Annotated in this window: 49 protein-coding genes and 1 pseudogene (1 of these 50 only partly in view); 38 read left to right on the plus strand and 12 right to left on the minus strand. The window is 61.5% G+C overall.

Annotation, left to right across the window (positions count from 1 at the left end; all coding sequences use genetic code 11):
• Window positions 1–237: 237 nt before the first annotated feature.
• Both JHD64_RS12150 and JHD64_RS12155 read right to left on the minus strand, forming a co-directional pair.
• The gene (locus JHD64_RS12150; protein ID WP_199053380.1) at window positions 238–1329 is read right to left on the minus strand and encodes an LD-carboxypeptidase; all 1092 of its coding nucleotides are present in this window, start codon (window positions 1327–1329) and stop codon (window positions 238–240) included.
• A 53-nt stretch (window positions 1330–1382) separates the two neighbouring features.
• Window positions 1383–3617, minus strand: coding sequence for an HDOD domain-containing protein (locus tag JHD64_RS12155; RefSeq protein ID WP_199053381.1), 2235 nt, complete (start codon window positions 3615–3617; stop codon window positions 1383–1385).
• A gap of 81 nt (window positions 3618–3698) precedes the next feature.
• Here JHD64_RS12155 and cysD point away from each other — a divergent pair, with 81 nt between their 5' ends.
• Both cysD and cysN read left to right on the plus strand, forming a co-directional pair.
• A complete protein-coding gene (cysD, locus tag JHD64_RS12160; protein ID WP_255524355.1) occupies window positions 3699–4670 on the plus strand; it encodes a sulfate adenylyltransferase subunit CysD in 972 nt (323 codons plus the stop codon).
• Window positions 4671–4759: 89 nt separating this feature from the next.
• Entirely contained in the window at window positions 4760–6190 is a 1431-nt protein-coding gene (gene cysN / locus JHD64_RS12165; RefSeq protein ID WP_233170470.1) for a sulfate adenylyltransferase subunit CysN, read from the plus strand.
• A 144-nt stretch (window positions 6191–6334) separates the two neighbouring features.
• Here cysN and JHD64_RS12170 read toward each other — a convergent pair whose 3' ends face one another.
• Window positions 6335–8338, minus strand: coding sequence for a sigma-54-dependent Fis family transcriptional regulator (locus tag JHD64_RS12170; protein ID WP_199053383.1), 2004 nt, complete (start codon window positions 8336–8338; stop codon window positions 6335–6337).
• Between the two features lie 382 nt (window positions 8339–8720).
• Here JHD64_RS12170 and JHD64_RS12175 point away from each other — a divergent pair, with 382 nt between their 5' ends.
• The 3 genes from JHD64_RS12175 to JHD64_RS12185 are packed head-to-tail and all read left to right on the plus strand — an operon-like array spanning window position 8721 to window position 13747.
• Window positions 8721–10868, plus strand: a complete 2148-nt coding sequence (locus JHD64_RS12175) for a hydantoinase/oxoprolinase family protein (RefSeq protein ID WP_199053384.1) — start codon at window positions 8721–8723, stop codon at window positions 10866–10868.
• A gap of 11 nt (window positions 10869–10879) precedes the next feature.
• Window positions 10880–13204 (plus strand): hydantoinase B/oxoprolinase family protein, encoded by a 2325-nt coding sequence (locus JHD64_RS12180; protein WP_199053385.1) that lies wholly within the window; start codon window positions 10880–10882, stop codon window positions 13202–13204.
• A 39-nt stretch (window positions 13205–13243) separates the two neighbouring features.
• A complete protein-coding gene (locus JHD64_RS12185) occupies window positions 13244–13747 on the plus strand; it encodes an acetone carboxylase subunit gamma (RefSeq protein ID WP_059285157.1) in 504 nt (167 codons plus the stop codon).
• Window positions 13748–13811: 64 nt separating this feature from the next.
• Here JHD64_RS12185 and JHD64_RS12190 read toward each other — a convergent pair whose 3' ends face one another.
• Window positions 13812–14588 (minus strand): AraC family transcriptional regulator, encoded by a 777-nt coding sequence (locus JHD64_RS12190; protein ID WP_199053386.1) that lies wholly within the window; start codon window positions 14586–14588, stop codon window positions 13812–13814.
• A complete protein-coding gene (locus JHD64_RS12195) occupies window positions 14585–14809 on the minus strand; it encodes a hypothetical protein (RefSeq protein WP_199053387.1) in 225 nt (74 codons plus the stop codon). The genes JHD64_RS12190 and JHD64_RS12195 overlap by 4 nt, the downstream gene beginning before the upstream one ends.
• 75 nt (window positions 14810–14884) lie before the next feature.
• Here JHD64_RS12195 and JHD64_RS12200 point away from each other — a divergent pair, with 75 nt between their 5' ends.
• From JHD64_RS12200 to JHD64_RS12220, 5 genes are all read left to right on the plus strand, one after another.
• A complete protein-coding gene (locus JHD64_RS12200; protein ID WP_199053388.1) occupies window positions 14885–15811 on the plus strand; it encodes a 4-hydroxyproline epimerase in 927 nt (308 codons plus the stop codon).
• 58 nt (window positions 15812–15869) lie between these two features.
• Window positions 15870–16817 (plus strand): dihydrodipicolinate synthase family protein, encoded by a 948-nt coding sequence (locus JHD64_RS12205; protein ID WP_199053389.1) that lies wholly within the window; start codon window positions 15870–15872, stop codon window positions 16815–16817.
• Between the two features lie 66 nt (window positions 16818–16883).
• On the plus strand, window positions 16884–18455 hold the full coding sequence (locus tag JHD64_RS12210; RefSeq protein WP_199053390.1) for an aldehyde dehydrogenase (NADP(+)): 1572 nt from the start codon (window positions 16884–16886) through the stop codon (window positions 18453–18455).
• 3 nt (window positions 18456–18458) lie between these two features.
• The gene (locus JHD64_RS12215; protein WP_199053391.1) at window positions 18459–19721 is read left to right on the plus strand and encodes an FAD-binding oxidoreductase; all 1263 of its coding nucleotides are present in this window, start codon (window positions 18459–18461) and stop codon (window positions 19719–19721) included.
• Window positions 19722–19822: 101 nt separating this feature from the next.
• Entirely contained in the window at window positions 19823–20971 is a 1149-nt protein-coding gene (locus JHD64_RS12220) for a branched-chain amino acid ABC transporter substrate-binding protein (RefSeq protein ID WP_059285553.1), read from the plus strand.
• A 147-nt stretch (window positions 20972–21118) separates the two neighbouring features.
• On the opposite strand, the gene JHD64_RS12225 is transcribed toward JHD64_RS12220, so the two are convergent.
• On the minus strand, window positions 21119–21967 hold the full coding sequence (locus JHD64_RS12225; RefSeq protein ID WP_059285554.1) for a 23S rRNA (adenine(2030)-N(6))-methyltransferase RlmJ: 849 nt from the start codon (window positions 21965–21967) through the stop codon (window positions 21119–21121).
• A gap of 50 nt (window positions 21968–22017) precedes the next feature.
• Window positions 22018–22764, minus strand: a complete 747-nt coding sequence (locus JHD64_RS12230; protein ID WP_199053392.1) for a tRNA pseudouridine(65) synthase TruC — start codon at window positions 22762–22764, stop codon at window positions 22018–22020.
• Window positions 22765–23254: 490 nt separating this feature from the next.
• On the opposite strand from JHD64_RS12230, the gene JHD64_RS12235 reads away from it, so the two are divergent.
• From JHD64_RS12235 to JHD64_RS12255, 5 genes are all read left to right on the plus strand, one after another.
• Complete coding sequence (locus JHD64_RS12235; protein ID WP_059285556.1) at window positions 23255–24259, plus strand: BMP family protein; 1005 nt, start codon at window positions 23255–23257, stop codon at window positions 24257–24259.
• 126 nt (window positions 24260–24385) lie between these two features.
• A complete protein-coding gene (locus JHD64_RS12240; protein WP_199053393.1) occupies window positions 24386–25912 on the plus strand; it encodes an ABC transporter ATP-binding protein in 1527 nt (508 codons plus the stop codon).
• Complete coding sequence (locus JHD64_RS12245; RefSeq protein WP_082693366.1) at window positions 25909–27015, plus strand: ABC transporter permease; 1107 nt, start codon at window positions 25909–25911, stop codon at window positions 27013–27015. Before JHD64_RS12240 ends, JHD64_RS12245 begins: the two co-directional genes overlap by 4 nt.
• On the plus strand, window positions 27015–27977 hold the full coding sequence (locus tag JHD64_RS12250) for an ABC transporter permease (protein ID WP_110313681.1): 963 nt from the start codon (window positions 27015–27017) through the stop codon (window positions 27975–27977). The genes JHD64_RS12245 and JHD64_RS12250 overlap by 1 nt, the downstream gene beginning before the upstream one ends.
• A 207-nt stretch (window positions 27978–28184) precedes the next feature.
• Window positions 28185–28886, plus strand: coding sequence for a hypothetical protein (locus JHD64_RS12255; protein ID WP_059285557.1), 702 nt, complete (start codon window positions 28185–28187; stop codon window positions 28884–28886).
• 40 nt (window positions 28887–28926) lie between these two features.
• On the opposite strand, the gene JHD64_RS12260 is transcribed toward JHD64_RS12255, so the two are convergent.
• Window positions 28927–31401: an EAL domain-containing protein gene (locus JHD64_RS12260; RefSeq protein ID WP_199053394.1), complete on the minus strand. Its 2475-nt coding sequence runs from the start codon at window positions 31399–31401 to the stop codon at window positions 28927–28929.
• Between the two features lie 2 nt (window positions 31402–31403).
• Window positions 31404–33185, minus strand: a complete 1782-nt coding sequence (locus JHD64_RS12265) for a PAS domain S-box protein (RefSeq protein WP_199053395.1) — start codon at window positions 33183–33185, stop codon at window positions 31404–31406.
• 539 nt (window positions 33186–33724) lie between these two features.
• Between JHD64_RS12265 and JHD64_RS12270 the strand changes: the two genes are divergently transcribed.
• A complete protein-coding gene (locus JHD64_RS12270; RefSeq protein WP_199053396.1) occupies window positions 33725–35122 on the plus strand; it encodes an amino acid permease in 1398 nt (465 codons plus the stop codon).
• A gap of 80 nt (window positions 35123–35202) precedes the next feature.
• Here JHD64_RS12270 and JHD64_RS12275 read toward each other — a convergent pair whose 3' ends face one another.
• Window positions 35203–35979, minus strand: coding sequence for an isochorismatase family protein (locus tag JHD64_RS12275; protein WP_199053397.1), 777 nt, complete (start codon window positions 35977–35979; stop codon window positions 35203–35205).
• Between the two features lie 195 nt (window positions 35980–36174).
• Here JHD64_RS12275 and JHD64_RS12280 point away from each other — a divergent pair, with 195 nt between their 5' ends.
• From JHD64_RS12280 to JHD64_RS12345, 15 genes and pseudogenes are all read left to right on the plus strand, one after another.
• Entirely contained in the window at window positions 36175–36381 is a 207-nt protein-coding gene (locus tag JHD64_RS12280; protein WP_103525752.1) for a hypothetical protein, read from the plus strand.
• Between the two features lie 295 nt (window positions 36382–36676).
• The gene (gene ssuE / locus JHD64_RS12285) at window positions 36677–37267 is read left to right on the plus strand and encodes an NADPH-dependent FMN reductase (RefSeq protein WP_199053398.1); all 591 of its coding nucleotides are present in this window, start codon (window positions 36677–36679) and stop codon (window positions 37265–37267) included.
• 14 nt (window positions 37268–37281) lie between these two features.
• Complete coding sequence (locus JHD64_RS12290; RefSeq protein ID WP_199053399.1) at window positions 37282–38217, plus strand: sulfonate ABC transporter substrate-binding protein; 936 nt, start codon at window positions 37282–37284, stop codon at window positions 38215–38217.
• A 44-nt stretch (window positions 38218–38261) separates the two neighbouring features.
• Window positions 38262–39401 (plus strand): FMNH2-dependent alkanesulfonate monooxygenase, encoded by a 1140-nt coding sequence (ssuD, locus tag JHD64_RS12295; protein WP_199053400.1) that lies wholly within the window; start codon window positions 38262–38264, stop codon window positions 39399–39401.
• 9 nt (window positions 39402–39410) lie between these two features.
• Window positions 39411–40202, plus strand: coding sequence for an aliphatic sulfonate ABC transporter permease SsuC (ssuC, locus tag JHD64_RS12300; protein ID WP_199053401.1), 792 nt, complete (start codon window positions 39411–39413; stop codon window positions 40200–40202).
• 10 nt (window positions 40203–40212) lie between these two features.
• Window positions 40213–41004, plus strand: a complete 792-nt coding sequence (locus JHD64_RS12305; RefSeq protein ID WP_199053402.1) for an ATP-binding cassette domain-containing protein — start codon at window positions 40213–40215, stop codon at window positions 41002–41004.
• Window positions 41005–41027: 23 nt separating this feature from the next.
• Window positions 41028–41246, plus strand: a complete 219-nt coding sequence (locus JHD64_RS12310; RefSeq protein ID WP_103525746.1) for a molybdopterin-binding protein — start codon at window positions 41028–41030, stop codon at window positions 41244–41246.
• Between the two features lie 222 nt (window positions 41247–41468).
• Window positions 41469–42200, plus strand: a pseudogene (locus JHD64_RS12315) (methionine ABC transporter ATP-binding protein); the annotation flags it as partial.
• Between the two features lie 51 nt (window positions 42201–42251).
• Window positions 42252–42482, plus strand: coding sequence for an NIL domain-containing protein (locus tag JHD64_RS22490; RefSeq protein ID WP_370540954.1), 231 nt, complete (start codon window positions 42252–42254; stop codon window positions 42480–42482).
• Window positions 42479–43156: a methionine ABC transporter permease gene (locus JHD64_RS12320; protein WP_059285569.1), complete on the plus strand. Its 678-nt coding sequence runs from the start codon at window positions 42479–42481 to the stop codon at window positions 43154–43156. Before JHD64_RS22490 ends, JHD64_RS12320 begins: the two co-directional genes overlap by 4 nt.
• A 107-nt stretch (window positions 43157–43263) precedes the next feature.
• Window positions 43264–44052, plus strand: a complete 789-nt coding sequence (locus JHD64_RS12325) for a MetQ/NlpA family ABC transporter substrate-binding protein (protein WP_199053404.1) — start codon at window positions 43264–43266, stop codon at window positions 44050–44052.
• Between the two features lie 275 nt (window positions 44053–44327).
• The gene (locus tag JHD64_RS12330) at window positions 44328–44855 is read left to right on the plus strand and encodes a rhodanese-like domain-containing protein (RefSeq protein ID WP_199053405.1); all 528 of its coding nucleotides are present in this window, start codon (window positions 44328–44330) and stop codon (window positions 44853–44855) included.
• A 40-nt stretch (window positions 44856–44895) separates the two neighbouring features.
• Window positions 44896–45843 carry a serine O-acetyltransferase EpsC gene (gene epsC / locus JHD64_RS12335; RefSeq protein WP_199053406.1) on the plus strand — a complete coding sequence of 316 codons (948 nt, stop codon included), beginning with the start codon at window positions 44896–44898 and terminating at the stop codon, window positions 45841–45843.
• A 159-nt stretch (window positions 45844–46002) separates the two neighbouring features.
• The gene (locus JHD64_RS12340; protein WP_059285573.1) at window positions 46003–46935 is read left to right on the plus strand and encodes a family 2A encapsulin nanocompartment shell protein; all 933 of its coding nucleotides are present in this window, start codon (window positions 46003–46005) and stop codon (window positions 46933–46935) included.
• Window positions 46910–48730 (plus strand): family 2A encapsulin nanocompartment cargo protein cysteine desulfurase, encoded by a 1821-nt coding sequence (locus JHD64_RS12345; RefSeq protein ID WP_199053407.1) that lies wholly within the window; start codon window positions 46910–46912, stop codon window positions 48728–48730. The genes JHD64_RS12340 and JHD64_RS12345 overlap by 26 nt, the downstream gene beginning before the upstream one ends.
• A gap of 62 nt (window positions 48731–48792) precedes the next feature.
• On the opposite strand, the gene JHD64_RS12350 is transcribed toward JHD64_RS12345, so the two are convergent.
• On the minus strand, window positions 48793–49770 hold the full coding sequence (locus JHD64_RS12350) for a TrkA family potassium uptake protein (protein WP_059287545.1): 978 nt from the start codon (window positions 49768–49770) through the stop codon (window positions 48793–48795).
• A gap of 214 nt (window positions 49771–49984) precedes the next feature.
• On the opposite strand from JHD64_RS12350, the gene JHD64_RS12355 reads away from it, so the two are divergent.
• From JHD64_RS12355 to JHD64_RS12385, 7 genes are all read left to right on the plus strand, one after another.
• Window positions 49985–50386 (plus strand): glycine zipper domain-containing protein, encoded by a 402-nt coding sequence (locus JHD64_RS12355; protein WP_199053408.1) that lies wholly within the window; start codon window positions 49985–49987, stop codon window positions 50384–50386.
• A gap of 219 nt (window positions 50387–50605) precedes the next feature.
• Window positions 50606–51103, plus strand: coding sequence for a MarR family winged helix-turn-helix transcriptional regulator (locus tag JHD64_RS12360; RefSeq protein ID WP_233170471.1), 498 nt, complete (start codon window positions 50606–50608; stop codon window positions 51101–51103).
• On the plus strand, window positions 51100–53169 hold the full coding sequence (locus JHD64_RS12365) for an FUSC family protein (RefSeq protein WP_199053409.1): 2070 nt from the start codon (window positions 51100–51102) through the stop codon (window positions 53167–53169). Before JHD64_RS12360 ends, JHD64_RS12365 begins: the two co-directional genes overlap by 4 nt.
• On the plus strand, window positions 53166–53369 hold the full coding sequence (locus JHD64_RS12370) for a DUF1656 domain-containing protein (protein WP_059285457.1): 204 nt from the start codon (window positions 53166–53168) through the stop codon (window positions 53367–53369). Before JHD64_RS12365 ends, JHD64_RS12370 begins: the two co-directional genes overlap by 4 nt.
• A 2-nt stretch (window positions 53370–53371) precedes the next feature.
• Window positions 53372–54253, plus strand: coding sequence for an HlyD family secretion protein (locus JHD64_RS12375; RefSeq protein WP_199053410.1), 882 nt, complete (start codon window positions 53372–53374; stop codon window positions 54251–54253).
• A complete protein-coding gene (locus tag JHD64_RS12380) occupies window positions 54250–55692 on the plus strand; it encodes an efflux transporter outer membrane subunit (RefSeq protein WP_199053411.1) in 1443 nt (480 codons plus the stop codon). The genes JHD64_RS12375 and JHD64_RS12380 overlap by 4 nt, the downstream gene beginning before the upstream one ends.
• 294 nt (window positions 55693–55986) lie before the next feature.
• Complete coding sequence (locus JHD64_RS12385) at window positions 55987–57204, plus strand: GGDEF domain-containing protein (RefSeq protein ID WP_199053412.1); 1218 nt, start codon at window positions 55987–55989, stop codon at window positions 57202–57204.
• Here JHD64_RS12385 and JHD64_RS12390 read toward each other — a convergent pair.
• Window positions 57159–57381 carry the 3' end of a biotin-dependent carboxyltransferase family protein gene (locus JHD64_RS12390; RefSeq protein ID WP_199053413.1) on the minus strand. It continues 761 nt past the right edge of the window, so only the last 223 of its 984 coding nucleotides appear in the window; the start codon falls outside the window, past its right edge — the gene reads right to left on this strand; the stop codon is at window positions 57159–57161. The two genes, JHD64_RS12385 and JHD64_RS12390, sit on opposite strands and share 46 nt — an antisense overlap.

A 57381-nucleotide genomic window follows, 5' to 3' on the forward strand; every position in this document is an offset into this window, starting at 1 on the left:
ACAGGACCGTGAAACGCCTTAGCGCCGATGATAGTGTGGCATTCGCCATGTGAAAGTAGGACACCGCCAGACTCCCCTTACAAAAGCCCAGCTCAAACGAGCTGGGCTTTTTGCATTGGGGCGACGGATAACTTGTATATCCCATGCCGCTCCATTCCTGCAGCCAGACGTCCGTGCTGGGTGGGGGCCAAACTGCAAAGCCAAATAACAAAGCCACCCTGGGGTGGCTTTTTGTTTTCAGGTTGGGCTTTCCATCAGCAGCCGTTCCAGTGTGAGTCCGGCGGCAGGTTGTATCGGGTACTGACTGAAGGTGAGTGTCAGGCCGGTTTCGTTGGCGGTGAAACGCGCAGGATAGCCAAGAGGCAGGGTGGTTTTGTCGTGGATATGGCCGAAAGGGATGCCGGTAAATACAGGGATTTTCAACTGTGAACGGATCTGTGCGATGACCGTGTCCAGTGTATAGCCTGCATCGTAGGCGTCGATGATGCGCCCCATGGCAAAGTCGCCAAAGAAGATGGCTTTTTGCTGCTGCAAAATGCCTGCCAGGTAGAGCTGCTGCAGCATGCGCTCCAGGCGGTAGGGCTGCTCGCCCACATCTTCCAGAAACAGTAAGCCGCCACGTATTTCTGGCAAATAGGGGCTGCCGACCAGACTGGACAAGACACTGAGATTGCCGCCCCAGAATATGCCTTCACCTGTTGCTGTGCTGGTTTGTGGCGTGGGGGTGGCGACGGTCCAGTTTTCAGTGGTTGTTGCCTGAATGAAATGCTGCATGGTCATCGGGCTGAGTTTGCGGCCGCCAAAGTCGCTGTACAGCATGGGGCCGGCAAAGCTGCCAAGGCCACCTTTGGCGAGCAATGCCAGCTGAATGGCGGTGAAGTCGCTATAGCCCATGATCTGCGTGCCGGCTTCCTTGAGCATGGGGCATAGTCGCTGGTAATCAATTTCTTGCAGCAGGCGGCATGCGCCATAGCCACCACGGCCGGCCAGCAGCATGCGCGGCATGTCTTGCCGCTGTATCAGCTGATTGAGGTCTTGCAGCCGTTCCTGATCCGTGCCGGCAAAGCGCTGGTACTGGCGGTCGATTGCCTGGCGATTGGTTACATCGAAGCCGGCCTGTTGCAGGCGTTCGACCCCGTGTTGGCGCTGGGTGGCGCTGGGCAGGCTGCCGGAGCAGGCGAGCAGGCTGATTTCGCGGTTTTGCAATGGCATGATCGGATGGGCTGCGGTTGGTGGAGTAGGGCGACGCAAGGGGCTGCTGCAGGCTTGCAGCATGCCGGCTACGGCAAGGCTCAGGCCGGAGTGCAGCAGCGTTCTGCGTGACGGCATGTCCAGTGGGTGTTTGCTGGTCGGTGACAAACTATTCCTGATGATGTGGCTGCTCAGCTCTGTTTCTGGCGGATGGCCAGCAAGGCCTGGTTGCGCAGGGTCTTGAGCAGATTGAGTTCGTCGGGTCGCAATGGCAGGCTGTGTGCCTGCTTTTTGTCACCATATAAAAAGCCTATTTTCCTCTTTTCCAGCACCAGCGGGAAGATGATGAAGGTTTGCGCCAGATTCAGTTGCTGGTACCAGCGTGGTATGTGGTTGGTAATGGCCGGTGCCTGGGCATCATCGATAAAAACATCAACATTGCGTTCGAGGGCGATGCTGAAGGTATTGTCCAGTTGTTCTGGATTGATGCGGAAATGCTTGATCAGAATATTGATTTTATCGCCTATGCCAAAACGGCCAAGGATGATGTTTTGTTTTGGATCCCTGGTGCAAAGCATGACGTGATCAAAGCCGACGCTGTCATGCATGATTTCAAGAATCATGCGCAGCACATCTTGTAATTGCTGGGTGCCGACCAGTGCGCTGGTGACATCTTGTATCCCATTGCTCAGCTTGTCGACTACCTCGGTGCTGAGTGTATGTTGTGGCATGGTGTTGGTTTCGACAGGATCAGCATGAGGTCGGTGTGTCAGGCTGATTGATCTGAGCGTCTGGGTTTGCTTGCTGCTGGCATGCTCACCTTTCCAGCTTTGCAGGTAGTCAGTGAAATCATGCTGGGTGCGGCTGATGATGCTTTGCAGTATGTCGAAATCACAGGTCAGGGCGCGTTCATATCGAATCAGTATGCCTTGAACATTGCCCAGTAGTGCGTGATCCGGGCCACTCAAAGCCTGTGTCAGCTCATTGGCCAGATTCCCAAACATGCGCAAACGCTCATTACTGCCATGCGGCTGTCGCACCGGACCGCTTGGCAGGGGAAGCAGGCTTTGTGTGAAGTGTTCAGGAAAATTCCATCGACGCGTCGTTTCGGCCGCGAGTGTGCTGCGACTTGTTCCCAGGATTTCCCGCGCGACCTGTTCCGGATCGCCACCCTGCTGGCACCGCTGCTGAATGCGCAGGTGTTCTTCATGAAAATAAAAGGCACACAGCAACTCCCCCAGTTGCTGAAACATGCCGCAAATCAGCATTTCTTCGGCATCGCGGCTGCCAAAATGAAAGGCGAGTTGTCGGGCAAGCAGACCACAGAACAAGGCCTTGATGGTGATGTCGTACACATCGCGGGCATGGTCGTGATTGTTCATGTGCTCGAACAGCAGCAGCGTTAATGCAAGATTGCGGATGGTGTTGAAGCCAAGAATCACGATGGCGCGAGAAATGGTGCTGACCGTGCCGCCAAAGTGATTGAAATTGGCCGAGTTGACGACTTTCAGCAATTTGCTGGTGAGCGAGGGGTCTTTCAGGATAATGTCGGCCAGGACCTGCAGCCGTTCGCGATCCGCATTGCCAATGTGATTGATGGCACTGATGGCCTGTGACAGCGCCGGGAAGTCCCGGCTGTGCCGCATGCGCTCCAGCAATTGCTTGAGTGTGTTGTCCTGCTGGCCGCCGGTAAGACTTGAGTGCTGCTGCCGCAAAAGCCAGTCTTGCAGCTGTGCCAGAACGCTACGCACCCTATCCTTGTTGTGTTGTTCTTCATCAAGCAGGACCTGGCAGGCTTTGGCCAGCTCAGTATCCAGATCCGGCCTGAGTGTTTGTAATGGCTGTCCGGCAGCGGTTTGACCACTGTATAGCCAGTGCAGGATTTGTCCGGTCTGACAGGTGTTCCGTTTTTGCTGGGTTTCGTCCTGATGCAGCGAGGCGTGCTGGCCCAGCAACTGTATCTGGAACTGCTCATTGATCAGAATATGTTCCAGGCTGAAATGTGGCAGCGCCTGCTGACTCAGCTGCAAGTGCAGCAGGGCTTCGATGATATCGCAGGCAATGCCTGTTTTTTCCCGGTCATTAAGCTGATCAGGCTCCAGTTCGGCCAGTAACTTGCTATTGCCGCGCACATAGCAGGCGAAGTTTCCTTCCTTGAGACTGACTTCTTGTTCCGGCCAGGCCAGCAGACTGTGTCTGAGCCGGTTCTGCATTCTGGCTGGAGAGGATGGCAGCATGACATAGCGTTGTTGCCCGTTACTGGCAAGTAGTAATGGGCTTCCATCACCGCATGTTATGGTCTGGATATCCTGCAATGAGAGCGCGCTTTTCATGCTGCTATTCTGAATGCATGAATATTGCAGAGCAAGATATCCTTTACAAGTTTTGACATGGCGTTGATATGTCTCTTTTGACTTAATTTTCACTTGGATAGTGCATATTGATATATCCAACTGATTTTGGAGAATGGCAGGGCTTCCGGTACATTGAGCGGCAAGCAAACCATCATGCTGTGCTCACCAGACGCGCAGGCAGCCCAGGAACAGGCGGGAACCATGAATATCAGTCAACAGAAACTGACTCACCTCAAGCAGTTGGAAGCCGAGTCGATCCACATCATCCGTGAAGTCGCTGCGGAATTTGAAAATCCGGTCATGTTGTACAGTATCGGCAAGGACTCTGCCGTGATGCTGCATCTGGCGCGCAAGGCATTTGCGCCGGGCAAGCCGCCGTTCCCGCTGATGCATGTGGACACCACCTGGAAATTCCAGGACATGTACGCCCTGCGCGACAAGCAGGCAGCCGAAGGCTGGGACCTGATCGTGCATGTGAATGAAGAGGGCGTGAAGGCTAACGTCAACCCCTTCACGGTCGGCAGTGCCAAGCACACCGACGTGATGAAGACCGAGGGCCTGAAACAGGCGCTGAACAAATACGGTTTTGATGCGGCCTTTGGTGGCGCGCGCCGTGACGAAGAAAAGTCGCGCGCCAAGGAACGTGTGTATTCCTTCCGCGACAAGAATCACCGCTGGGACCCGAAAAACCAGCGTCCGGAACTCTGGAATATCTACAACAGCAAGATCGACAAGGGCGAGAGCATCCGCGTGTTCCCGCTGTCCAACTGGACCGAGCTGGATATCTGGCAGTACATCTACCTGGAAAACATCGACATCGTACCGCTGTACTTTGCCGCCGAGCGTGAAGTGGTCAACCTCAATGGCACGCTGGTGATGATTGATGACGACCGCATCCTGCAATACCTGACGCCCGAGCAAAAAGCCAGCATCACCAAGAAGCAGGTGCGCTTCCGCACGCTGGGCTGTTACCCGCTGACCGGCGCGGTGGAGTCCACTGCGGCCACGCTGCCGGAGGTGATTCAGGAAATGCTGCTGACCACCACCAGTGAGCGTCAGGGCCGTCTGATCGACCATGATCAGGCCGGTTCGATGGAAAAGAAAAAGATGGAAGGCTATTTCTAAGCCCGTTCTAAGCCCGGCTCCATCCAGTCACCATTCTGAAGAATTGATGTCCATCGCCCTGGCGGTGGGCTACAGCGGAAAGAACGATCATGTCTCACCAGTCCGAGCTGATTGCCAGCGATATCCTGGAATACCTGAAACAGCATGAAAACAAGGACATGCTGCGCTTTATCACCTGTGGCAATGTCGATGATGGCAAATCCACGCTGATTGGCCGCCTGCTGCACGACTCCAAGCTGATTTTCGAAGACCAGCTGGCCGCCATCGAGCGCGACTCGAAAAAGTACAACACCACCGACCAGGAAATCGACCTGGCCTTGCTGGTGGATGGCCTGCAAGCCGAGCGCGAGCAAGGCATTACCATCGACGTGGCCTATCGCTACTTCAGCACCGAAAAGCGCAAGTTCATCATTGCCGACTGCCCGGGGCACGAGCAATACACCCGTAACATGGCTACCGGCGCGTCCACCTGCAATCTGGCGGTGATCCTGATCGACGCCCGCCGTGGCGTGCAAACCCAGACCCGTCGTCACAGCTTTATTGTCAGCCTGCTGGGCATCAAGCACGTGATTGTGGCCATCAACAAGATGGACCTGGTAGAGCACAGCCAGCAAGTGTATGAGCGCATCCGTGAAGAATACCTGGCCTTTTCCGAGCACCTGACCATTCCGGACATCCGCTTTGTGCCGATCTCTGCCCTGCGTGGTGACAATGTGGTGACCCGCAGCGAAAACATGGGCTGGTATCAGGGTGCCACCCTGATGGAGCTGCTGGAAAGCGTACAGGTAAGCCATGACGTAGCGCTGGAGGCCTTCCGCCTGCCGGTGCAGTACGTCAACCGCCCGAATCTGGATTTCCGCGGTTTCTGCGGCACCGTGGTGGCGGGTGAAGTGAAGCCGGGTGATGCGATTGTGGCCTTGCCATCCGGCAAGCGCAGCAAGGTGAAGGAAGTGGTCACCTTTGAAGGCAATCAGCCCTCTGCTTTTGTCGGTCAGGCCATTACCCTGACCCTGGAAGATGAAATCGACATTTCCCGCGGCGACATGATTGTGCGTGCCGGCGAGCAGCAACCGAATGTGGCGCAGGCATTTGACGCCCATGTGGTGTGGATGGCCGAGGCATCGCTGGTGGTGGGCAAGGAATACGGTTTCAAGCTGGCGGGCAAGGTGGTGAGCGGGCGTGTGGCTGCCATCGAGCACCGCGTTGATGTCAACTCGCTGCAGCAGTTCGACGCACAAGAGCTGGCGCTGAACGAAATCGCCCTGTGCCGCGTGGAGCTTAACGCGCCGGTGGTGTTTGATGCCTATGCCCAGTGCCGTGGCACCGGCAGCTTCATCATCATCGACCGCCTGTCCAATGCCACTGCCGCTGCCGGCATGGTGACGGCAGCTGCCGAATCCGCTGCCGAGCCGGTGAGCGACGAACTGGCCCGCCTGCGTGTCTTCGAGCTGGAATTCAACCAGCTGGTGCGCAAGCACTTCCCGCACTGGGAAGCCAAGGATATTTCCAAGTTGCTGTAAATTTTCCGGCAGACCTTGCTGCATCTGCGCTGTGGCGGATTCGGCAAGGTCCGGCGATGCATCCGGCCAGCGCACCTGTCATGGGCGCTGGTTTTTCATTTCTTGCAAGCACCATGGCCGCTTGCGGTACCGCCTGCGCGGCATTCAGCGGGGTTCATGCTGGCTGTCGGCCCTGTCACGCATGGCAGAAAGCTTTACATACAGCGTGCTGCGCGAGATGCCCAGCGAGCGGGCCGCCTGCGACAGATTGCCCTTGGCATGGGCGATGGCAGCCTGTATGGCGTGTTTTTCCATCTCGGCCAGCCGCCTGACCTCATTGGGCAGGACCGTCGGCACGGCTGGCTCCGGCCTGCGCTCCCCGGCCGCGGCCAGCTCGGCGGGTAGCAGGTCCGGGTCGATTTGCTGGCCCTCGCTGAGGGCAAACAGCGTTTCGTAGACGTTTTTCAGTTGGCGGATATTGCCGGGCCAATCGTGGTTTTCCAGTGCTTGCCGGGTGGGCTGATCGAGCGTTTTGGCCGGTACGCCATACTTGCGGGCAAAGCAGCGGTTGAGGTGTTCGATGATCTGGCTGATGTCCTCCCGCCGTTCCCGCAGTGCGGGCAGGGCCAGGGTGGTGACGCAGAGCCGGTGATAGAGGTCGGCGCGAAAACGCCCGGCCTTGACCTCGCCCTGCAGGTCGCGGTTGGTGGCGGCGATGATGCGCACCGACACCCGTCTTTCGCGGCTATCGCCCAGTCGCACGATCATGCCATCCTGCAGTACCCGCAGCAGATGGGGCTGCATCGCCAGCGGCATTTCGCCGATTTCGTCCAGAAACAGGCTACCGCCGTGCGCCTGTTCAAACTTGCCAGCGGCCCCGCCGCGGCGCGCGCCGGTAAAAGCGCCTTCGGCATAGCCAAACAATTCGCTGGCCAGCAATTCCTGGGTGAAGGCGCCGCAATTCACCGCCACAAACGGCGCATGCGGATGGTTGCCGGACTGGTGAATGGCGCGGGCAAACACTTCCTTGCCGACACCGGTTTCTCCCAGCAGCATCACCGGCAGGTCCAGCGGTGCCAGGCGCCTTGCCCTGGTCTTGACGCTTTGCAGCAGCGCGCTGCTGCCGATGATGTCGGCAAAGGCATCGTGAGGGGCTGCCAGGGCGGCGGGGGGCGGGTCGCTGCCGCTTGCGCCCTGGCTTGGCGGACGAGCCAGGGGAATGAGCAGCAGGCTACCCAGTACCTCGCCATCGAGCCGCAGCACATGCAGCCAGTCCTGGTTCAGCCAGGCAGGCAGCGGGTCATGGCCGGCCTGTTTCCCCGGGGTGAGATCAGCCGCCGGCACCCGGCTGCCGACTTCCAGCTGCTGGCTGATGCCATGTTTTTCCTGGGCGATGGCCCATTTGCCATTGGTTCTCACGACCTTGCCATCGCGGTCCAGCAGGATGACGCAGGCGTTGGCATGGCGGGTGAATGCGTCGGCCGATTGCGCCAGCAGACGGGCCTCGCGCTCATGGCCACGGCGGGATAGCAAGGACGCGATCTGGCTGGCGGCGGTCATGACCAGGCCCAGCGAGTGGCCATGAAAGGTTTCCTTTTCCCCGGAAATGTCGATCACGCCCAACAGCTTGCCGGAGTGTGGGTCGAGTACCGGTGCGGCGGCGCAGGTCCAGTGTTTGACGTCCTTGCAGTAATGCTCGCTGGCGTAGATCTGTACCGGGGCATGGGTGGCAATGGCGGTGCCGATGGCATTGGTGCCGATCAGCGATTCCACCCAGCAGCCTCCCGGTGCCAGATTGACCTGCTCACCGGCATGGCGTGCTTTGGATGCGCCATGCAGGTCGAGGATGGTGCCGTTGGGGTCGGTCAGCATCAGTAGCGAGCCGGATTCGTGTACTACCTCAGCCAGCAGGGCGATGACCGGGTGCGCTGCCTGGTAGAGCTCGCTGGCCTGGTGGCGCAGCGCTGGCAGCTGCTCGGCGCTGGCAAGCGTGGGGGCGCCCGGACAGAGTGGGTCGACGGCCTTGGAGCGACAGCGCCACCATGACTCCAGAATCACATTGCGGACATTGCCGGGGCATGGGCTGATGTTCTGGACAAATCGCTCCCAGGAGGCGGCGACCGTGCGCTCGTCACCGACTCGCGGAATCAGCAGGCTGGTGGTGTGCATTCGGATGTGCTCATGTTGGATGGCAAAACCGGCAAGCGGATGGCTCAAAGTATAAAACCATTTCTCACAGTCAATTAATATTATTTAAATCAATGACTTGTGCGATGCAGCATGTCCGGCGCAGAGCGTCCGCCATCCGGACAGTTGCTGCAGCTTGTCCGGATGGCGGACGCTCCGCACCGCATGGCGTGCCATGGCGGCTGCAAGGTAGTTTGTAGTTATGTCATTGAAAATAAAAGATATTCATAGGATATTTCTGAAATTTTCATATGGCACGGATATTGCCAAATCAAGTGTGGGGGAAACGCCCCGGCTAGCAGGACGCGCTGGCAAGGCAGTAGCGGGCAGCGGCCTGATCAACAGCACACACCGAGGAGGCAATATGCAATCCGAGCAGTCAAACGTACAGGTCATGGGCATCGATGCCGGCGGCACGATGACCGATACCTTTTTTGTACGCGCCGACGGACGCTTTGTGGTGGGCAAGGCACAGAGCAATCCGGAGGACGAATCGCTGGCGATTTACCACTCGTCGGTCGATGCCCTGGCGCACTGGCAACGGGAAGTCGACGATGTCTTTCCGGAACTGGTGACCTGCGTGTACTCCGGCACGGCCATGCTCAACCGCATCCTGATGCGCAAGGGGCTGGCTGTCGGCCTGATCTGCAACAAGGGTTTCGAGCAAATCCACTCCATGGGCCGGGCGCTGCAAAGCTATCTGGGCTACGCGCTGGAAGACCGCATCCATCTGAATACCCATCGTTACGACGAGCCGTTGGTGCCGGTTGCGCGTACCCGTGGTGTGACCGAGCGTACCGATGTGCAGGGCAGGGTGGTGATTCCGCTGCGCGAAGAGGACGTGCGGCAGGCGGTACGCGAGCTGGTGGAGGCCGGCTCCCAAGCCATTGTCATCTGCCTGCTGCAATCCCATAAGAATGCAGCCAGCGAACTGCGGGCGCGCGATCTGGCCAGGGAGGAGCTGGCCCGGTTGCAGGTGGATATTCCGGTGTTTGCCTCGGTGGACTACTACCCGTCGCGCAAGGAAAGCCACCGCATGAACACCACCATTCTCGAAGCCTATGGTGCCGAACCTTCGCGCCAGACCCTGAAAAAGGTCAGCGACCGCTTCAAGAAGCACGGTGCCCGGTTTGACCTGCGCGTCATGGCCACCCATGGCGGCACCATCAGCTGGAAAGCCAAGGAGCTGGCCCGCACCATCGTGTCCGGCCCGATTGGCGGGGTGATCGGCTCCAGGCTGCTGGGCGAATACCTGGGCGACGAAAACATTGCCTGTTCCGATATCGGTGGTACCAGCTTTGATGTGGCGCTGATCACCAAGGGCAGCTTTGCCATCAGGTCCGACCCGGACATGGCCCGGCTGGTGCTGTCGCTGCCGCTGGTGGCAATGGATTCGGTCGGCGCCGGTGCCGGCAGCTTTGTACGGCTGGATCCCTACAGCAAATCCATCAAGCTGGGGCCGGACAGTGCCGGTTACCGCGTGGGTACCTGCTGGCCGGAGAGTGGTCTGGATACTGTTTCCGTCTCCGATTGCCACGTGGTGTTGGGCTATCTCAATCCGGACAATTTCCTGGGGGGCGCCATCAAGCTGGATGTGCAGCGCGCCCGTGAGCACATCAAGGCGCAAATCGCCGATCCGCTCGGTCTGTCGGTCGAAGACGCCGCGGCCGGGGTGATCGAGCTGCTTGACCTCACCCTGTCCGAATACCTGCGAGCCAATATCAGCGCCAAGGGCTACAACCCGGCTGAGTTCACCTGTTTCTCCTACGGTGGTGCCGGCCCGGTACATACCTATGGCTACACCGAAGGCGTCGGTTTCAAGGATGTGGTGGTGCCGGCCTGGGCGGCTGGTTTCTCGGCCTTCGGCTGTGCTTGTGCCGATTTCGAATACCGCTACGACAAGTCGGTGGACCTGGGGCTGGCCCAGTTTGCCAGCGACGAGCTCAAGGCAGCGGCCTGCGCCACGTTGCAGCAAGCCTGGCAGGAACTGGCGGTCAAGGTGATCGACGAGTTCGTGATCAATGGCTTCCAGCCGCAAGACGTACTGCTGATCCCCGGCTACAAGATGCAGTACATGGGCCAGCTGAATGATCTGGAAATCGTCTCGCCCGTGTCCAGCGCGGCGACAGCGCAAGACTGGGACCGCATCGTGGCCAGTTTCGAAACCACCTATGGCCGGGTTTATGCCAGCTCGGCACGTTCGCCGGAGCTGGGCTTCTCCATCACCGGCGCCATCCTGCGCGGCATGGTGGTGACGCAGAAGCCGGTACTGCCGGAAGACCCGGATGCCGGTCCGACACCGCCAGCGCAAGCCTACCTCGGCACTCGCCCGTTCTATCGTCACAAACAATGGCGCGAAGCCGCGCTGTGGAAAATGGAAGCGCTCAAGGCCGGCAACCACATCACCGGCCCCGCCATCATCGAGTCGGACGCCACCACCTTTGTGGTCCCGGATGGCTTTGAAACGACGATAGACAAGCACCGCTTGTTCCATCTCAAACAAGTCAAATAAGGAGACAAACCATGAACCAGATGAGCAATCAGGAAATCGGCGTCGGCTATCTGCTGGCCAGTGGCCTGACACTGAAGCAGCACCGCGATGCCATCATTGCCCGCACCCGGGCGACCGGCTATTACAACGGCCTGGAGAAGCTGGAACTGCGCGACAGCGACCCGATCGGCTATGAAAAACTGTTCTCCAAACTGCGCGGCGGCCTAGTGCATGCCCGTGAAACCGCCAAGAAGATTGCCGCCAGCCCCATCGTGGAACAGGAAGGCGAGCTGTGCTTCACCCTGTACAACGCTGCCGGCGACTGCGTGCTGACTTCCACCGGCATCATCATCCATGTCGGCACCATGGGCGCGGCGATCAAGTACATGATCGAGAACAACTGGGAAGCCAATCCGATGATCAATCCCGGTGACATGTTCACCACCAACGATTGCGCCATCGGCAATGTGCACCCCTGCGACATCGCCACCATCGTGCCGATATTCTGGGAAGGCAAGCTGATCGGCTGGGTAGGCGGGGTCACGCATGTGATCGATACCGGTTCGGTTACGCCGGGCTCCATGTCCACCGGCCAGACCCAGCGCTTTGGCGACGGCTACATGATCACCTGCCGCAAGACCGGCATCAACGACGAGCCGCTGCGCGACTGGCTGCATGAAAGCCAGCGTTCGGTCCGCACGCCGAAGTACTGGATACTCGACGAAAAAACCCGTATCGCCGGCTGCCACATGATTCGCGAACTGGTGGAGGAGGTGATCCGTGCCGATGGCCTGGCAGCCTACGAGAAGTTCTCCCACGAGGTGATCGAAGAAGGTCGCCGTGGCCTGATGAGCCGGGTCAAGGCCATGACCCTGCCGGGCATTTACCGCAAGGTGTCGTTTGTCGACGTGCCCTACAAGCACGAAGACGTGCAGGTCTCCAATGCTTTTGCCAAGCTGGATTCCATCATGCACTCGCCGTGCGAGATGACCATCCGTGCCGACGGCAAATGGCGGCTGGACTTCGAAGGCGCCAGCCGCTGGGGCTGGCATACCTTCAATGCCCACCAGGTGGCCTTTACCTCCGGCATCTGGGTGATGATGTGCCAAACCCTGGTGCCGACGCAGCGCATCAACGACGGTGCCTATTACGCCACCGAATTCCGCCTGCCCAAAGGAACCTGGTGCAACCCGGATGACCGCCGCACCGGCCATGCCTACGCCTGGCACTTCCTGGTGTCCGGCTGGTCCGCCTTGTGGCGTGGCCTGGGGCAGTCCTACTTCAGCCGCGGCTACCTGGAAGAAGTCAATGCGGGTAATGCCAATACCTCCAACTGGCTGCAGGGTGGCGGCATCAATCAGGATGGCGAGATTCACGCCGTCAACAGCTTTGAAGCCTCCTCTTGCGGGACCGGGGCCTGCGCGGTGAAAGACGGCCTGAACCACGCCGCCGCCATCTGGAATCCGGAAGGCGACATGGGGGATATCGAAATCTGGGAAATGGCGGAACCGCTGCTCTACCTGGGTCGCAATGTCAAAGCCAACTCCGGCGGCTATGGCAAATATCGTGGCGGCTGCGGTTTTGAAACCCTGCGCATGGTGTGGAACGCACAAGACTGGACCATGTTCTTCATGGGCAATGGTTTCATGAACAGCGACTGGGGCATGATGGGCGGCTATCCCTCGGCCACCGGCTATCGTTTCGAGGCGCACAAGACCGGCCTTGCCCGGCGCATTGCCAATGGCGAAAGCCTGCCGCTGGGGGGCGACATCAACCCGAGTGCGCCGACCTATGAGCAGCACATCGACGCCACTGCCCGCGTCAAGCGCGACAAGCAGTGCATCACCACCGAAGACTGCTACGACAACTACGACCTGTACCTGAATTACCTGCGCGGCGGGCCGGGTTTTGGTGACCCGCTGGATCGTGAGGTGAAGGCCATCGAAAACGACCTGAACCTGAACTATCTGCTGCCGGAATACGCCCGGAAGGTTTACGGCGCCGTGTTCACGCAGGACGCCAAAGGCGTGTACAGCGTGGATGCCGCCAGGACACAGGCGCGCCGTGGCGAAATCCGCCAGGAGCGGCTGGCACGCGCCCAGCCTACCCGCGAGTGGATGAAGCAAGAGCGGGAACGCATCCTAGCCAAGGATGCGTCGGTACAGGTGCAGCACATGTTTGCCACCAGCTTTGCCTTGTCCGGGAAGTTCACCCGCTCCTTTAAGGAATTCTGGAGCTTGCCGGCCGAGTGGCAGCTGCTGGAGGACGAGCTGGATGTGCCGACCTACGGCTCCAGGCACCGCATGGATCTGTCGTTGATGCCGGATGTCACGACCGTGGTGCAGGTTGAAGAGTGATTTTCCGTCCGCGCAAATAGCCGAATCAAGGAGCAAGCAATGTCTTACACGAACGAACAGGTAGCCCACCTGGTAGAAGGCACGCTGGACTGGGAAACCACCTTCCGCATGCTGTCCATGCCCAAGGACAATAGCCGTTTTGCACAATACCTGGCGGCGCTGCAGGCCAAAGTCGGCTTCCCCGACCGCATCGTCCTGCCGCTGGGGCCGCATTTGTATATCGTGCAATCGGCCAGGGATAAAAAGTGGCTGATCCAGTGCGATTGCGGTCACGCATTCTGCGGCTACAAGGACAACTGGAAGCTGCATGCCGCCATCTATGTGCGCGATACCGAAGCCGCCATGACCGAGGTGTACCCGGCGCTGATGGCGCCGGATACCAGGTGGCAGGTCTACCGCGAGTACTATTGTCCAAGCTGCGGCACCATGCATGATGTGGAAGCGCCGACGCCGTGGTATCCGGTGATACACGACTTCGAGCCGGACATCGACACCTTCTACAAGGAGTGGGTGAACTTGCCGCTACCCGAGCGGCTTGACTGAGCCGGCAGCTGCTTGAGCGCGCAGCAACAAGGCCCCCGCCTCTGGCGGGGGCCTTGCACATGATTCAGTCCTGTCCGGTGGCCTGGCGATACTGGCGCGGGGTCAGGCCGGTCAGCGCCTTGAACTGGCGGCTGAAGGCGCTGTGGTCGGTATAGCCGCAGTGCAGGGCGACATCGGTGATGGGCATGTCGCTATGCAGCAGGCGGTGGGCGTGTTCCAGCCGCGCCTTGTGAATCATCTGGCGCGGGGTCAGGTGGAACACCTTCTTGCAATAGCGCTCCAGCTGGGCCGCGGACACGCCGGCAATGGCGGTGAGCTCTGCCATGCTCAGCGGGCGGTTGAAGTGCTGGCGGATGAACTCGTCCACCGCCACCAGCCGCTTGTAGGCCGGGTGGGTCTTGCTGGCAGATTGCAGGTCCAGCGAAATGCCGATCAGCCCGATGATTGCATTGGCCTGGCTGTACAGCGGCCATTTGTAAGTCAGACACCAGCCCGGCTCGCGGTTCTTGAACAGATGCAGTTCCAGCTGGCTTTCCAGTACCAGCCCGCCTTCCAGCACTTTCATGTCCTGCGCGGTATACACCGGCCCCAGCTGGGCCGGAAACACCTCGGCACTGGTCTTGCCCAGCAGCGGCTGCCGGCTTTTCAGGCCGCAGCGCTCCACCAGCGTCTGGTTGGCCAGCAGATAACGCGCCTGCGCATCCTTGATGAAGATGGCGGCATTGGGGATCAGGTCCAGCACCGGCAGCAGCGGTCCCAGTGCATCCAGCAGGCTGTCCAGGCTGGCCGGACGCGTTGTTTGCTGCCACTTGGCCATGCTGTCCACCAGATCGCCGGTCATGATTGTTCCCCTCGGTATTGTGTGCGCTGGTCCGGCCGGTTGCCGGACATGGCGGCACAGTCCTGTCTGGCCCATTGTGCTGCAAAAACAGCAATTGTGCCGATTTCGTCATTGTCGCTGATGATAAGCATCAAGATTAACGGCCGCAATAACGCCATTCTATGCAGGTGCTGACGAAGACGGATCCGGCGTGAACAGGCAATGGAATCAATGTCCTGCATGCTATTGCTGCCTTGGTTTTTTCATGGGGCATGCCTGCCGACCGTCCTGCAAGTTCTTACTGAATGGACAGGCTTATGCAAGAGATACACATCATCGACTCCCACACCGGCGGCGAACCCACCCGGCTGGTAATGCGCGGTTTTCCCGATCTGGGCGGCGGCAGCATGGCGGAGCGGCGCGAAGTATTGCGCCAGCAGCACGACCGGTGGCGCCGCGCCTGCCTGCTGGAACCGCGTGGCAGCGAAGTGCTGGTGGGCGCGCTGTATTGCCCGCCGGTGTCGCCGGATGCCAGCTGCGGGGTGATCTTCTTCAACAACACCGGTTATCTGGGCATGTGCGGCCACGGCACCATCGGCCTGATTGCCTCGCTGCATTACCAGGGCCTGCTTGCACCGGGTGTACACAAGATCGACACCCCGGTGGGACAGGTCAGCGCCACCCTGCATGAAGATGGTGCAGTGACGCTGGGCAATGTGCCGGCTTACCGCTATCGCCAGCAGGTGGCGGTGAATGTACCCGGCTACGGTGTGTTCCACGGCGATATTGCCTGGGGCGGCAACTGGTTCTTCCTGGTATCCGAGCATGGCATGGCGCTGGAAATAGCCAATGTCGAGGCACTGACCACCTTCACCTGGGCCATGTTGCAGGCGCTGGAAGCACAGGGCATCACCGGGGCCGATGGCGCGCTGATCGACCATGTCGAGCTGTTTGCCGACGATGCCAGCGCTGACAGCCGTAACTTTGTCATGTGCCCCGGTAAGGCTTATGACCGCTCGCCCTGCGGCACCGGCACCAGCGCCAAGCTGGCCTGCCTGGCTGCCGACGGCAAGCTGGCCGAAGGCGCGCACTGGGTGCAGGCCGGCATTACCGGCAGCCAGTTCGTCGGCCACTACCAGCGCGAGGGCGATGTCATCCGTCCCTTCATTACCGGCCGCGCTTATGTCACGGCCAGCAGCACCCTGCTGATCGACCCGCAAGACCCTTTCGCCTGGGGCATCTGAACCCCGCACTGTACAGACAACACCCCATACACACATACAAGCTGCAAGGAGCAAAACAATGAGCGACAACATTTTCACCGGCTGCATCCCGGCCCTGATGACCCCGTGTACCGCCGAGCGCAAGCCGGACTTTGACGCGCTGGTAGCAAAGGGGCGCGAGCTGATTGCCGCCGGCATGAGCGCGGTGGTGTATTGCGGCTCGATGGGCGACTGGCCGCTCCTGACCGAAGCCGAGCGTCAGGAAGGCGTGGCCCGGCTGGTGGCTGCCGGCGTGCCCACCATTGTCGGCACCGGTGCGGTGAACACCCGCGAGGCGGTGTCCCATGCCGCCCATGCCGCCCGCGTTGGCGCCCATGGCCTGATGGTGATTCCGCGCGTGCTGTCGCGTGGTGCGTCCCCGACCGCGCAGAAAGCCCACTTTTCCGCCATTCTGGCTGCCGCACCCGATTTGCCCGCCGTCATCTACAACAGCCCTTACTACGGCTTTGCCACCCGTGCCGACCTGTTCTTCGAACTGCGTCGCAGCTATCCCAACCTGATTGGCTTCAAGGAATTCGGCGGTGCTGCCGACATGCGCTACGCCGCCGAGCACATCACCTCGCAGGATGATCAGGTCACGCTGATGGTGGGGGTGGACACCCAGGTGGTGCATGGCTTCGTCAACTGCAATGCCACCGGCGCCATTACCGGCATTGGCAATGCACTGCCGCGCGAGGTGCTGCATCTGGTGGCCCTGAGCAAGGCGGCGGCCAAGGGCGACGCCGTGGCACGCCGTCAGGCGCGCGAGCTGGAATCCGCGCTGGCGGTGCTGTCCTCCTTCGATGAAGGCTGCGACCTGGTGCTGTATTACAAGTACTTGATGGTGCTGAACGGGGATGCCGAATACAGCCTGCACTTCAACGAAAGCGACGTACTGAGCGAAGCCCAGCGCCGTTATGCCGAAACCCAGTACACGCTATTCCGCAACTGGTACCGCAACTGGTTGGCCGGGCTGAACGTAGCCTGAGCCAACAACAGAGCAGCCGTGCCACGCTGCTGCGTGGCCGGGCTTTCACTTCAAGCAGGAAATCCTATGAATCTGACAGGCCAGATGCTGATTGGCGGGCAATCCGTCAGCGGCACGCGTGAAGCCCTGCACGCCATCAACCCGGCTACCGGCCAATCCTTGCAACCAGGCTATGCCGGGGGCGATCAGGCACACGTCGAACAGGCAGGTGCACTGGCCTGGGCCGCCTTTGATGCCTACCGCGAAACCACACCAGCGCAGCGGGCGCAGTTGCTGCAAACCATTGCCGAGGAAATCGAAGCCTTGGGCGATGTGCTGATTGACCGCGCCATGGCGGAAACCGGCTTGCCGCAAGCGCGTTTGCAGGGCGAGCGGGCCCGCACTTGCGGCCAGCTGCGCATGTTTGCCCGTACCGTTCTGGCTGGCGAATGGCTGGATGTGCGGGTAGACCCGGCCCAGCCTGCACGCCAGCCGCTGCCGCGTGCCGACTTGCGCCAGCGCCAGATCCCGCTGGGGCCGGTGGCGGTATTCGGCGCCAGCAATTTCCCGCTGGCGTTTTCAGTAGCCGGGGGCGATACCGCCTCGGCACTGGCGGCCGGTTGCCCGGTCATCGTCAAGGCGCACAGCGCCCATCCCGGCAGCAGCGAACTGGTGGGCCAGGCCATTGTGCGCGCGCTGCAACAGTGCGGCCTGCCCGCCGGGGTATTCGCGCTGCTGTTTGGCAGTGGCCGCGAAGTAGGGCAGGCACTGGTGAATGATGCGCGCATCAAGGCGGTGGGCTTTACCGGATCGCGTGCTGGCGGTCTGGCGCTGTGTCAGACCGCACAGCAGCGTGCGGAGCCGATCCCGGTCTATGCGGAAATGAGTTCCACCAATCCGGTGTTCCTGCTGCCAGCAGCCCTGCAGGCGCGCAGCGATGTGCTGGCACAGGGTTTTGTCGGCTCGCTGACGCAGGGGGCAGGGCAGTTCTGTACCAACCCCGGCCTGTTGGTGGCGGTACAAGGGCCAGCGCTGGAAGCGTTTGTCGCCAGCGCAGCCGAGCTGCTGCAACACAGTGCGGCGCAAACCATGCTTACACCGGGCATCTGGGCAGCGTATCAGGACGGGGTGGACAGCCTGTCCCGCCACGCCAGCACGATAGCCAGCGGCTTGTTGCCCAGCGGGCCCAACCAGTGCCAGGCACAGCTGCTGCGGGTGACTGCGGCGGAATACCTGGCCAGTCCGGCCTTGCAGGCCGAGGTGTTCGGCGCTGCCGCGCTGATTGTGCAATGCCGCGATGAAGCAGAACGGTTGCAACTGGCCGAGGCGCTGGAAGGCCAGCTCACCGCCACGCTGCAACTGGATGACGACGATATCGCCTTGGCGCGTGTGCTACTGCCGGTGCTGGAGCGCAAGGCGGGCCGCATCCTGGTCAATGGCTGGCCTACCGGGGTGGAAGTGTGTGACGCCATGGTGCATGGCGGGCCGTTCCCGGCCACCTCGGATGTGCGTGCCACTTCGGTGGGAACCGCAGCCATCCAGCGCTTCCTGCGCCCGGTGTGCTATCAGGACCTGCCGGATGGACTACTGCCGACTGCCCTGAAACATGCCAATCCGCTGGCGCTGCGCCGGCTGGTCAATGGCGTGCGGGAGACCTGAGCCATGGCCGACACCCTTGTCGCGGGAGATGAAGTCATTGTGGTGGGGGGCGGGGTGGTGGGCATCGCCATTGCCCTGCATCTGCGGCTGACTGGCTTGGCCGTCACCCTGCTGGACCGTGGCGAACCGGCCATGGAAACCAGTTATGGCAATGCCGGTGCCTTTGCCATCAGCGATGTGATACCGCTGGCCGAACCCGGCGTGCTGCGCAAGGTGCCGGGCTGGATGCTGGACCCGCTGGGGCCGCTGGCCCTGCGCTGGCGCTACCTGCCCAGCCTGCTGCCATGGCTGCTGCGTTTTCTGGCTGCCAGCCGTCCCAGCCGGGTGGCATCACTTACGGCTGAACTGTCCGCCTTGCTGGGCCGGGTGAATAGCGACTACGCCGCGCTGATCGCCCAGGCCGGGCTGGGGGGCATGTGGCGGCGCCACGGCAATCTCACCCTCTACCGTAATCAACAGGAATTCGATGCGGCCCTGCCTGCCTGGGAGGAGAAACGCCGCCACGGCGTGCAGTGGCAGGCCCTGTCACGCAGCCAGTTACAGGAACAAGAACCGTTGTTGGCCGCGGAATGGCAATACGCGGTGCGGGTGCCGGACTGGTCGCACGTGGACGACCCCTACACCTTCAGCCGTGGCCTGTTTGATGCCTTCATCCGTGCCGGTGGACGGTTTGTGCAGGATGAGGTGCTGGCTACTGTCGAGGGGGACGGGCGGGTGAGCGGAGTGGAGACAGCCAGCCATGGCCGCCTGTCGGCCGCCGCCACGGTGATTGCCTGCGGCGTGTGGAGCGACCGTTTTACCCGTCAGCACCGTTACCGCGTGCCACTGGAAAGCGAACGTGGCTATCACGTCAACCTGCCCAGGGCCGGAGTGAAGCTGCATCACTTCATCCAGTGTGCCAGCGAGAGCTTTGTCATTTTGCCGATGACGGGTGGCGGCCTGCGGCTGGCCGGCACGGTGGAGCTGGCACACCGCGATGCGCCACCCGACTGGCGGCGCGCCCACATCCTGCTGGACAAGGCGCGGCGCATCGTCGGCGATTTTTCCACCGAAGACATGACGGTGTGGATGGGCAACCGCCCCTCGCTGCCGGATACCCTGCCCATCATCGGCCCGGCACCGCAGCAGCCCGGCCTGTGGTTTGCCACCGGCCACGGCCATCTGGGCCTCACGCTGGCGGCCACCACGGCGGCCTTGCTGGGTGATTTGTTACAGGGCCGTGCACCGGCACTGGATATGCAGCCCTACCGCTTGCAACGGTTTTGATCCTGTCAGGCGCCGGCGCAGACCGGTCATGACGGGGGAGCAGTAGCAGGGGAAACCAGCGGGTTTCTCTTGAATAAATGCAGCATCAAAGGAGAAATGACATGGCACAGAAGAAACTGTTTGCAGAAATGAACTGGGTGGTGGCGCTGGGCGGCATGATGATGCCGTTTGCCATGGCCGCCGCCCATGCCGACACCGTGGTGAAAATCGGCTTTTCCTCGCCGCTGTCCGGCCCGCAGGCCCACTATGGCAAGGACAATGAAAACGCCACCAAAATGGCGATTGACGACATCAATGCCAAGGGCCTGATGGTGGGCGGGCAAAAGATCAAGTTCGAGCTGGTGTCGGAAGATGACCAGGCCGACCCGCGCGTTGGCACCCAGGCGGCACAACGGCTGGTGGATGCCGGGGTGAAGGCGGTGATTGGCCACTTCAATTCCGGGGTGTCCATTCCTGCTTCACGCATTTATTCGGAGGCGGGCATTCCGCAGCTGTCAGTGTCCACCAACCCGGCTTACACCCAGCAAGGCTACAAAACCACCTTCCGCCTGGTAGGCAGCGACAGCCAGATTGGCGGCTCGCTGGGCCAGTTTGCGGTGAAATCGCTCAAGGCCACGCGCATCGTGGCGATTGACGACCGCACCGCCTATGGCCAGGGCATTGCCGACGAATTCGTCAAGGCAGTGACCGCCAATGGCGGCAAGGTGCTGCGGCGTGAATTCACCTCTGACAAGGCGACGGATTTCACCTCCATCCTCACCGCGGTGAAGGCGGTCAATCCGGAAGTCATCTTCTATGGCGGGGCCGATGCCCAGGCCGCGCCGATGGCCAAGCAGCTCAAGCGGCTGGGGCTGAAAGCCAAGCTGATGGGCGGCGACATGATGAACACGCCCACCTTTATCCAGCTGGCTGGTGCGGATGCCGCCGGGCATTACTCGGCCGTGGCTGGCGGCATCCTGGCGGCCCGCCCGGCTGGCAAGGAGTTTGAACGTCGCTACAAGGAGCGCTTCCATCAGGATGTGGTGCTGCTGGGGCCGCAGTTTTACGACGGCGTGATGCTGGTGGCCGAGGCCATGAAGCAGGCCGGCTCGGTGGAACCCGCGAAATACCTGCCCAAGCTGGCGGCCATCCGTTACAGCGGCGTGACGGCCGACTTTGCTTTTGCCCCCAATGGCAATCTGCTGAAGGCACCAGTCACCCTGTCCGTAGTCAAGAACAATGCCTGGGAAGTACAAACAGTAGTGCGCTAGACCGGGCGGCTTTTGCAGTTTTTCCCCGCGCTTCTCATCAGTCTCATGCTTGGGCTGGCTGCCATCTGGCAGGCCAGCCGTTTTTTTGGCGATGCCAGACAGCAAAAAGGCCATCGCGCGGGATGGCCTGGCTGGAGCGGGGCGGGCTTACAGATCGCCGCCGGTTTCCAGAATGAAACCGGCCTTGGCATCCTGGCCCAGTTGCTCCACCAGATAGGGCAGCACTTGTTTCAGGGTTTCCGGCAAGGTCCATGGCGGGTTGAGCAGGAACATGCCGCTGCCGTACATGCCAAAGCCGTCGGCTGATGGTGCTTGTACATGCAGCTCGGCGCGCAGCCAGCTCTTGGCCGGCAGCTTTTTCAGCTCCTTGGGCAGCTCTTTCATCTCGGCGCGCTGCAGGCAGGGGTACCACACTGCATAGACACCGGTGGCAAAGCGCTTCAAGCCTTCTTTCAGTGCGGTCACTACATGCTGGTAGTCGCGCTTGTCTTCGTAGGGCGGGTCGATCAGTACCAGGCCACGGCGCGGCGGTGGCGGCAGAATGGCCTTGATGCCTTCAAAGCCATTGGCCTGTTGCAGCTGGGTACGGCGCGGCTGGCCGCCGAAGTTCTGCTCCAGCAGCTGGAAATCAGTAGGGTGCAGCTCAAACAGGCGCAGCTTGTCGCTTTGCGGCATCACCGCGGCCGCGCACCAGGGCGAGCCGGGGTAGAAACGCAGCTCGCCATCCGGGTTCATTTCGCGCACCACATCCACATAAGCCGCCACGGCAGGTGGCAGGTCGCTACGGTCCCACAGCCGGGCAATGCCGCTCAGGTATTCGGCATTCTTGGCGGCGTAGCCTTCCTGCAGGGCATAGCCACCGGCACCGGCATGGGTGTCGATATACCAGTAGGGTTTGTCTTTCTGGCCCAGGTAGTCCAGTACGGCAATTTCAATCAGGTGCTTGAGCACGTCGGCGTGGTTGCCGGCGTGAAAGGCGTGGCGATAACTCAGCATGCATCAGCTTTCTAAGACAGTGGCGGCATTGTAGCGGATTTGGGTTCGCATCAGACGGCGGGCAGCCAGTTGGCGGGGAGGGTGCTTTCCCAGCCCAGCGCACGCACCACGCTGGCAAAGTCTTCCGCCAGCGGGCAAGTCAGGGTGATGGCTGCCCCGGTCAGCGGATGGGTGATCTGCATTTCCATGCAGGCCAGCAACATGCGCTGGCTGCCAAAGTGCTGGGCAAACATGCGGTTGTGCACGCCCTTGCCGTGGGTGGCATCGCCGATGATGGGGTGGGCGATGTGCTTCATGTGGCGACGCAGCTGGTGGCGGCGGCCGGTGAGCGGCGACAGTTCCAGCAGCGCGTAGCGGCTGCTGGGGTAGCGGTCCACCGCGATGGGCAGCTCCACCGTGGCCAGGCGGCGGTAGTCGGTTTGTGCTTCCTGCGGGCCGGGCTGTACCTTTTCCCCCAGCCAGGCCAGGTCGTCCACGCGGCGGCTGAGCGGGTGGTCGATATGGCCGGCTTCGGCTGGATGGCCGCGCACCACCGCCAGATAGCGCTTGCTGACCTGCTGGCGTTCAAACTGCCAGCTCATTTCGCGCGCGCTGTCCTTGTCCAGCGCAAACAGCAAGACGCCCGATGTCCCCTTGTCCAGCCGGTGTACCGGGTAGACGCGCTGGCCGATCTGGTCGCGCAGCAGCTGGATGGCAAAGCGGGTTTCGTGGCGGTCCAGCTCGGAGCGGTGCACCAGCAGGTTGGATGGCTTGTGGATGGCGATCAGCTGCGGGTCGCGGTAGAGAATGGGTAGCATGGCGATGTGGATGAGGCGAAGGCGGCGATTGTAGGACTTTGCCGGCGGCTTGGATATGTGCAAGGCGCGGCCGTGGCCGAATTACGACAGCCGGACGGGGCTGCCGGCCTGCTTTTTTCCTTGACGGCGACTTCTTGCGTCCTGGGCAGGAAAACGTCATATTTTGTGATCCGGTCATGCAAAAAGGCATAAATTTGCTGCGTGCGGTGCTTTTCTGGTGCCGGATCATTGCGAAAGCTGTTGCCGGGTTAGCAGCTTTGCGACAAGGTATTTCAAAGTGGAGAGGAAATTGTTTACAGTCAATTTCCCGCTCATTACAATTCGCCGCGCCCATCAAATTGAAATACTGCCTTGTTAGCTGACATCGGTTTAGCCATCAGCAGGTGATGGGTGCAAAATAGCCAATGCGGAAGGTGGGGCTTCCCGATGGTGCATGAACAGGCTAGCGTCCGCTCGTGCATGTTGACCAACAAAACCAAGAGTTCCTGATATGACCATCCAACTGAAACGAGCAAGCCTTGCCGTCGCCCTGTCCATGCTGGCCGGCGCCACCTTTGCCAAGGACTTCACCCCGGCCGTGATCTACGATCAGGCCGGCAAGTTTGACAAGAGCTTCAACGAAGCGGCGTTCAACGGCGCAGAGCGTTTCAAGAAGGAATTCAAGATCAGCTATCGTGAAGGCACCATTGCCTCCGAAGCCCAAAAGGAACAGCTGCTGCGCAATCTGGCGCGCAAGGATGCTGACCTGATCGTTTCCGTCGGCTTCTCCTTTACCCAGGCGGTGGAAACCGTGGCCAAGGAATTCCCCAAGGTGAAATTCACCATTATTGACTCCGTGGCCAAGGGTCCGAACGTACAGAGCATCGTGTTCAAGGAACAGGAAGGCTCCTTCCTGGTGGGCATGGCGGCTGCCATGGCCTCCAAGTCCGGCAAGGTAGGGTATATCGGTGGCATGGATGTGCCGCTGATCCGCGCCTTTGGCTGTGGCTATGTGCAGGGTGTCAAATACGCCAACAAGAAGGCTGAGGTCATCCAGAACATGACCGGTACCACCCCGCAGGCCTTCAATGACCCGGCACGCGGCACCGAGCTGGCCAAGAGCCAGTTTGACCGTGGCGTGGACGTGGTATTCGCTGCCGCCGGCGGCACCGGCCTGGGTGTGTTGCAGGCTGCCAAGACCGCCAACAAGCTGTCCATCGGCGTGGACAGCAACCAGAACCACCTCTATCCGGGCTTTGTGCTGACCTCCATGGTCAAGCGCGTGGACAATGCGGTGTACGACACCTTCAAGTCGGCCAAGGATGGCAGCTGGAAGCCGGAAGTCAAGGTCATGGGCCTGAAGGAAGGCGGCGTGGACTGGGCGCTGGACAGCAATAACCGCAAGCTGATCTCCGCCGACATGGAAAAGAAAATCGGCGCAGCCAAGAAGGACATCATCAGTGGCAAGCTCAGCGTGGTGGACTACCGCGCCAACAACAGCTGCCCGGTGAAATAACTCTCTAGATCATCTTTTCCCGGCTGCGGCCCGGGAGGACTGCAGGCACGATGGCTCAGGCTATCGTGCCTGTTTGGTTCTTGCGGGGTCGTCAGCCGGATTCATGGAAATCGGGAACATACGGGCATGACTGATTTCGCCATCGAGCTGAACGGCATCTGCAAGCGCTTCGGCGCAGTGCAGGCCAATCGCGATGTCTCAATGAACATCGCCAAGGGCTCCATACACGGCATCATCGGCGAGAATGGTGCGGGCAAATCCACCCTGATGAGCATTCTGTACGGCTATTACCAGGCCGACAGCGGCAGCATCGCGGTGGATGGCAAGACCGTGCGCATCCGCAACAGCCAGGAAGCCATCCGGCTGGGCATCGGCATGGTGCATCAGCATTTCATGCTGGTGGACAATTTCACCGTGCTGGAAAACATCGTGCTGGGGGCCGAGGGTGGCCTGCTGCTCAAGCAGGGCCTGGCCAAGGCGCGCGAACACCTGCAGGCACTGAACCGCGACTATTCGCTGGAGGTCGATCCGGACGCCATCGTTGGCGAGCTGGGCGTGGGCCTGCAACAGCGGGTGGAAATCCTCAAGGCGCTGTATCGCGGTGCCGATGTGCTGATTCTGGACGAACCGACCGCCGTGCTGACGCCGCAAGAGGCCGATCACCTGTTCTGCATCCTGCGTGCGCTGCGCGAGCAGGGCAAGACGGTGATCCTGATCACCCACAAGCTGCGCGAGGTGATGGACATCACCGACGCGGTGAGCGTGATGCGTGCCGGCACCGTGGTGGGCAATGTGCGCACTGCCGATGTCGACAAGGAAAAACTGGCCGACCTGATGGTGGGGCGCAAGGTCACGCTGAAAGTGGACAAGGCCGAGCGCGCCCCCGGTGCCGCGGTGCTGGACGTGCGCCAGCTGTGCCTGACCGATGCGCGTGGCGTCAAGCTGCTGGACGACTTGAACTTCCAGGTGCGCGCCGGCGAGATCGTCGGCATTGCCGGGGTGTCCGGCAATGGACAGTCCGAGCTGCTGGAAGTGCTGGCCGGCATGCTGGAGCCGACTTCCGGTGAAATCCGCTACCAGGGGGCGGATCTGCTGCAGGAAAAAACCACGCAGCCGCGGGCGGCGCTGTACCGCAGGAAGGGCATCGCCCATGTGCCGGAAGACCGTTCGCGCGAGGGGCTGGTGAAGTCTTTCCCCATGTTCGAGAACGCCATTCTCGGTTATCACGACGACAAGAGCGTCAGCAAGGGTGGCTTGTATTCTCGCCAGGCTCTGCTGGCGCGCACCCGCGACTTTATCCGCCAGTTTGATATCCGGCCGGACAATGCCCAGCTGCGCGTCGGGCTGCTGTCGGGCGGCAATCAGCAAAAAGTGGTGCTGGCACGCGAGATTCATGCCAATCCGGACTTGCTGTTGATCGGCCAGCCGACCCGTGGCGTGGATATCGGTGCCATCGAGTTCATCCACAAACGGCTGGTGGAGCTGCGCGATGCCGGCAAGGCCATCCTGCTGGTGTCGGTGGAACTGGAAGAGATTCTGGCCTTGTCCGACCGCATCCTGGTGATGGCGGGCGGGCAGATCAGTGGCGAAGTGGCGGCCAGGGAAGCCGACACCGTATCGCTAGGCTTGTTGATGGGGGGGCATAAACAGTGAAATTCGGACAACCGTCCACCTTGCCGCGCTGGGCACAGCTGACTGTGCTGCCGGTACTCAATCTGCTGGCGGCCTTGCTGGTCACCGGCCTGGTGACCTGGCTGATTGGCGAAGATCCGTGGGAATGCCTGCAGCTCTTGGTGAGCGGCGCCTTTGGTAGTGGCGAGGGCATAGGCTACACCCTGTTCTACACCACCGGCTTCATCTTTACCGGGCTGGCCGTGGCCACGGCATTTCATGCCGGGCTGTTCAATATCGGTGGGGAAGGGCAGGCTTATCTGGCCGGCCTGGGGGTGACGCTGGTGGTGCTGGCGTTTGACCACACCCTGCCGCCGATGGTGCTGGTGCCGCTGTGCATCCTGGCCGCCATGGGTTTTGGCGCGGCCTGGGCCTTTGTTCCGGGCTGGCTGCAGGCCAAACGCGGCAGCCATATCGTGGTTACCACCATCATGTTCAACTTCATCGCCTATTCGCTGATGTTGTACCTGATCGGTCACCACCTGATCGAAGCCGGTTCGCAAAACCCCACCACCCGCGAGTTTGGCCAGGCTTCATGGATTCCGGCCATCCACCAGGTGGCTGCCGGCATGGGCATCAGCCTGCCCAGCACGCCGCTGAACCTGACTTTTGTCATGGCCTTGCTGGCCTGCGGCCTGTTTTACCTGCTGGTGTGGCATAGCCGCTGGGGCTTCCAGCTGCGCACCGTGGGGGTGAATGAAAGCGCGGCGCGCTATGCCGGCATCAATGTCAGCAAGACCATCATCCTGGCGATGTGTGTGTCTGGTGCGCTGTCCGGCTTTGCCGCCATCAACGAGCTGCTGGGTTCCACCCACCGCATGAATGTGTCCTTCACCAATGGCGTGGGCTTTGTCGGCATTGCCGTGGCGCTGATGGGGCGCAACCACCCGGTGGGCATCATCCTGTCGGCCCTGCTGTTTGGCGGCCTGACCCAGGGCGGGCTGGAGCTGTCGTTTGAAAAGCCGGTGATCACCCGTGAAATGATCATCTTCATCCAGGGCCTGATCATCCTGTTTTGCGGTGCGCTGGAAAACCTGTTCGAGCCGTTTATCGCCGGCCTGTTCAAGCGCAAGGAGGACAAATAATGGAGCAGCTGTTCAGCTTGCTGGATTCGACCATCCGCGTCGCCACGCCGCTGGTGCTGGCGGCGCTGGCCGGCATGTTCTCCGAGCGCTCCGGCGTGGTGGACATCGGCCTGGAAGGCAAGATGCTGGTGGCGGCTTTTGCTGCTGCCGCCGCCGCCTTTGTCACGCATTCGCCCTGGCTGGGCCTGCTGGCCGGCATCATGGCCTCGGTCAGCCTGGCCATGGTGCATGCCTTTGTCTCGGTCACCTATAACGGCAACCAGCTGATCTCCGGCATGGCCATCAACACCATTGCCTCCGGCATCACGCCGGTGCTGGGGCTGGCCTGGTTCCAGCAGGGCGGCAATACCCCGCAGCTGGATGATGACTCGCGCTTTCACGACATCAGCCTGCCGTTTGCCGATGCGCTGTCGAATGTGCCGCTAGTCGGCCATGTCTACAGCAAGCTCTTGTCCGGGCACAGCATTCTGGTCTATCTCACCATCCTGATCATCCCCGTGGTGAGCTGGGTGGTGTATCGCAGCCGCTTTGGCCTGCGCCTGCGTGCGGTGGGTGAAAACCCGCATGCCGCCGATACCGCTGGCGTGTCGGTGGCGCGGGTACGCTATATCGCGCTGTTCTGGGGCGGTGTGCTGTGCGGGATGGCCGGGACTTTCCTGTCGGTATACCAGACCGGCAGCTTTATCAAGGAAATGACCGCCGGCAAGGGCTTTCTGGCGCTGGCTGCGCTGATTTTCGGCAAATGGCGGCCGCTGCCCGCCGTGCTGGGCTGCCTGTTGTTTGCCTTTGCCGATGCGCTGCAAATCCGGCTGGAAGGGGTGGACCTGCCCGTGGTCGGCCAGATTCCCTCGCAGGCCATCCAGGTGATTCCCTATGTGCTGACCGTGCTGCTGCTGGCTGGCTTTGTCGGTCGCGCCGTGGCGCCCAAGGCCATTGGCGTGCCGTTTGTAAAGTCACGCTAGACAGTCAGACGGCCCATGTGGTGCGTACCCGCAAAAACCGGCCCTGGCCGGTTTTTTTGCGTCTCATGCTGATGGACTGCTGCTGGCAGGTCGAAAAGTCCAGTGAAGTGCACTACAACGAGGATAGTGTGCCAGCCTGCCTGGGCGGTGTCTGGCCAACGATAACAAACAAGGGCTGCAACCGTCAGCCCAATCCTGGGGAATGCCATGTGGCTGGCCATGCTGACACTGATCCTGGTGGGATGTACTGTCGCCGCACTGGCCGGCGTGCTGGGTGGCGCGCTGCGCCAGCACGATCCGGAAGCCATGGCCGGACAGGGTCAGCCCGCAGGGGATAGCGTGCTGGGCAAGGTGGCGGCCATCCGCAAGACGCGGGACGACTCCTGGACCCGCCGTCCCTGGCCCTATATCCGCGACCGGCTGACCTTTCCGCCGCTGGATATCCCCGCGGTCATCCTGCATAGCAGCATCACCCCCGGCAAGTGCTACCGCGTGGATCCCGTCACCCTGACCTGTACCTGCAGCTATTTCCTGCTGCGCGGTTCCCATGCCGCCGTCGGCAGCAAGGAAAGGCTGTGTCGTCATCTGCGCAAGGTCTATGCCGAGCGCGGCGCGCTGCCGGCGGTGGTCAATATGGTGTTGCTGGATGATGTGCATTTCTGCGAGACCGACCAGTTGTGGTCGGGCGAGGTGGAAGGGGTGCCGGTGGCCATCGCCTGGCGCGAAGGCGACCCGTGGGTCACCATCTACACCCGCAGCAATGCCCTTAACCAGCCGCCGGAATTCCAGCGCTACAACTTTCACCTCGACCATGCCAGCTGGGCTGACAGCCGCGCGCCCAAGTACAACGCCACCGCCATCCGCCAGATGCTGGCCGACTGGTTTGGCGACCGCAAGCTGATGGCCTGAGCCGCGCGGCTTTTCCTTCACGGCGGATTGGCCACGCAGCCTAGCGGATGCCTTTGCGCGGCTTGCCGGTCGCGGTCCTGGTCTTGCTTGGGGTGGGGCTGCTGTTCTGGGTGGAAAAATACTGTTGCAGATAGTGTTCCAGTGCGGCGGCATCCAGCGGCCGGGAGTAGAAGTAGCCCTGAAAGGTATCGCAGCCGTTTTCCCGCAGAAAAGCCACTTGTTCCATCTCTTCCACCCCTTCGGCGGTGATGCCCAGCATCAGGCTTTTGGCCAGCATGATGATGGCCTTGCACACGGCGGAGTCCTGCATCAGTGCCGGCGTATTGCAGATAAAGGAGCGGTCGATTTTCAGCCGGTCCACTGCCAGGTCTTTCAGCACGGCCATGGACGAGTAGCCGGTGCCGAAATCGTCAATGGCCACGGACACGCCCACGGCTTTCAGTTCTTTCAGGATGCGTTTGCTGTCCTCCAGTGATTGCAGCACGCTTTCGGTGATTTCCAGCTCCAGCAGATGGGGTGGCAGGCCGGAGTGTTCCAGCTCCGCCGCCACGCGCTGGCGAAAATCGGCCTCGACAAATTGCATGACCGATACATTGACCGCAACCTTGAGCGGGTAATGGAAGGTGGTGTTCCAGCGCTGGGCCTCGATACAGGCCTGTTGCAGCACCCAGCTGCCGATCTCCTGGATCAGCCCGCATTCCTCGGCCACCGGGATGAAAATCGCCGGAGGGATGTCCTGCCCGCCATCCTGCCAGCGCAGCAGGGCTTCGAAGCCGATCAGCACGCTATCCTCCACCCGGATCAGCGGCTGGTAGTGCAGGGTAAAGTGCTGTTCCTTGACCGCCTGGCGCAGCCGCTGTTCCAGCCGCAGCCGTTCGTGCACTTTTTCCGCCATGGATTCATCAAAGGTGCAATAGCGCCGCTTGCCGGATTCCTTTGCCTCGTACATGGCGCTGTCGGCGGCGCTGAGCAGTTTTTCCGCGGTGCGGCCATGCTGCGGGTACATGGCAATGCCGATGCTGCAGGTCACCACGATGGTTTCATCGCGGGCTTGCATCGGCTGTTCCAGCTTTTCCAGCAGGCGCCCGGCAATCGCCGTGCAGTCCTCCTCGCTGCTGTGCGGGCAGATGATGAAAAATTCGTCGCCGCCAAAACGCACCGGGATGTCGGAACGGCGCACGGTTTCACGAATGCGCTGCGCTACCACTTTCAGCAGCTGGTCGCCGGTGGCGTGTCCCAGCCCGTCGTTGATCAGCTTGAAGCCGTCCAGGTCGATGAATAGCAGTCCCATGCGGCTGCCATTCATTTCCGCCCGCTGCAGTTCGATGGCCAGCTGCTCGTTCAGCAGGTAGCGATTGCCCAGCTCGGTCAGCGCATCATGAAAAGCCATGCGGTTGAGCTCGATTTCGGCTTTCTTGATGGAGCTGACATCGGTGCAGCCAATGATGTAGTGCGAGGGAAATTCATTGTCGTAAGACACCAGGCAGATGTGTTCCCAGGCCGGGAACTGCTCGCCGTTCTTGCGCTGGCACATCACTTCGCCATGCCATCCCACTTCTTTCATCTGGCTGATGCTGTGGTAAAAGTCCGGCGTGTGCTTTTTGACATGCAGCAGTTCGTCGATGTCCTGACCGAGGATTTCCAGCAGGGAAAAACCGGTCATGCGCAAAAAGGCCGGATTGGCCGATTTCACCAGCCGCTCGGCATCGATCACCACGATTCCTTCTGCCGTGGACTGGAATACCGCGCCGGCTTGCTGCAGCAGCTGTTCGGACTTGATGCGTTCGCTGATGTCGCGCAGCACGCCAATCTGCTTGGCGCTTTCCTGCCATTGCGGCTCGTACTCCTGTACCGACATCTCCACCCATACCGCTTCGCCATCGTCCGGGGTGATGGTGGTGATCATGTCGACGCGCCCACGGTCCTTCAGCAACTGGTTCAGCCGGCTCTGGTCGGCGTGTTCCAGCAGGCGCAGGAACGGCGGTGCGGCTTCCTGGCGCGGCTCCATGGCCAGGCCGGTGATCTTGCCGAAATAGCCCTGGCCGGTAAACAGCGATTGCTGCTGGTCCCATTCCCAGATGCCCAGCTGGGCGGTTTCCACCGCCAGCATCAGCAGCTTCTGCTGCTTGTGCACTTCGCGTTCGGCGGTGCGACAGGCCAGCGCCATACGGATGGTGGCGTTCAGTTCGCGCAGTTCGAAGGGTTTGAGCAGATAGCCGTAGGGCGCACTTTTTTCCGCCTGCTGCAGGATGTTCTCTTCGGCAAAGGCGGTCAGGTACACCACGGGGATGTCCAGTTGCTGGCGGATGTGCAGGGCGGCGGCGGTGCCGGACATGCCGCCTTCCAGGTGGATGTCCATCAGGATCAGGTCGGGCCGTAGTTCGGCCGCGCTGCGGATGGCCTCCTCGCCGGAGGCGCAGTTGGCGACAACCTCGAAGCCCAGGCTTTGCAAGGCGATTTTCAGATCCAGCGCCACGATGCGCTCATCTTCTACGATCTGGATGCGGTGGGCCATGCTTACTCCCGGATGAGGTCTGGAATGGTCAGGGTGAAACAGCAGCCTTGATCCGGTGCGGTTTCCAGGGTCAGTGTCGCCTTGAGTTGCTCGCTCAGCATGGGCAGGAGCTGAAAGCCCAGCGTGCTGGCATGTCCCAGCGACACGCCGGGCGGGCAGCCCTGGCCATCGTCGCGTATCTCCAGCACCACGCTGGCGGCGCTGCGCATGTGTATGGCCACCTTGCCGGGACGGCCGGGGCGGAAGGCATGCTTGCAGGCATTGACCACGATTTCGTTGAGGATCAGCCCGAAGGGAATGCTGTTTTGCAATTCCAGATAGGCTTCTTCTCCCTCGCGTTGAAAGCTGAAGGCGATATGGTTGCCATAGCCGGTGCTGACATCGCGCAGCAGATGGATCAGCCGTTCGACATACACCGACATCGGGATGCGCGAGAAGTCATTGCGCTCGTACAGCAACTGGTGGATCAGCGCCATCGAACGCACATGGTTCTGGCTGTCCAGCAAGGCCTTGTTGACCTCGGCCGTGGCATTGCGTGATTGCAGGCTGAGCAGGCTGGAGATCACCTGCAGATTGTTCTTTACCCGGTGATGCACCTCGCCTAGCAGCACGGTTTTTTCCTGCAGCGCCTTTTCCAGTTCCAGCTTGGCATAGTAGCGCTCGGATACATCGGAAATGCAGGCCAGCGTCAGCACTTCCTCGCCCACCTGCATCGGGTTGAGGCCGATTTCACAGGGAAACTGCGAGCCATCGCGGCGCTGGGCAAACAGCGGTTTGCGATTGGCCATGCCGCGGGCCGATGGCGCGGTGAAAAACTGTGTGACATAGCTGTTGTGGGTGGCGCGGAAGTGATCGGGCAGCAGGCTGGACAGTTTTTCGCCCACCAGCTCGCGCCGGCTGTAACCGAACAGCTGCTCCATGCGGGTGTTGATCAGGCGGATGATGCCGTGCTGATCCACCATCATCAGCCCGTCCGGGGTGGACTCCACCACTTCCCGGAAATAGGTTTCGCTGATTTGCAAGGCCAGTTCGTTTTGCTTGCGGTCCGTGATGTCGATGCCGGAGGCGATCAGGTTGCTGATGGCACCATTTTCATCGTGCAGGGGGCGCAGCATGAAATCGATGATCATGCGGCTGTCGTTCTTCATGCGCACCACCACGTCGTAGCGCACGGTTTCACCGCTGGCGGCACGGGCAATGGCCTGTTGCAGCTCGCTTTGCACCAGTGGATCGTGGTCCCACCAGTAACATTCCCAGAACAGCTTGCCCTGGACGTCGGCCAGTTCCAGCCCGGCCTGTTCCAGCGGTGCGCGGTTGGCTTCCAGCAGCACCCCCTCGCTGCTGAGCACCCCGACAAAGGTGAACAGGGCATCCAGTACCTTGCGGATGCGTTCGTTACTGACGCGGATGGCCAGCTCTGCCCGTTTTTTCAGCGAAATGTCTTCCACCATGGCAATGATGCCGCAAGGCTCGCCTTGCTTGTCAAAGCGCGGGTGGTAGCTGGCATTCCAGTAGGTGATGCAGCCGGAACCGGGAGGGATTTCGGCACTGGCTTCAAAATTGCATTCGGCCAGGCCGCTGGCCATCACCTGGTGCATGATGGCTTCCAGGCCGGGGCCGGCCTCGGGCAAAACGTCGCGCGGTGTGCGGCCGATATGGGCCTCAGGGCTCAGTCCGTTGGAGTCGGCCAGCTGGTGATTGATATGGACATAGCGCAGCTGGCTATCCAGCACCGCAATGCCGATGGGGGAGGTTGCCAGCAAGTCCGCGATCAGTTTTTCCATGCCCATGCCCCGCTATGCCGTATATGGCGACTGAATAGTCATTATGGGTAACGAAAATGAGTATTGAAAGTATTGAATTGGGCATGAGTTGATCGGCCAATGCCGCTATTGGCAGCATGGTTTTGTAGGAATGGGCAAGAATGCAAGGGCGGCAGCGGCTACGGCGCGTGGAGGCCGGGGCTGCTGGCGTCCGCTGGCGGCGGCACTGTGGGCCGGCTGCGGTAGGCAGGCATGGCTGCTGGGTGAATCTGCGGCAATGAATATGCAGTGATGGCGATTATTCAGAATGCGGCGATTATTTTATTCCGGTTTTAATATATTCATTCGGATGGCCGAATAAATGAAGCGGTCTCCGTTCGGATTTTCGGATGAATATAACTACTGTACCAATATCCATAAAACCTGCGTTGCGCCGAATAGATGAACTGTTTAGCATGCACCCGTTGTCAGATCAAAGATTATCAGCGTGTCGCTTGACAGGATAATGTCACGGCTTTGATAGTCACGCATAAATATGTGAAACCAACGGGAAAATCATCGTGTCAGAAAATCAAGGTGACAAAAAGCTGCAGCGCGGGCTTGAGGCACGGCACATCGAGCTGATCGCCCTGGGCGGTACCATCGGTGTCGGGCTGTTCATGGGTTCGGCCAGCACGCTTAAATGGACCGGGCCATCGGTATTGCTGGCTTATGCCATTGCCGGCGTATTTATCTTCTTCATCATGCGCACCATGGGCGAGATGCTGCATACCGAACCGGTAGCCGGCTCATTTGCCTATTACGCCTATAAATATCTCAGTCCTTACTGGGGTTATCTGACCGCCTGGGCTTATTGGCTGATGTGGATAGCGGTGGGTATTTCGGAAATCACCGCCGCCGGGGTTTATGTGCAGTACTGGTTCCCCACGGTGCCACAATGGGTGCCGGCCATTGCCTTTGTCGGCATTCTGGCGGCATCCAATCTGCTGGCGGTACGCCTGTATGGCGAATTTGAATTCTGGTTCGGCCTGATCAAGATTTCCACCATCGTGGTGATGATTCTGGTGGGCCTGAAGCTGATTCTGGTGGGCGGTGCCGACATGCCGGCCATCGGTTTTGCCAACCTCACCGCGCATAGTGGTTTCTTTGCCGGTGGCTGGCAGGGCTTCCTGTTTGCACTGTGCCTGGTGGTGGCGGCGTATCAGGGGGTGGAGCTGGTGGGCATTACCGCCGGTGAGGCCAAGAACCCGCAAGTCACGCTCAAGCGCGCCATCAATAACATCATCTGGCGCATCCTGATTTTCTATGTGGGTGCCATCTTCGTCATCGTGGCCATCTACCCGTGGAACCAGATCGGCAGCAGCGGCAGCCCATTCGTGCTGACCTTTGCCAAGGTGGGCATTGCCGCCGCAGCGGGTGTCATCAACTTCGTGGTGCTGACCGCAGCGCTGTCCGGCTGCAATAGCGGCATCTATAGCTGTGGCCGCATGCTGTACACCCTGGCGCAGAACAAGCAGCTGCCGTCCTTCCTGGCCAAGGTGTCCAAGGGCGGGGTGCCGGTCAACGCCATCTGGGTGACCATCGCCTGCATCGGCCTGGGTTCGGCGCTCAACTACATCATCCCGAATCCGGAGCGGGTATTCGTCTATGTCTACAGCGCCAGCGTGTTGCCGGGCATGGTGCCCTGGTTTGTGGTGCTGCTGTGTCAGGCCCGCTTCCGTGTGGCGCATAGCGACAAGATGGCGGCACATCCCTTCAAGTCCATCCTGTTCCCCTTCACCAACTGGCTGACCATTGCCTTCCTGGTGTGCGTGCTGTTTGGCATGCTGGTGAATCCGGACACCCGTGTCTCGCTGTTTGTCGGCAGCGGCCTGCTGCTGGCGGTGTCCGTGGTGTACAAGATGTTCAATCTGGGTCGTCATCACCAGCCGGCACTGGCTGCGGTGGAGCGTGACTGAGTGACGAGCCGGCGTGCCACTGCACGCCGTTAATGTGCAAAGGGCGTGCCTGTGGGCACGCCCTTTTTGCTGGTGAAGTCTCAGTCGAATACCGCAGTGCTGCGCTGCAGGCTGGCGCCCAGCTGGCGGATTTCGGCGACAAAGTCCGCCGCCTGCTTTTCGAATCCTGGCACCGGGCTGCTGCAGTCTTCCAGAAGGATCAGCTTGCGGGCGAAGTCTGGCCCCAGATGACGCAGCAGGCTGCGCACCGAGCTGGCCACGCAGTGTGACAAGGCTTCGCCGCCCACCAGCACGCGGTCTGCTGCCTGCAGTGCGGCCAGCTGCTGGTGGTCGAAGCAGGTGGCAGGGTCGTCGGCACGCGGCACATCGGCCTCAAAGGCGGAAAAGTGCTCGGTCAGCGGGTTCAGCCCCTTGAACAGCAGCTGCATCACCCGCAGCCGCTGGCATTCCCACTGCTGCAATGCCTGGTTCAGCTCCTGATGGATAGTGTGTCCCCAGCTGCCCACCAGGCAGTGTGGCGGCCACACATACAGCTGGCTCTGCTGCAGATAGGCGCGCACCTCGCTTAGCAGTGCCGGGTCGGCCGGCAGCCAGCGTCCGCTGTCGACATCCTCCAGGCTGATCGGGGTGTGCAGCGGCTGCTCGCCATGCGGGCCGCGCCAGAAGGCGGGGTGGGCGATGTCGTAGCGATGATGGCTGTCCAGCGTCACGGTAATGCCGTCCAGCCGCGCAGCGTGCTGCTTGATCAGCTGGGCCAGCCGCACCAGGTCGGCATTGGCGCCGCTGACCGGTAGGGCAGCGTGCGGCAGGTCACAAAAATCGTTCTGGGGATCGATGATCAACAAATGATGGCGCATGCTGGCCTCGCAGTCTGGCTGGCCGCATATTGTGCGGCAACTGCGGTTTTTTGGACAGGCGGGCGCTGGCCTGGCGCAGTGGCCGGATTGGTCTCCTCGCTGGCGCCATTTGCGCTTGGTGAACCGAGCAAGCTTGCCATGTCATCGACTTCTGGCATTATAAATTTTCATTTCAATGACTTTGAAGGAGAAATCATGGGACTGCTGGATACCCTGGGTGAAGTAGCCGGTGCCATTGCTGCGGTGGAAGCAGCCGAGAAGCTGGACCCGGATGCGGGCCTCCTGACCAAGGGCATTGCCGCTGTGGCCGGTTTCAAGGGTGCGGGCGCACTGGAAGACATGCTGGAGAAGAAGGACGACAGCGCCAGCGACGCCGCTCAGGACGACCAAGCCCAGGCTTGAGCCCGGCTTGAAGCTGCCATCAGCCAGCCCGTGCCGCACACCAGCAGCACGGGCTTTTGTCTGTCTGTCTGTCACCTGTAGCCGCCAAGCAAGGTATTGCCTTACGGCTGCTACTGTCTGCACCGGTGCGCCTTGCCTGTGCGCCACTAGGCTTTTTCCTTGGCCGCGCTAAGTAAATCACATTGTTTCATTAGCATTTTCTCTGCTAACAAGTCCAATTATTATTGGTTATGGATATAACAGGGCTCTGCTAAGGTGCTGCTCATTGCCATGACGCACTGCGGAAACCCCACCCATGACCGTTCTCGCCATTCTCGGCAGCCCCAGTAAAACCTCGCGCACCGCGCGCCTGATCGAGCGCAGCCGTGTCGCGCTGACCGCACTGGATATCGAGCTGCAAACCATCAGCATTCACGACTTCCCAGCCGATGCGCTATTGCATGGCCAGTTTTCTCATCCGCAAATCCAGGACTTCCAGCAGCGGGTCGGTGCGGCCAGCGGGCTGATCATCGCCACCCCGGTGTACAAGGCGGCTTATGCCGGTGCGCTCAAGGTGCTGCTGGACCTGATTCCCGAAGGCGGCCTCGCCGGCAAGCCGGTGCTGCCACTGGTAAGCGGCGGCAGCCCCGGCCATTTGCTGGCGGTGGATTATTCCATCAAACCGGTACTGGCCGCGCTCAAGGCCAGTGCCATCCACCAGGGGGTGTATGCGGTGGAGTCGCAAATCGGTGCCAATGCCAATGGCGAGGCCGAACTGGCCGAGGAGCTGGAACAGCGCCTGCAAACCGCCGTGCATGAGTTTGCCGCCCTGCTGGGGGTGAATGCACCGGCCCCGCATGCCCCGCGCTATGCCAACGATTTCATTTCCCGGCTGATCAGCCTGTAATTCCGGACTTCATCATGACTCTATCCCTCCTGAAAAAAACGCTGGGTCTCGCCGTGCTGGCGGGCTGGTCGCTGGCAGCCCACGCGCTGGACCTGAATGTCGGCTATCAGAAAAGTGCCATCAATCTGGTGTCACTCAAGGCGCAAGGCACGCTGGAAAAGCAGCTGGCGCCGCTGGGCGTGACGGTGAAATGGTATGAATTCCAGGCCGGCCCACCGATTCTGGAAGCCATGAATGCCGGCAGTGTCAGCATCGGCATGACCGGTGACTCACCGCCGGTATTCGCCCAGGCTGCCGGGGCCAATATCGTGTATATCGGCCAGGAGCCATCCAAGCCGGAATCGTCGGCCATTCTGCTACCGGCCGGTTCGCCCATCAAGAAACTGGCCGACCTCAAGGGCAAGCGCGTGGCCTTTACCAAGGGCTCCAGCGCGCACTACCTGACGGTGGCGGCGCTGAAGAAGGCCGGGCTGCAGTACAGCGACATCACCCCGGTATACCTGAGCCCGTCCGAGGCGCGTGCCGCCTTCGAACGCGGCAGCGTCGATGCCTGGAGCATCTGGGACCCGTACTACGCAGCGGCCACCCGTGGCGGTGGTGTGCGTGTGCTGTCCACCGGCAAGGGGCTGAGCGCCAACAACACCTTCTATCTGGCGGCACGTGACTTTGCCCAGGCCAACCCCAAGGTGATTGCCATCGTGTTCAAGGCGTTGACCGACAACAACAAACAGCTGCGTGGCGATGTGCAGCAAGTAGCCAAAACCCTGTCCGGCTACACCGGGCTGGAAGCGGAAACCTATGCCGCCATGCTCAGCCGTCACCCGGACTACAGCGTCAGCTATGTCAATGCCAAAACCATCCAGCAACAACAGCAAGTGGCCGATACCTTCCACGCACTGGGCCTGATTCCCAAGGCCATCAAGGTGCAGGACGCGGTATGGAAGCCCTGAGCGCAATTCAAGAACAAGCAAAGAACAAGACAGGAATAATGGACATGCAGATTTTCTGGTTTTTCCCCACCCATGGTGATGGTCGTTATCTGGGCAGCCCGGAAGGGGCGCGCACCGTGGATCTGGACTACCTCATCCAGATTGCCCGCGCGGCCGACAGCCTGGGTTTTGATGGCGCGCTGATTCCCACCGGCCGTTCGTGCGAAGACCCGTGGGTGACCGCCGCCACGCTGATTCCGGCCACCCGCAAGCTGAAATTCCTGGTGGCAGTGCGCCCCGGCATCATGTCGCCCACGGTGGCGGCACGCATGGCCTCCAGCTTTGACCGCCTGTCGCAAGGCCGCCTGCTGGTGAATGTGGTGGCCGGGGGCGACCCGGTGGAGCTGGCTGGCGATGGCAGCTGGCTCAGTCACGACGAGCGCTACGAAGCCGCCAGCGAATTCCTGCATATCTGGAAGGGTGTGCTGGCCGGTGACAAGGTGAATCTGGACGGCAAGCACATCAAGGTGAGCGATGCCCAGTTGCTGTATCCGCCGGTGAGCAAGCCTTATCCGCCACTGTACTTTGGCGGCTCGTCCGATGCAGCGCATGATCTGGCAGCCGAGCATGTGGATGTCTACCTCAGCTGGGGCGAGCCGCCAGCGGAAGTGGCCAAGAAGATTGCCGATGTGCGGGCGCGGGCCGCAAAACTGGGCCGCACGGTGCGCTTTGGCATCCGCCTGCACATCATCGTGCGCGAAACCAATGAAGAAGCCTGGGCTGCGGCCGACCGGCTGATCAGCCGTCTGGATGACGCCACCATTGCCAATGCGCAGAAAACCCTGGCACGCGCCGACTCGGAAGGCCAGCGCCGCATGGCTGCGCTGCATGGCGGCAGCCGTGACAAGCTGGAAATCTCGCCCAATCTGTGGGCGGGCATCGGTCTGGTGCGCGGCGGCGCAGGCACGGCGCTGGTGGGGGATGGACCCACCGTAGCCGCCCGCATGCAGGAATACGCCGAGCTGGGCATTGAAACCTTCGTGTTCTCCGGTTACCCGCATCTGGACGAAGCCTACCGTGTGGCCGAGCTGCTGTTCCCGCATCTGCCGGACCGTCTCAAGGCCAGTATCGGCCAGCAAGCAGCAGGCGAGGTGATGGCCAACCAGTTGTTGCCCAATGAAATCCGCCAGGCGGCGGCCTCCTGAGGAGCGCCCATGTCACGTTCTGTCTCATTCGCCCGCGGGCTGTGGCAGCGCCTGCTGCCCTGGCTGGTGCCGCTGTTATTGGTGATCGGCTGGCAGATTGCCTCGCTGTCCGGCTGGCTGAACCACCGGGTTCTGCCAGCACCCAGCGAAGTGCTGGTGGCCTTCTGGCAATTGCTCAGCAGTGGCGACCTGTTTCGTCATCTGGCGGTCAGTTTTGCCCGCGTGGCCAGCGGTTTTGTCATCGGTGCCGGCCTTGGTCTGGCCTTCGGCCTGCTGGCCGGGGTATCCCGGCTGGGCGAGGCATTGTTTGATACCACCTTGCAGATGCTGCGTAACATTCCGCCGCTGGCCATCCTGCCCTTGGTGATCCTGTGGTTCGGTATTGATGAATCGGCCAAGGTGTTCCTGGTGGCCTTCGGGGTGCTGTTTCCGGTCTACCTCAACACCTATCACGGCATTCGCTCGCTGGACCCGCAACTGCTGGAAATGGCGCGCAGCTATGGGCTGAGCGGTAATGCCCTGTTCCGTCAGGTGGTGCTGCCCGGTGCCTTGCCGTCGATTCTGGTGGGCATACGCTACGCACTGGGCATTGCCTGGATCATCCTGATCGTGGCGGAAACCCTGTCCGCCACCAGCGGCATCGGCTATCTGGCGTCCAATGCGCGGGAATTCCTGCAAACCGACATCGTGGTGCTGTCCATCCTGCTGTATGCCGCACTGGGCAAGGTGGTGGATGTGGCCGCCCGGGCGCTGGAAAAACGCTGGCTGCGCTGGCATCCGTCCTACTTCAAGGCCGCCTGAGGAGAGCATGATGAAACTGGATGATCTCAAGACCAGCAGTCCCATCCTGTTGCAGGGCCTGAGTCGGCGCTTTGGCGAGCGCGTGGTGCTGGATGCGCTCGACCTGCATATTCCGCAGGGACAGTTTCTGGCCATTGTCGGGCGCTCCGGCTGCGGCAAGAGCACCTTGCTGCGTTTGCTGGCCGGACTGGATCAGGCCGATGGCGGCAAGCTGCAACAGCCTGCCGGGCAAAGCGTACGGGTAATGTTTCAGGAAGCGCGTCTGCTGCCGTGGAAAAGCGTGCTGGACAATGTGGCGCTAGGCTTGCCAGCCAGCCGACGTGGCGAAGCCGAGCAAGCCTTGGCCGAAGTAGGGCTGGCTGATCGGGCGCAGGAATGGCCGGCCCGGTTATCCGGCGGTCAGCGCCAGCGGGTGGCATTGGCGCGGGCGCTGGTGCATCAGCCCTCGCTGCTGTTGCTGGACGAACCCTTGGGCGCGCTTGATGCGCTCACCCGGCTGGAAATGCAGGGCCTGATCGAGCGCCTGTGGCAGCAGCATGGCTGCACCACGGTGCTGGTGACGCACGATGTCAGCGAAGCCGTAACCCTGGCCGACCGCGTGGTCCTGCTGGAAGCGGGCCGCGTGGCGCTGGATTTGCCGGTGGAGCTGCCGCGCAGCCGCGACCCGGCCGATAGCCGCTTTGTCGCGCTGGAGCAGCACATCCTGCAGCGCGTGCTGCAAGGGCCTTCCTTTACTACCCCGTTAATCAATGAAACACCGCTCGCGTCGCTGCATTTCTCGCAGCTGCACTGGGCCTTGTAACCCTATTACACAGAAAGCAGAGCATGAGCATTCAATCCATCAATGTCCGCAACCAGTTCAAGGGCGTGATCAAGGAAATCATCGAAGGGCCGGTCTTGTCCGAGGTGGATGTGGAAACTCCGTCCGGCATTGTCACCTCGGTAATCACCACCCGCTCGGTGCGCGAGCTGCAGCTGAAGGTGGGCTCGCCGGTGGTGGCCTTCGTCAAATCCACCGAAGTATCGATCGCCACCCTGGCCTGAGTGGACATTGGTCTTCCAGCGCAGGCTGGCCGTCTTGGCCTGTGCTGGAAGACAAGCGCATGCAGTTTTCTGTATCCAATATTCTCCAAAACGATATACAACAAAATTTTTATTATTTTTGGTTTGTAACAACAATCGCTAGACTTGCCACTCCTGACGGGTTATCCCCCGTCGCTCACCCGCTTTCTGCCCGACCAGGGCAGGGGATAGAACGCAGACGGTATGATAGAAGTACGCAATCTCAGCAAGCATTTCAGCCATGAAGGCCGCCGCATTGCCGCACTGGACGATGTCAGCCTGCAAGTCGCTGCCGGAGAAATCTACGGCATCATCGGCCGCTCAGGGGCCGGTAAAAGTACCCTGATTCGTTGCCTCAACCTGCTGGAGCGTCCGGATAGCGGCACGGTAACACTGGGCGAGCAAGAACTCACCGCCCTGCCAGAAGCCGAGCTGCAACTGCGTCGCCAGCGCATCGGCATGGTGTTCCAGCATTTCAATCTGCTGCGTTCGCGCACTGTGGCCGGTAATGTGCGCTTCCCGCTGGAACTGGCAGGTACGCTTAGCCCGGCGCAAATGGACGCACGGGTGGATGAGCTGCTGCAACTGGTGGGCCTCTCCGATCACAAGGACAAACGTCCGTCGCAATTGTCCGGCGGGCAAAAGCAGCGCGTGGGCATTGCGCGTGCGCTGGCCAATCACCCGGACCTGCTGCTGTGTGACGAAGCCACCTCCGCGCTGGACCCGGAAACCACCGATTCCATTCTGGCCCTGCTGGCCGACATCAACCGTCAGCTCAATCTCACCATTGTGCTTATCACTCACGACATGCGGGTGATTCGCCAACTGTGCGATCACGTGTCGGTGATGGATCACGGCAAGGTGGTGGAAAAGGGCAGTGTGCTGGATGTATTCCTGCAACCGCAGCATGCCGTCACCCGCAGCCTGTTGGCCGAAACCGGCTTTGGTCAGGGCGAGCGTATCGACGCCTGGCGTGCACGCATTGGCGTGCCGCTGCTCAAGCTCACCTTTGTCGGTGAACCTACGCTCAGCCCGGTGCTGGACAAGGTAGGCCGCGAAACCGGCCTGCGCGTCAACCTGCTCAGCGGCACCTTGAGCGAAATCCGTGACACCCCCTGCGGCCAGCTGCTGGTAGGCGTGGTGGCGTCTGATGTGGAACTGCCGGTCTTGCCGGAGATTTTTGCCCGCGAGGGTGTACGTTGCGAGGTGCTGGCATGAGCGGATTCGACCCAAGCCTGTTGTTGACGGTGGACTGGCCGGAAATCGGCACCGCCACCCTGGATACCCTGACCATGCTGGGTGTGTCCCTGCTGTTTACCATCGTGTTCGGCCTGCCGCTGGGCGTGCTGCTGTACATCAGCGCACCGGGCCAGCTGCGCGCCCGCCCGCGGCTGTATGCGGTGATGTCTTTTCTGGTGAATGTGCTGCGCTCGCTGCCCTTTGTCATTTTGCTGATTGTGCTGATTCCGCTCACCCTGCTGCTGGTGGGTACCTCCATCGGTGTGGCTGGTGCCATCGTGCCGCTGGTGGTGGGGGCCATTCCCTTCTTTGGCCGTCTGGTGGAAAACGTGTTGCGCGAAGTGGACCGTGGCGTGATTGAAGCCAGCCAGTCCATGGGCGCCAAGCTGCCGCAGATCGTGTTCAAGGTGCTGCTGCCCGAAGCCATGCCTGGCTTGATTGGCGCGGCGACTGTCACCGCCGTGGCGCTGGTGGGTTACACCGCCATGTCCGGGGTGATTGGCGGCGGCGGTCTGGGCGATCTGGCCATCCGCTACGGCTATCAGCGCTTCCAGACCGAGGTGATGATCGTCACCGTGGCCCTGCTGCTGGTGCTGGTGCAAGCCCTGCAAACTGCCGGCGATGCCCTGGTGCGTCGCTGTCGCTTCGGCTGATTCAGCCGCCAGCACATTACTGTATTCCCTTTGTTGTGAATCCCTGTACCGCCGGTGTAGGCCGGCGGTATGGACCCCCTTTGCCCATTGATCTGGAGATAATAAAGATGAAACGCGTTTCCAAGCTGTTTGCTGCCCTGGGTCTGAGCGTGGCCGCCTTGGCCGTACACGCCGAAAATGTAAAACTGGTGGTGGCTGCTTCCCCGGTGCCGCACGCTGAAATCCTGGAAGCCCTCAAGCCCACCCTGGCCAAGCAAGGTGTGGACCTGCAAGTGAAGGTGTTCAACGACTACGTGCTGCCTAACACCCAGGTAGAAGAAAAGCAGCTGGATGCCAACTTCTTCCAGCACATTCCGTATCTGGACAAGTTCAACAAGGACCGTGGCACCCATCTGGTGGTGGCTTCCAAGCCGGTGCACATCGAGCCGTTTGCTGCTTACTCCAGCAAGTACAAGAAAGTGGCTGAGCTGCCGCAGGGTGCTACCGTGGCCATTCCGAATGATCCGACCAATGCCGGCCGTGCGCTGCTGCTGCTGGATCAGGGCGGTGTGATCAAGCTGAAGGACCGCAAGAACATCTACCCGACCACCAAGGACATCGTGTCCAACCCGAAGAACATCAAGATCAAGGAACTGGAAGCCGCTACCCTGCCGCGCGTGCTGAACCAGGTGGATATCGCCCTGATCAACGCCAACTACGCGCTGGAAGCCAAGCTGAACCCGAAGAAGGATGGCCTGTTTACCGAAACCACCTCGCCGTATGCCAACCTGCTGGTTGCCCGTCCGGACAACAAGGACAGCGCCGCCATCAAGAAACTGGCTGCTGCGCTGAACAGCCCGGAAGCCAAGAAGTTCATCGAAACCAAGTACCAGGGTGCAGTGATTCCGGCTTTCTAAGCCTGAAACGCACGATCTGACTGCCCCGGACGGGATGGCTACGGCCATCCCGTTTTGTTTTTTCGACCCATCCATCACCTGTTTTTCGATTGTTTTGTAAGCACTTGTCTGCTCAGAACACGAAGATTCTTTTTGTTATGCCAGAAAATGCCATAAGAACGGCATGGTTATCTATTTTCTTCATAATCACTGCAGTTTTTCTTGCTTAGCCGCGGCCAGTGCGCCGCGTATATTGGTCTGCAACGCAACAGATCAAGCAGCGCAAGGAGACCCGCATGAGCCAACTGCATTCCCCCGTCAGCACCAGCCAGGCCGGCCCGACCGGCCATCAACTCAGCGCCACCGATGCGGTAACAGCCAGCGCAGAACTGCTGGAAATTGCCCGCCTGCGTGCGGCAGACAGCGGCCTTGCCTATACCGGTGCGCTCTATCCACTGGAAGCCTGGTCGCTGGTGGAAGCCGGTGTCGCCACGCTGGTGGATGTGCGTACGGCAGAAGAGCGCAAATTCGTCGGCCAGGTGCCAGGCTCGCTGCATGTGGCCTGGCAAACCGGCACGGCGCTGATCAAGAATCCGCGCTTCCTGCGCGAGCTGGAAAACAAGGCCGGTGGCAAGGACAGCGTGGTGGTGCTGCTGTGCCGCAGTGGCAAACGCTCTGCCGCCGCGGCCGAGGCTGCTGCCAAGGCCGGCTTTACCCAGGTGTACAACGTGCTGGAAGGCTTCGAGGGCGATCTGGACAGCCAGCAGCAGCGTGGCGATGTAGGCGGCTGGCGCTACTGGAATCTGCCCTGGCAGCAAGACTGATCCATTACTTTTCGCGCACCACGATACAGCGAGTACTGCCATGAATGATCTGGTCCGTCCCTTTAATCCCGCCCAGCCGGTGGTGCATGACTGGCATCTGGACAGCGTGGTCAGCGCCCTGCATGCGGCGCGTGCCGACTGGCGGCAAAGCCAGGGCCGCCTGCGGGATTTTTCCACCCGCGAATTTCCGTCGCGTGCCGTCTTGCGCGACATCGTGGCGACACTGGCGGCGGCGCTGTTTCCTATGCGGCTGGGCCCGCCCGGCCTGCGTGACAGCAGCGAGGACTTTTTCGTTGGTCACAGTCTGGCGGTGGCGCTGGATGCGCTGGCGGCACAAGTGGTGCTGGAGCTGCGCTATAGCGCCCGCGTGAACGGTTTGTCGGCAGAAGACAGCGAGGCGCAGTCGGAGGCCCGGTCTGTCAGCATCGTCCAGCAGTTTGCTGCCGCCTTGCCCGACCAGCGCCGCCTGCTGGATGCCGACATCACCGCCGCCTGGCAGGGCGACCCGGCAGCGCGCAGTGTGGATGAAGTGCTGCTGTGCTATCCGGGCATCAACGCCATCCTGCATCACCGCCTGGCGCACTTGCTGTATCGCGCTGGCTTGCCCCTGATTGCCCGCATCATCGCCGAAATTGCCCATGGTGAAACCGGTATCGATATCCACCCCGGTGCGCAGATCGGTGCCGGCTTTTTCATCGATCACGGCACTGGCGTGGTGATTGGCGAAACCGCCGTCATCGGTGAGCGGGTGCGGCTGTATCAGGCGGTCACCCTGGGTGCCAAGCGCTTCGAACAGGGCGAGGATGGCAGCCTGCTCAAGGGCCAGCCGCGCCACCCCATCGTGGAGGACGATGTGGTGATTTATGCCGGGGCCACCGTGCTGGGGCGCATCACCATCGGCCGCGCTTCCAGCATAGGCGGCAATGTCTGGCTCACCCGCAGCGTGCCACCGGGCAGCCAGATCAGCCAGGCCAGCCTGCAGGGCTAATTCAGGCTCGGTCCTTCGCTCATTTAAGACAATTCCGATGAATTACCCCACCGCCCTGCGGCAAGCTGCCGGGCTTGGCGGAGTATTGCCTGCAGGCCGCCGGCAAGGGGGCTGTGTTGCCTGCAATTTGTTTCTTCCACCATCCCTTATGGAGCAGACATGTCTCAACATCAGGACATCAAACAGGCACTGGGCGACAACGCCGCGCGCCAGCTAGCCAATGCCACCAAAACCGTACCGCAGTTGTCCACCATCAGCCCGCGCTGGCTGGTGCACCTGCTGCAATGGTCGCCGGTAGAAGCAGGCATTTTCCGTCTGAACCGGGTGAAAAACGCCGCTGGCGTGCAAGTGGCCTGCTCGCAGCGCGACGAATCCGAACTGCCGCAAACCTTTGTCGATTACGAAGAGCACCCGCGTGAGCTGTTCCTGAATGCGGTGACTACCGTGCTGGACGTGCACACCCGCGTGTCCGACCTGTACAGCAGCCCGCACGACCAGATCAAGGAACAGCTGCGCCTGACCATCGAAACCATCAAGGAGCGTCAGGAATCCGAGCTGATCAACAACCCGGAATACGGCTTGCTGGCCAATGTGGACGATACCCAGCGCATCTCCACCCTGACCGGCGCACCGACCCCGGACGATCTGGACGAGCTGCTGACCAAGGTATGGAAAGAGCCGGGCTTCTTCCTGGCGCACCCGCTGGCCATTGCCGCCTTCGGTCGTGAATGCACCCGTCGTGGCGTGCCGCCGCCGACCGTGAGCCTGTTCGGTTCGCAGTTCATCACTTGGCGCGGTGTGCCCATCATCCCGTCGGACAAGCTGCCTATCGACGAAGACGGCAAGACCAAGATCCTGCTGCTGCGCGTGGGTGAAAAGCGTCAGGGTGTGATCGGCCTGTACCAGCCGGGTGTGGCGGGTGAGCAGAGCCCGGGCCTGTCGGTGCGCTTCATGGGCATCAACCGCAACGCCATCGCGTCCTACCTGATTTCGCTGTATTGCTCGCTGGCCGTGCTGACCGAAGATGCGCTGGCCGTGCTCGAAGACGTGGAGATTGGCAAGTACCATGACTACCCAGATACCTACAAGTAAGCCTTCCGGCCTGCCAGACGGCCTGCCGGATGTCGCCCAGCTGGCGAATCTGGCCAATGCCTTCTTCAGCGCCTTGCCCGGACAGCAGCCAGGCAGCCCGCCACCTGCCGCCAGCGGACTGAATCTGGACGTGGCCGGTCCGCAGCTGTCGCCGCAGCCTGCTGCGGCCGCCGCGCATACGCCGGAACCGGCTGCGCTGGATGGCTTTGGCCGTAGTGGCCCGCATGCCTATGCTGTCCCGGAGGGCTATGGAGCGGTCATTCCGCAACTGGCCGCAGCCCAGCCTTCGGCCCCGTCCTTTGCCGGAGCAGCCGTGCCGTCCTCGCCGTATTACTTTATCGGCGAGTCTGCCGGTTATCCTTCCGCAGCACCGGATGTGGCGGTGGATGACCGGGTAACGGCACAGTCCTTTGGCCTGCCGGGGGCGGATGAGCTGCGCGCCTTGCTGGCCGGTGACAGTCGCCAGCCGGTGGTGGCAACTCCGGCGCAGGGTAATAGCCATGGCTATTACTTTGTCGAAGAGTGGCCGCAGCATGGCAAGGCGCCGGATTTCGACCGCAAGGTGGCCAGTCGCGGCCATGGCTTTGATGTGAACGCCGTGCGTCGTGACTTCCCCATCCTGGCCGAGCGGGTGAATGGCAAGCCGCTGATCTGGCTGGACAACGCTGCCACCACGCACAAGCCGCAAGCGGTAATCGACCGGCTGGCCTATTTCTACCAGCACGAAAACTCCAACATCCACCGCGCCGCGCATGAGCTGGCGGCACGGGCGACGGATGCCTATGAAGCAGCCCGTAACAAGGTGGCGCGCTTTATTGGCTCACCCAGCCCGGATCAGGTGATTTTCGTGCGCGGTGCCACCGAGGCCATCAATCTGGTGGCCAATACCTGGGGGCGCCAGAATATCGGCGCGGGCGATGAAATCGTGGTGTCGCAGCTGGAGCACCATGCCAACATCGTGCCCTGGCAAATGCTGGCAGCGGCGAGCGGGGCGAAAATCCGGGTGATTCCGGTGGATGACAGCGGCCAGATCCTACTGGACGAATACCGCAAGCTGCTGAACAGCCGCACCAGGCTGGTGGCCATCACCCAGGTATCCAATGCGCTGGGAACGGTGACGCCGGTGCAGGAAATCGTGGCGCTGGCGCATGCCGCCGGGGCGCGGGTGCTGGTGGACGGGGCGCAATCGGTATCGCATATGCGGGTGAATGTGCAGGCGCTGGATGCAGATTTCTTTGTGTTTTCCGGGCACAAGGTGTTTGCACCCACCGGCATTGGCGTGGTGTACGGCAAGAAGGAATTGCTGGACAGCATGCCGCCGTGGCAAGGGGGTGGCAATATGATTGCCGATGTCACCTTCGAGAAAACGCTGTATCAGCCGGCGCCCAACAAGTTCGAGGCAGGCACCGGCAATATCGCGGACGCGGTGGGCCTTGGCGCAGCCATCGACTATGTCGAGCGTATCGGGCTGGAAGCCATTGCCCATTACGAGCACGACCTGCTGGTGTATGCCACCCACGGCCTGCATTCGGTACCGGGCTTGCGCCTGGTTGGCACCGCAGCCAACAAGGCCAGCGTGCTGTCCTTCGTGCTGCCGGGCTATCGCACCGAGGAAGTGGGCAAGGCGCTGAATCAGGAAGGCATTGCGGTGCGCTCCGGCCACCACTGCGCCCAGCCGATTCTGCGGCGCTTCGGGCTGGAAGCCACGGTACGGCCTTCGCTGGCTTTCTATAACACCTGCGAGGAAGTCGATACCCTGGTAGCGGTATTGCAGCGGCTGGCACGCCGCCGTTAGCGGCTGGCGTTGAGGGACAAGGGCCGATGCACATGCATCGGCCCTTGTTTCGTGTGCCGCGCTCAGTTGGCGGCTTGCTGGTTGCGGATCAGCAGCAGCGATTCGCCGCTATGCATGATGACTTCCGGGCCGGGAGAAAACTCCACCTCGCCCGGGCTGCGTTCCAGTGCAATCACCATGGCCTTGCTCCCGAAGCCTTCCTTGAGAAAGCTGCCCAGTGGCTGGCCCTCCCAGCGTTCTTCCAGCACATGGATCTGGGCATGAAACTGGTTGGGGTAGCGCTGGTGCAGATGCTCGAAAAAGTGCAGGGTTTCCGGATGGGCCACGATATTGGCCATATTCATGCCGCCCAGGTGGGACGGAATCACCACATTGTCCGCGCCCACCGCCAGCAGCTTCTTGCGCGAACTTTCGTTTTCCGCCTTGGCCACCGCCAGCACTGCCGGGTTCAGGTTCTTGGCGGTCACCACCACAAAGGCATTGTCGGCGTCGGCACTCAGACAGGAAATCAGCGCGCGGGCGTGGGCAATGCCGGCGGCGGTCAGATTCTCATCCTCGGAAGCGTCGCCCACAATGAAGGGCACATCGCGCTCTTGCAGCAAGGCGATATTGGCCTCGTCCTTTTCGATCACCACCACCTGGTGGTGGGTGCCCAGCAATTCTTCCAGCGCGTAGCGCCCGGTGTGGCTCAGCCCGCAAATGATGGTGTGCTGGCGCATGTGCGCAATCAGTTTTTCCATTTTCTTTCGTCTCAGATAAAGCGGCAGGTCGCCCTGGAACAGCATCAGGGTGAGGGAGGAAATGCCATAACCGACCACGCCGGTGCCAAACACGATCAGCGCAATGGTGAAATAACGGCCAGCCAGGGACAGGTTGTGGGTTTCGCCGTAGCCGATGGTGGCCAGGGTGATCACCGTCATGAACAGGCTGTCGGAAAAGCTCCAGCCCTCCACCAGCATGTAGCCACTGGTACCAAACAGCAGGGCGGCAAATACCAGGCTGCTGAGGAAAATGAGTTTACGCGGGAAACTGTTGCGCATGAATGGTGGAGACAGCGTGGGAAAGCGGCATTATAGCGATTCTGATGCCGCATGCATGCAATTTGCTGGGCATGGCCTGTCTCCGCCCTCCGCGGCCATCTGTGTGCAGATATGTCGCAGGGTGGGGCAGGCAATGGTTCTTCACACTGTTTTACAAGCGGTTACCTGCCATTGATTAATCTGGACTGGTATCAACGCATTGGAGGTCCAGTCCATGAAAACCCGCATCCTGATTCCCGCGCTGCTGGCGCTTTCCTTTACCGGCATGGCCTATGCCGATGCTTCCGCCATTCTGGGTGGTGCACTGGGTGGCGCGGTGGGCGCCGCTGTCGGCCAATCCATCGGTGGCCGCAATGGTGCCATCATCGGCGGTGCCGTGGGTGGCAGCGTGGGCACCGCGCTGGCCTACCAGCGTGACGACTACCGCGCTTACCGTCCGGCACCGGCGGCGGTGCCGGTGTACCAGCCGGTGGCTTATGCCGCCCCTGTGCGCTATGTGGAGCCGCCGAGCTATCCGCACTGGCATGAGGAGCGGCACGAGCATGACCGCGACTGGCATGATCGCGGCTGGCGTGGCCACGACTGGCGCGATGGCTATTATCGCCACGGTGATTGAGTCTGTTGCCGTCAATCAGGCCCTGAGCAATCAGGGCCTTTTTCATTTTGTGCATGCGCTGTTGCTGTCAACTATCGTTGACTGAAGCGCGTGCTGGCGGCTGCTGCGCCTTTGCCGCCGCGCCAGTGCCAGCGCCAGTAGCACAATAGCAACAGCGATAAAGTTGTTGCCTGCCAGGCTGGCTGTTCCCTATAATTGATTAGCAATCAAATCATTTACATGCGAAGCATTATGAACAGTGTCGATTTACTACGGCTAGGCATCACCAGTGCCATCATGCACGCCGGGCGCAAATGGCGGCAGATTTCCCAGGCAGTGGTGCTTACCCATGGCCTGACCGCGCCGGGTGCATCGGCGCTGATTTTCATTGGCCGGCTGGGCGAGGGCATCAACCAGGTGGCGCTGGCCGAGGAAATCGGCATCGAAGGGCCATCGCTGGTGCGGGTTATCGACCAGCTGGCCAGTGCCGGCCTGGTGCGCCGTGAAAAGGACAAGGTGGACCGGCGCTCCAATACCCTGTGGTTTACCGAGCAAGGCCGTGCCCTGAGCGACAAGATCGAGGCCGAGCTGGTGGATTTGCGTGCGCTGGTGTTCAAGGACGTGGCGCCGGCCGATCTGGAAGCCACCTTGCGTGTGTTTGCGGCGGTGGAATCCGCCTATCAGCGGCCGGAACTGGTGGCCGAACTGGCAGCCATGGCTGGCCAGGCGCGCGCATGACGCTGCCGGGCTGGCGTGACTGGCTGTTTTCGGCCAAGGCCTTTGCTGCGGCCATGCTGGCGCTGTATCTGGCCATGGCGCTGTCCTTGCCGCGTCCTTACTGGGCCATGGCCACGGTATATGTGGTATCGCATCCGCTGACCGGGGCCACCCGTTCCAAGGCGGTCTACCGTATTGGCGGCACCTTGCTGGGCGCCTCGGCTGCGGTCATCCTGCTGCCGCTGTTTGTCAATGCGCCCACCCTGCTCAGCCTGGTGGTGGCGCTGTGGACCGGCACGCTGCTGAGCATTTCGCTGCTGGACCGCACCCCGCGCAGCTATCTGTTCATGCTGTCGGCCTATACGCTGCCGATGATTGCCTTGCCGGCGCTCAATAGCCCGGAAGGCATTTTCGATCTGGCATTGGCGCGCAGTGAGGAAATCCTGCTCGGCATCCTGTGCGCCAGCGTGGTGTCGGCGCTGGTGTGGCCGGGCAAGGTGGCACCCATTTTCTCTGCCCGCATCGCCAGCTGGCTGGGAGATGCGCGCGACTGGGCCTGCGAGCTGCTGCAGCAAAGCGCTGCCGCCAGCCAGCCCATGCATGCCAGCCGCCACAAGCTGGCGGCAGACATCCTGGCACTGGATCAGTTCATCTCCCACCTGTCTTACGACACCACCAGTTTTGCCATGGTGAAAAACGCCCGCGAGCTGCGTGGCCGCATGAGCATGTTGCTGCCGATTTTGTCCTCGCTGACCGAAACCAAGCAGGCGCTGCTGCGGCAGCAGGATGGCATGCCGGCCGGCTTGAGCGCGCTGATGCACGAGGTGGCGCAGTGGATGGCCAGCCCCGACCTGGGCCACATCCGCCGCGAAGCGCCGCTGTTGCAACGACGGCTGGCGGCGCTGAAGCAGCAGATCGCCAGCGGTGACAGCTGGCAGGCGCTGCTGATTGCCCACGGGCTGGCGCGTTTGCAATCGCTGATCAATCTGTGGCTGGACTGCCGCTTGCTGCAGCAACTGATTGCCGAGGAGCATCCCACTTTCCAGTGGAAGCCGGCCTATCGGCACTGGCCGGTGGGCGGCACGGCGCGGCATTACGATTACGGCATGATGGCGTTTTCCTCGCTGCAGGCTTCGGTGGCGATTTTCCTGGCCTGCCAGCTGTGGATACAGCTGGGGTGGACCGATGGTTCCGGGGCAGTGATCATGGTGGCCATTGCCTCTTGCTTCTTTGCCGCGCTGGATGAACCGGCCCCGATGATGCGCACCTTCCTGATCTGGGCGGTGGTGAGCATTGCCCTGACCACCGTGCTGCTGTTCATGGTGATTCCGGCGGCCTATACCTTTGAAATGCTGGTGGCCATGCTGGCCATCCCTTTCCTGCTGGTGGGCACCCTGTTTACCCGGCCGCAGTTCACCATGATTGCCATGATGCTGACGGTGAACACCGCCACCTTCCTCAGCCTGCAAGGCGCCTACGACACCGATTTCACCGCCTTCTTCAATGGCAATGTGGCTACCGTGGTGGGGGTGTCGTTTGCGCTGTTGTTCAGCCTGCTGGTGCGCCCCTTTGGCATCGAGCTGGCCATCCGCCGGCTGCGCCGGGCCAGCTGGCATGATCTGGCCGAAACTGCGGCGGGCCGCCGGCTGGATGATTACACCCGGCTCACCGCACGCATGCTGGACCGGCTGGGCCTGCTGATTCCGCGGCTGGCGGCCAGCGGCAATGAGCAATTGCCACAGGTGTTCAACGAGCTGCGTGCCGGTTTCAGCGTGTTGCATTTGCAGCGGGAAGAAAATGCCCAGGCCGGCCCCGCCGGCGTGGCGGTGCAGCAGGTGCTGGACGCGGTGGAGCGGCATTACCGCCAGGCGCTGGAACAGCGCCAGCAGCCGCAGGCTGATGTGCGCCTGTTGCAGTGTATCGACGATGCGCTCAATCAGCTGTTGGCCAGCGGCCGCCGCAGCGACCACCACCTGCTCACCGTGCTCAATGCGCTGGTTGAATTGCGCATTACCCTGTTTCCGGCTGCCGGCAGCTATGCCATGGCAGCCAGCCCACCCTTGCCTGCAGGAGGTTCGACACCGTGATTGGTGAAATCGAAATCTACGGGGTGTATTTCCCCAGCCTGCTGATCCTGATGGTGCTGGCCTTTGGCGTCACCGCCGGCCTGCGCATCCTGCTGGGTCAGCTGGGCTTCTACAAACTGGTATGGCACCGTTCCCTGATGAACTTTGCCTTGTATGTGATTGTGCTCGGCGGTTTCGTCGTGCTGACTCGCGGATGGTAATGATGAAAAAGCTGATAGGCAAAGCAGGGCCGGTGGTGCTGACCCTGATCGTGGTGGTGGCGGCGGTGCTGGTGGGCCGTTATCTGTGGGATTACTACACCAATGCGCCGTGGACGCGCGATGGGCATATCCGCGCCGACGTGGTGCAGATCGCCCCGGACGTGTCCGGGCTGATCACCGAGGTGAAAGTCAGCGACAACCAGCTGGTGAAACGCGGCCAGGTGTTGTTTGTCATCGACCGCGCCCGTTACGCGCTGGCACTCAAGCAGGCGGAAGCGGCGCTGGCGCAGCAGAACGCCGGGCTGCTGCAGGCAAAACGCGAGGCCGCACGCAACCGTGGCCTGAGTGATCTGGTGTCCAGGGAAAGCATCGAGCAGAGCGAAGCCCGTGTGCAGCAGGACGAGGCCAGCGTCGCCGCTGCCACCACCGCGGTGGAAGTGGCCCGGCTCAATCTGCAGCGCACCGTGGTGAGCAGCCCGGTGGATGGTTACCTTAACGACCGCACCCCACGGGTGGGCGATTACGTCAGCACCGGCAAGCCGGTGTTGTCGATGGTGGATGCCCATTCCTTCCATGTGGATGGCTATTTCGAAGAAACCAAGATGAACCGGGTAAGGGTCAACCAGCCGGTGGAAATCCAGATCATGGGCGAGACGCACAAGTTGCGCGGCCATGTGCAGAGCATTGCCGCCGGAATCGAAGACCGCGACCGCAGCAATGGCGCCACCCTGCTGCCCAATGTCAATCCCACCTTCAACTGGGTGCGGCTGGCCCAGCGCATTCCGGTGCGCATCACCCTGGATGAGGTTCCGGCCGACTTCCGCATGATTGCCGGGCGCACCGCCACCGTGGCCGTGGTGGCCGGCAAGGGAGAGCAGCCGTGAGCCGGCTGTATCCTGCCAGCCTGCTGCTGGCGCTGACCGCGCTTGCCGGCTGCACCAGCGTCGGCCCGGATTACCATCTGCCGGCTGGCGCGGTCATGCAACGCCAGGCAGCCCAGGGCCGCTTTGCCAATGCCGATGGCCGGCAGACCTCCAGCCAGCCGGTGGCCCCGCGCTGGTGGCAGCTCTACCACGATCCGGTGCTGAACCAGCTGGTGGAGCAGGCGCAACAGGCCAATACCGATTTGCGCGCGGCCACGGCCAATCTGCAAAAGGCACTGGCGGTGGCGAGCCAGGTCAGTGCCGAGGCCGGCCCGCATGCCGAACTGTCGGCATCGGCCGAACGGGCGCGTATCTCCGGCCAGAGCATGTTGCTGGACGTCCCCTTGCCGGTGAGCAATCTGGGAGACGAGGGCATCCGTGTGGCCTACCAGCTGGACCTGTTTGGCAAGCTCAGACGCGGCGACGAGGCTGCCGAAGCCAATAGCGAAGCCAGTGCCGCCGCCCGCGATCTGGCGCGCATCACCGTGACCGCCGAAACCGTGCGCAGCTATCTGCAGATCTGCTCGGCCAATCACGGCTACCAGGTATTGCAACAGCAGTCGGCGCTGCAGCAGAAACAGCTGGAACTGACGCGCCTCCTGGCCGGTGCCGGCCGGCTCACCGCCACCGATGTGCTGCGCGCGCAGGCGCAGGCCGACAGCGTGGCGGCCGGCCTGCCGGCCTATCAGGCGCAGCGCGATGCCGCGCGTTATCGCCTGGCCATGCTGCTGGGACAAACCCCGGCCGAGGCGCTGCCGCCTGCGGCACTGGCCTGCGCGCAGGAGCCGCAGCTGGCGCAAGCCATTCCGGTGGGCGACGGCCGGGCCTTGCTGGCGCGGCGGCCGGATGTGCAGCAGGCCGAGCGCAAGCTGGCACAATCCAGCGCCATGATAGGCGTGGCCACGGCCGAGCTGTACCCCAGCATCACGCTGGGGGCATCGGCCGGCTTTACCGGCCTGCTGGAAGATGTGGGGCAGCGCTCCACCCAGCGTTTCGGTTATGGCCCGCTGATCAGCTGGACCATTCCCGACAGCGGTGCCCGGGCGCGGGTGACCGCGGCCAAGGCCGACAATGCGGCGGCGCTGGCCCACTTCGACGGGGTGGTGCTCAATGCCCTGCGCGAGGTGGAAACCAGCCTCAGCCTGTATGGCAAGGATTTGCAGCGGCTGGCATTGCTGCGTACCGCGCGCGACAGTGCCCGACAGGCTGCCGCGCAGAACCGCCGCCTGTATCAGGCAGGCCGCTCACCCTATTTGTCCAGCCTGGATGCCGACCGCACCCTGGTCAGCAATGAAATGGCCGTGGCCAGCGCCGAAAGCCAGCTGGCACAGGATCAGGTCAATCTGTTCCTGGCGCTGGGCGGGGGCTGGGAGGAGGGCAAGACCCAGGCCGGCCATTAAGGAGGGCCAGCTGCGCTGAGAGGTCGTGCGCGCCGGGGTGGGCAAGCTGAAGGTATAGACCGTGGATCAATCAGCCAGTGGCATGGCAGGAACTGCTCTTGTCCTGTCTTCGTCGCTGCGCCGTGGTCCGGGTGTACTGTCCGGTCTTGCCCGCGGCATGCTGCTATGAGGGCCCGTGCTGCAGCCTGGGCGCTGCCAGCAGTGACGATTCATGCCATATGAGTGTAATTTTTGTTGTGCCGGCCCGGTAGTGCATATAGCATCTGCCATCGCCGTTTTCAGTCCGGAAGCCCCATGCCCGCATCTGCCAGCGTCCCCGTATTGCTGCCGGTTTTTCTGGTAACCGATATTTTGTGCGCCTGCATCCTGGCGCAACTGCTGGCCCTGCGCAAGGCCGGTGTGGCGGGTACCCGCAGCTGGATTGCCGCCAATATCGCCATGGTGGCCTATCTGCCGGCACTGGGGCTGCGTGCCGTGCTGCCGCTGGTGTTCAGCGTGGTGCTCAGCAACGGGCTGGGTCTGCTTGCCGCCAGCCTGTTCTATATCGGTTGCGCCCGTTTCCTCGGCCGTCCCACCCACGCCCGTGGCTGGTTGCTACTGGTGTGCTGCGCCCTTGCTGGCCTGCTGTGGTTCACCCTGGTGGAGGATGTGATCCGGCTGCGCGTCATCATTGCCTCGGGCGGCATTGCCGTGGTGTTTGTCGCCACGGCCTACCTGCTGTGGCGCCACCGCCCGCCGGGGCAGGGCGCGGCCGTCTACTGGCTGGGCGCATGCTGCAGCACGGCCACCGCCTTGTTGCATGCATCGCGCGCCATCTATTACGGCGCTGGTTTTGGCAATCTGTCCGACCTGTTTGCCAATACGCTGGTCAATGTGCTGTCGATGAGCCTGACCGCGGCGCTGGTGCCCGGTCTGTCCATGCTGGCGGCGGCCATGGTGCAGCAGCAGCTGCTGAGCGATGCCACCTGGCGTGCCGAGCGCGATGGCATGACCGGCACGCTGACCCGGCAAAGTTTCGAGTCGCGCATCGTGGCCGACCTGCAGCGGGCCAATATCAGCGGCGATGCCTTTTGCTTTGTGCTGGCCGACCTGGATTTCTTCAAGCGCATCAACGACAACCATGGCCACCAGGCCGGTGACCGGGTGCTGGTGGCCTTTACCGAGCTGATTCGGCGGCAGCTGCGGGCTGGCGACTATATCGGCCGCATGGGGGGCGAAGAGTTTGGCATTGCCTTGCCGGCCACACCGCCTGCCGAGGCCATGCGTGTGGCCGAGCGCCTGCGTCAGGCCGTGGCCGCGCAGCAGGTGGTGACCGACAGCGGCAGCCTGCGCTACAGCGTCAGCATGGGCCTGGCCGTGCATGCAGCGGGCGCTAACTTCAGCGATCTGTACCGCCATGCCGACCAAGCCCTGTATGCCGCCAAGCAGGCCGGACGCAATGCCATCGTCAGCCAGGATGCGTCGGCTCAGCCGGCTTGCACCGCCTTGCGCAATTGCTGCAAACCGGCCTGATACTGCTGGCGTGCCTGCAAGGCTTCCTGCATGTCGACTGCGGCAAAGGTGATCCCCTGATTGGGTTGTAATTGCGCCACCACGTCCAGATCGGCACTGATGACCGTGCCCACCATGGCATACCCCCCGCCGGAGACGGCATCGCGCAGCAGGATGATGGCCTCCTTGCCGGCCGGC

The organism is Aquitalea sp. ASV15 (assembly GCF_016429115.1).
In the GTDB taxonomy this organism is placed as follows: domain Bacteria; phylum Pseudomonadota; class Gammaproteobacteria; order Burkholderiales; family Chromobacteriaceae; genus Aquitalea; species Aquitalea magnusonii.

What these genes read in the sequence shown, in the direction of transcription:
- JHD64_RS12150 (WP_199053380.1), bottom strand. Translation starts at nt 1,329, where the DNA reads ATGCCGTCACGCAGAACGCTGCTGCACTCCGGCCTGAGCCTTGCCGTA.
- cysD (WP_255524355.1), top strand. Translation starts at nt 3,699, where the DNA reads ATGCTGTGCTCACCAGACGCGCAGGCAGCCCAGGAACAGGCGGGAACC.
- cysN (WP_233170470.1), top strand. Translation starts at nt 4,760, where the DNA reads ATGTCTCACCAGTCCGAGCTGATTGCCAGCGATATCCTGGAATACCTG.
- JHD64_RS12170 (WP_199053383.1), bottom strand. Translation starts at nt 8,338, where the DNA reads ATGCACACCACCAGCCTGCTGATTCCGCGAGTCGGTGACGAGCGCACG.
- JHD64_RS12175 (WP_199053384.1), top strand. Translation starts at nt 8,721, where the DNA reads ATGCAATCCGAGCAGTCAAACGTACAGGTCATGGGCATCGATGCCGGC.
- JHD64_RS12180 (WP_199053385.1), top strand. Translation starts at nt 10,880, where the DNA reads ATGAACCAGATGAGCAATCAGGAAATCGGCGTCGGCTATCTGCTGGCC.
- JHD64_RS12185 (WP_059285157.1), top strand. Translation starts at nt 13,244, where the DNA reads ATGTCTTACACGAACGAACAGGTAGCCCACCTGGTAGAAGGCACGCTG.
- JHD64_RS12190 (WP_199053386.1), bottom strand. Translation starts at nt 14,588, where the DNA reads ATGACCGGCGATCTGGTGGACAGCATGGCCAAGTGGCAGCAAACAACG.
- JHD64_RS12195 (WP_199053387.1), bottom strand. Translation starts at nt 14,809, where the DNA reads ATGCAGGACATTGATTCCATTGCCTGTTCACGCCGGATCCGTCTTCGT.
- JHD64_RS12200 (WP_199053388.1), top strand. Translation starts at nt 14,885, where the DNA reads ATGCAAGAGATACACATCATCGACTCCCACACCGGCGGCGAACCCACC.
- JHD64_RS12205 (WP_199053389.1), top strand. Translation starts at nt 15,870, where the DNA reads ATGAGCGACAACATTTTCACCGGCTGCATCCCGGCCCTGATGACCCCG.
- JHD64_RS12210 (WP_199053390.1), top strand. Translation starts at nt 16,884, where the DNA reads ATGAATCTGACAGGCCAGATGCTGATTGGCGGGCAATCCGTCAGCGGC.
- JHD64_RS12215 (WP_199053391.1), top strand. Translation starts at nt 18,459, where the DNA reads ATGGCCGACACCCTTGTCGCGGGAGATGAAGTCATTGTGGTGGGGGGC.
- JHD64_RS12220 (WP_059285553.1), top strand. Translation starts at nt 19,823, where the DNA reads ATGGCACAGAAGAAACTGTTTGCAGAAATGAACTGGGTGGTGGCGCTG.
- JHD64_RS12225 (WP_059285554.1), bottom strand. Translation starts at nt 21,967, where the DNA reads ATGCTGAGTTATCGCCACGCCTTTCACGCCGGCAACCACGCCGACGTG.
- JHD64_RS12230 (WP_199053392.1), bottom strand. Translation starts at nt 22,764, where the DNA reads ATGCTACCCATTCTCTACCGCGACCCGCAGCTGATCGCCATCCACAAG.
- JHD64_RS12235 (WP_059285556.1), top strand. Translation starts at nt 23,255, where the DNA reads ATGACCATCCAACTGAAACGAGCAAGCCTTGCCGTCGCCCTGTCCATG.
- JHD64_RS12240 (WP_199053393.1), top strand. Translation starts at nt 24,386, where the DNA reads ATGACTGATTTCGCCATCGAGCTGAACGGCATCTGCAAGCGCTTCGGC.
- JHD64_RS12250 (WP_110313681.1), top strand. Translation starts at nt 27,015, where the DNA reads ATGGAGCAGCTGTTCAGCTTGCTGGATTCGACCATCCGCGTCGCCACG.
- JHD64_RS12255 (WP_059285557.1), top strand. Translation starts at nt 28,185, where the DNA reads ATGTGGCTGGCCATGCTGACACTGATCCTGGTGGGATGTACTGTCGCC.
- JHD64_RS12260 (WP_199053394.1), bottom strand. Translation starts at nt 31,401, where the DNA reads ATGGCCCACCGCATCCAGATCGTAGAAGATGAGCGCATCGTGGCGCTG.
- JHD64_RS12265 (WP_199053395.1), bottom strand. Translation starts at nt 33,185, where the DNA reads ATGGAAAAACTGATCGCGGACTTGCTGGCAACCTCCCCCATCGGCATT.
- JHD64_RS12275 (WP_199053397.1), bottom strand. Translation starts at nt 35,979, where the DNA reads ATGCGCCATCATTTGTTGATCATCGATCCCCAGAACGATTTTTGTGAC.
- JHD64_RS12280 (WP_103525752.1), top strand. Translation starts at nt 36,175, where the DNA reads ATGGGACTGCTGGATACCCTGGGTGAAGTAGCCGGTGCCATTGCTGCG.
- ssuE (WP_199053398.1), top strand. Translation starts at nt 36,677, where the DNA reads ATGACCGTTCTCGCCATTCTCGGCAGCCCCAGTAAAACCTCGCGCACC.
- JHD64_RS12290 (WP_199053399.1), top strand. Translation starts at nt 37,282, where the DNA reads ATGACTCTATCCCTCCTGAAAAAAACGCTGGGTCTCGCCGTGCTGGCG.
- ssuD (WP_199053400.1), top strand. Translation starts at nt 38,262, where the DNA reads ATGCAGATTTTCTGGTTTTTCCCCACCCATGGTGATGGTCGTTATCTG.
- ssuC (WP_199053401.1), top strand. Translation starts at nt 39,411, where the DNA reads ATGTCACGTTCTGTCTCATTCGCCCGCGGGCTGTGGCAGCGCCTGCTG.
- JHD64_RS12305 (WP_199053402.1), top strand. Translation starts at nt 40,213, where the DNA reads ATGAAACTGGATGATCTCAAGACCAGCAGTCCCATCCTGTTGCAGGGC.
- JHD64_RS12310 (WP_103525746.1), top strand. Translation starts at nt 41,028, where the DNA reads ATGAGCATTCAATCCATCAATGTCCGCAACCAGTTCAAGGGCGTGATC.
- JHD64_RS12320 (WP_059285569.1), top strand. Translation starts at nt 42,479, where the DNA reads ATGAGCGGATTCGACCCAAGCCTGTTGTTGACGGTGGACTGGCCGGAA.
- JHD64_RS12325 (WP_199053404.1), top strand. Translation starts at nt 43,264, where the DNA reads ATGAAACGCGTTTCCAAGCTGTTTGCTGCCCTGGGTCTGAGCGTGGCC.
- JHD64_RS12330 (WP_199053405.1), top strand. Translation starts at nt 44,328, where the DNA reads ATGAGCCAACTGCATTCCCCCGTCAGCACCAGCCAGGCCGGCCCGACC.
- epsC (WP_199053406.1), top strand. Translation starts at nt 44,896, where the DNA reads ATGAATGATCTGGTCCGTCCCTTTAATCCCGCCCAGCCGGTGGTGCAT.
- JHD64_RS12340 (WP_059285573.1), top strand. Translation starts at nt 46,003, where the DNA reads ATGTCTCAACATCAGGACATCAAACAGGCACTGGGCGACAACGCCGCG.
- JHD64_RS12345 (WP_199053407.1), top strand. Translation starts at nt 46,910, where the DNA reads ATGACTACCCAGATACCTACAAGTAAGCCTTCCGGCCTGCCAGACGGC.
- JHD64_RS12350 (WP_059287545.1), bottom strand. Translation starts at nt 49,770, where the DNA reads ATGCGCAACAGTTTCCCGCGTAAACTCATTTTCCTCAGCAGCCTGGTA.
- JHD64_RS12355 (WP_199053408.1), top strand. Translation starts at nt 49,985, where the DNA reads ATGAAAACCCGCATCCTGATTCCCGCGCTGCTGGCGCTTTCCTTTACC.
- JHD64_RS12360 (WP_233170471.1), top strand. Translation starts at nt 50,606, where the DNA reads ATGCGAAGCATTATGAACAGTGTCGATTTACTACGGCTAGGCATCACC.
- JHD64_RS12365 (WP_199053409.1), top strand. Translation starts at nt 51,100, where the DNA reads ATGACGCTGCCGGGCTGGCGTGACTGGCTGTTTTCGGCCAAGGCCTTT.
- JHD64_RS12375 (WP_199053410.1), top strand. Translation starts at nt 53,372, where the DNA reads ATGAAAAAGCTGATAGGCAAAGCAGGGCCGGTGGTGCTGACCCTGATC.
- JHD64_RS12385 (WP_199053412.1), top strand. Translation starts at nt 55,987, where the DNA reads ATGCCCGCATCTGCCAGCGTCCCCGTATTGCTGCCGGTTTTTCTGGTA.